Annotated in this window: 49 protein-coding genes (1 of these 49 cut by a window edge); 27 read left to right on the top strand and 22 right to left on the bottom strand. The window is 72.7% G+C overall.

From position 1 onward, the window contains the following. Window positions 1-861, top strand: partial view of a succinic semialdehyde dehydrogenase gene (locus ABT154_RS23030; RefSeq protein ID WP_351858714.1) — the 3' portion only. It extends 801 nt beyond the left edge of the window; the window shows 861 of its 1,662 coding nt (coding positions 802-1,662); its start codon lies off the left edge, out of view; it ends in the stop codon at window positions 859-861. A 50-nt stretch (window positions 862-911) separates the two neighbouring features. Next, on the top strand, window positions 912-2,753 hold the full coding sequence (locus tag ABT154_RS23025) for a GMC family oxidoreductase N-terminal domain-containing protein (RefSeq protein ID WP_351858713.1): 1,842 nt from the start codon (window positions 912-914) through the stop codon (window positions 2,751-2,753). A gap of 769 nt (window positions 2,754-3,522) precedes the next feature. On the opposite strand, the gene ABT154_RS23020 is transcribed toward ABT154_RS23025, so the two are convergent. Then, on the bottom strand, window positions 3,523-3,816 hold the full coding sequence (locus ABT154_RS23020) for a chorismate mutase (protein ID WP_351858712.1): 294 nt from the start codon (window positions 3,814-3,816) through the stop codon (window positions 3,523-3,525). Window positions 3,817-4,166: 350 nt separating this feature from the next. On the opposite strand from ABT154_RS23020, the gene guaA reads away from it, so the two are divergent. The 4 genes from guaA to ABT154_RS23000 all read left to right on the top strand — a co-directional run bounded on the left by guaA (window position 4,167) and on the right by ABT154_RS23000 (window position 8,858). Then, window positions 4,167-5,759 (top strand): glutamine-hydrolyzing GMP synthase, encoded by a 1,593-nt coding sequence (gene guaA, locus ABT154_RS23015; RefSeq protein ID WP_351858711.1) that lies wholly within the window; start codon window positions 4,167-4,169, stop codon window positions 5,757-5,759. A gap of 120 nt (window positions 5,760-5,879) precedes the next feature. Continuing rightward, the gene (locus tag ABT154_RS23010) at window positions 5,880-6,668 is read left to right on the top strand and encodes a class II aldolase/adducin family protein (protein ID WP_351858710.1); all 789 of its coding nucleotides are present in this window, start codon (window positions 5,880-5,882) and stop codon (window positions 6,666-6,668) included. A 178-nt stretch (window positions 6,669-6,846) separates the two neighbouring features. Beyond that, on the top strand, window positions 6,847-8,079 hold the full coding sequence (locus ABT154_RS23005) for a hypothetical protein (protein WP_351858709.1): 1,233 nt from the start codon (window positions 6,847-6,849) through the stop codon (window positions 8,077-8,079). Window positions 8,080-8,237: 158 nt separating this feature from the next. Beyond that, window positions 8,238-8,858, top strand: coding sequence for a DoxX family protein (locus ABT154_RS23000; protein ID WP_351858708.1), 621 nt, complete (start codon window positions 8,238-8,240; stop codon window positions 8,856-8,858). A gap of 156 nt (window positions 8,859-9,014) precedes the next feature. On the opposite strand, the gene ABT154_RS22995 is transcribed toward ABT154_RS23000, so the two are convergent. After that, window positions 9,015-10,361 (bottom strand): PspC domain-containing protein, encoded by a 1,347-nt coding sequence (locus ABT154_RS22995; RefSeq protein WP_351858707.1) that lies wholly within the window; start codon window positions 10,359-10,361, stop codon window positions 9,015-9,017. A 156-nt stretch (window positions 10,362-10,517) separates the two neighbouring features. On the opposite strand from ABT154_RS22995, the gene ABT154_RS22990 reads away from it, so the two are divergent. Both ABT154_RS22990 and ABT154_RS22985 read left to right on the top strand, forming a co-directional pair. Further along, complete coding sequence (locus tag ABT154_RS22990) at window positions 10,518-11,786, top strand: PspC domain-containing protein (protein ID WP_351858706.1); 1,269 nt, start codon at window positions 10,518-10,520, stop codon at window positions 11,784-11,786. Then, on the top strand, window positions 11,783-12,496 hold the full coding sequence (locus tag ABT154_RS22985) for a LuxR C-terminal-related transcriptional regulator (RefSeq protein ID WP_351858705.1): 714 nt from the start codon (window positions 11,783-11,785) through the stop codon (window positions 12,494-12,496). The genes ABT154_RS22990 and ABT154_RS22985 overlap by 4 nt, the downstream gene beginning before the upstream one ends. A 102-nt stretch (window positions 12,497-12,598) precedes the next feature. Here ABT154_RS22985 and ABT154_RS22980 read toward each other — a convergent pair whose 3' ends face one another. After that, on the bottom strand, window positions 12,599-13,714 hold the full coding sequence (locus ABT154_RS22980) for a C40 family peptidase (protein ID WP_351858704.1): 1,116 nt from the start codon (window positions 13,712-13,714) through the stop codon (window positions 12,599-12,601). 342 nt (window positions 13,715-14,056) lie between these two features. Between ABT154_RS22980 and ABT154_RS22975 the strand changes: the two genes are divergently transcribed. Further along, window positions 14,057-14,410: a hypothetical protein gene (locus tag ABT154_RS22975; protein WP_351858703.1), complete on the top strand. Its 354-nt coding sequence runs from the start codon at window positions 14,057-14,059 to the stop codon at window positions 14,408-14,410. A gap of 68 nt (window positions 14,411-14,478) precedes the next feature. Further along, entirely contained in the window at window positions 14,479-16,929 is a 2,451-nt protein-coding gene (gene pcrA / locus ABT154_RS22970; RefSeq protein ID WP_351858702.1) for a DNA helicase PcrA, read from the top strand. Between the two features lie 172 nt (window positions 16,930-17,101). Here the strand turns inward: pcrA and ABT154_RS22965 are convergent, their stop codons facing one another. Both ABT154_RS22965 and ABT154_RS22960 read right to left on the bottom strand, forming a co-directional pair. Next, window positions 17,102-18,766, bottom strand: coding sequence for a M23 family metallopeptidase (locus ABT154_RS22965; protein ID WP_351858701.1), 1,665 nt, complete (start codon window positions 18,764-18,766; stop codon window positions 17,102-17,104). A 223-nt stretch (window positions 18,767-18,989) separates the two neighbouring features. Then, window positions 18,990-19,784 carry an esterase/lipase family protein gene (locus ABT154_RS22960; protein WP_351858700.1) on the bottom strand — a complete coding sequence of 265 codons (795 nt, stop codon included), beginning with the start codon at window positions 19,782-19,784 and terminating at the stop codon, window positions 18,990-18,992. Window positions 19,785-20,087: 303 nt separating this feature from the next. Here ABT154_RS22960 and icmB point away from each other — a divergent pair, with 303 nt between their 5' ends. Beyond that, the gene (gene icmB / locus ABT154_RS22955; RefSeq protein ID WP_056552186.1) at window positions 20,088-20,495 is read left to right on the top strand and encodes a coenzyme B12-dependent isobutyryl CoA mutase small subunit; all 408 of its coding nucleotides are present in this window, start codon (window positions 20,088-20,090) and stop codon (window positions 20,493-20,495) included. Window positions 20,496-20,581: 86 nt separating this feature from the next. Here icmB and ABT154_RS22950 read toward each other — a convergent pair whose 3' ends face one another. Both ABT154_RS22950 and ABT154_RS22945 read right to left on the bottom strand, forming a co-directional pair. Beyond that, entirely contained in the window at window positions 20,582-22,531 is a 1,950-nt protein-coding gene (locus tag ABT154_RS22950; RefSeq protein WP_351858699.1) for a DUF5691 domain-containing protein, read from the bottom strand. Between the two features lie 161 nt (window positions 22,532-22,692). Next, window positions 22,693-24,039, bottom strand: a complete 1,347-nt coding sequence (locus ABT154_RS22945; protein WP_351858698.1) for an SWIM zinc finger family protein — start codon at window positions 24,037-24,039, stop codon at window positions 22,693-22,695. A gap of 148 nt (window positions 24,040-24,187) precedes the next feature. Here ABT154_RS22945 and ABT154_RS22940 point away from each other — a divergent pair, with 148 nt between their 5' ends. The 6 genes from ABT154_RS22940 to sucD all read left to right on the top strand — a co-directional run bounded on the left by ABT154_RS22940 (window position 24,188) and on the right by sucD (window position 32,074). After that, window positions 24,188-24,601, top strand: coding sequence for an MmpS family transport accessory protein (locus ABT154_RS22940; RefSeq protein WP_351858697.1), 414 nt, complete (start codon window positions 24,188-24,190; stop codon window positions 24,599-24,601). 107 nt (window positions 24,602-24,708) lie between these two features. Beyond that, on the top strand, window positions 24,709-25,866 hold the full coding sequence (locus tag ABT154_RS22935; RefSeq protein WP_351858696.1) for an ATP-binding protein: 1,158 nt from the start codon (window positions 24,709-24,711) through the stop codon (window positions 25,864-25,866). Between the two features lie 233 nt (window positions 25,867-26,099). Then, on the top strand, window positions 26,100-28,349 hold the full coding sequence (locus ABT154_RS22930; protein ID WP_502969567.1) for a DUF5682 family protein: 2,250 nt from the start codon (window positions 26,100-26,102) through the stop codon (window positions 28,347-28,349). After that, window positions 28,346-29,569 (top strand): VWA domain-containing protein, encoded by a 1,224-nt coding sequence (locus ABT154_RS22925; protein ID WP_351858695.1) that lies wholly within the window; start codon window positions 28,346-28,348, stop codon window positions 29,567-29,569. Before ABT154_RS22930 ends, ABT154_RS22925 begins: the two co-directional genes overlap by 4 nt. 422 nt (window positions 29,570-29,991) lie before the next feature. Then, window positions 29,992-31,170, top strand: coding sequence for an ADP-forming succinate--CoA ligase subunit beta (sucC, locus tag ABT154_RS22920; protein ID WP_317878360.1), 1,179 nt, complete (start codon window positions 29,992-29,994; stop codon window positions 31,168-31,170). Window positions 31,171-31,189: 19 nt separating this feature from the next. Continuing rightward, entirely contained in the window at window positions 31,190-32,074 is an 885-nt protein-coding gene (gene sucD / locus ABT154_RS22915) for a succinate--CoA ligase subunit alpha (RefSeq protein ID WP_317878361.1), read from the top strand. 120 nt (window positions 32,075-32,194) lie between these two features. Here sucD and ABT154_RS22910 read toward each other — a convergent pair whose 3' ends face one another. After that, window positions 32,195-33,646 (bottom strand): sigma factor-like helix-turn-helix DNA-binding protein, encoded by a 1,452-nt coding sequence (locus ABT154_RS22910; protein WP_351858694.1) that lies wholly within the window; start codon window positions 33,644-33,646, stop codon window positions 32,195-32,197. Between the two features lie 128 nt (window positions 33,647-33,774). Between ABT154_RS22910 and ABT154_RS22905 the strand changes: the two genes are divergently transcribed. Then, window positions 33,775-35,415 carry a cell division protein PerM gene (locus ABT154_RS22905; RefSeq protein ID WP_351858784.1) on the top strand — a complete coding sequence of 547 codons (1,641 nt, stop codon included), beginning with the start codon at window positions 33,775-33,777 and terminating at the stop codon, window positions 35,413-35,415. On the opposite strand, the gene ABT154_RS22900 is transcribed toward ABT154_RS22905, so the two are convergent. Next, entirely contained in the window at window positions 35,405-36,139 is a 735-nt protein-coding gene (locus ABT154_RS22900) for a hypothetical protein (RefSeq protein ID WP_351858693.1), read from the bottom strand. The two genes, ABT154_RS22905 and ABT154_RS22900, sit on opposite strands and share 11 nt — an antisense overlap. A 262-nt stretch (window positions 36,140-36,401) precedes the next feature. Here ABT154_RS22900 and purN point away from each other — a divergent pair, with 262 nt between their 5' ends. Both purN and purH read left to right on the top strand, forming a co-directional pair. Next, window positions 36,402-37,031 carry a phosphoribosylglycinamide formyltransferase gene (gene purN / locus ABT154_RS22895; RefSeq protein WP_250770376.1) on the top strand — a complete coding sequence of 210 codons (630 nt, stop codon included), beginning with the start codon at window positions 36,402-36,404 and terminating at the stop codon, window positions 37,029-37,031. Then, window positions 37,006-38,571: a bifunctional phosphoribosylaminoimidazolecarboxamide formyltransferase/IMP cyclohydrolase gene (purH, locus tag ABT154_RS22890; protein ID WP_351858692.1), complete on the top strand. Its 1,566-nt coding sequence runs from the start codon at window positions 37,006-37,008 to the stop codon at window positions 38,569-38,571. The genes purN and purH overlap by 26 nt, the downstream gene beginning before the upstream one ends. 73 nt (window positions 38,572-38,644) lie before the next feature. Here purH and ABT154_RS22885 read toward each other — a convergent pair whose 3' ends face one another. From ABT154_RS22885 to ABT154_RS22865, 5 genes are all read right to left on the bottom strand, one after another. After that, window positions 38,645-39,508: a peptidoglycan DD-metalloendopeptidase family protein gene (locus tag ABT154_RS22885; protein WP_351858691.1), complete on the bottom strand. Its 864-nt coding sequence runs from the start codon at window positions 39,506-39,508 to the stop codon at window positions 38,645-38,647. Next, a complete protein-coding gene (locus ABT154_RS22880; RefSeq protein WP_351858690.1) occupies window positions 39,508-40,002 on the bottom strand; it encodes a peptidase inhibitor family I36 protein in 495 nt (164 codons plus the stop codon). Before ABT154_RS22880 ends, ABT154_RS22885 begins: the two co-directional genes overlap by 1 nt. 66 nt (window positions 40,003-40,068) lie before the next feature. Further along, window positions 40,069-40,884, bottom strand: coding sequence for a hypothetical protein (locus tag ABT154_RS22875; RefSeq protein WP_351858689.1), 816 nt, complete (start codon window positions 40,882-40,884; stop codon window positions 40,069-40,071). Between the two features lie 282 nt (window positions 40,885-41,166). After that, the gene (locus ABT154_RS22870; protein WP_351858688.1) at window positions 41,167-42,555 is read right to left on the bottom strand and encodes a protein kinase domain-containing protein; all 1,389 of its coding nucleotides are present in this window, start codon (window positions 42,553-42,555) and stop codon (window positions 41,167-41,169) included. Continuing rightward, complete coding sequence (locus ABT154_RS22865; RefSeq protein WP_351858687.1) at window positions 42,552-43,346, bottom strand: FHA domain-containing protein; 795 nt, start codon at window positions 43,344-43,346, stop codon at window positions 42,552-42,554. The genes ABT154_RS22870 and ABT154_RS22865 overlap by 4 nt, the downstream gene beginning before the upstream one ends. A gap of 178 nt (window positions 43,347-43,524) precedes the next feature. Between ABT154_RS22865 and ABT154_RS22860 the strand changes: the two genes are divergently transcribed. Continuing rightward, window positions 43,525-44,979 (top strand): DUF2079 domain-containing protein, encoded by a 1,455-nt coding sequence (locus ABT154_RS22860; RefSeq protein ID WP_351858686.1) that lies wholly within the window; start codon window positions 43,525-43,527, stop codon window positions 44,977-44,979. A gap of 59 nt (window positions 44,980-45,038) precedes the next feature. On the opposite strand, the gene ABT154_RS22855 is transcribed toward ABT154_RS22860, so the two are convergent. Beyond that, complete coding sequence (locus ABT154_RS22855) at window positions 45,039-45,647, bottom strand: hypothetical protein (RefSeq protein WP_351858685.1); 609 nt, start codon at window positions 45,645-45,647, stop codon at window positions 45,039-45,041. A 250-nt stretch (window positions 45,648-45,897) separates the two neighbouring features. On the opposite strand from ABT154_RS22855, the gene ABT154_RS22850 reads away from it, so the two are divergent. From ABT154_RS22850 to ABT154_RS22835, 4 genes are all read left to right on the top strand, one after another. Further along, the gene (locus ABT154_RS22850; protein WP_351858684.1) at window positions 45,898-46,758 is read left to right on the top strand and encodes a bifunctional methylenetetrahydrofolate dehydrogenase/methenyltetrahydrofolate cyclohydrolase; all 861 of its coding nucleotides are present in this window, start codon (window positions 45,898-45,900) and stop codon (window positions 46,756-46,758) included. Between the two features lies 1 nt (window position 46,759). Then, window positions 46,760-47,245, top strand: a complete 486-nt coding sequence (locus tag ABT154_RS22845) for a DUF3017 domain-containing protein (protein WP_502969566.1) — start codon at window positions 46,760-46,762, stop codon at window positions 47,243-47,245. A 252-nt stretch (window positions 47,246-47,497) separates the two neighbouring features. Beyond that, entirely contained in the window at window positions 47,498-48,601 is a 1,104-nt protein-coding gene (locus tag ABT154_RS22840) for a DUF2690 domain-containing protein (protein WP_351858683.1), read from the top strand. 246 nt (window positions 48,602-48,847) lie between these two features. Then, the gene (locus ABT154_RS22835) at window positions 48,848-49,837 is read left to right on the top strand and encodes a malate dehydrogenase (RefSeq protein ID WP_351858682.1); all 990 of its coding nucleotides are present in this window, start codon (window positions 48,848-48,850) and stop codon (window positions 49,835-49,837) included. A gap of 264 nt (window positions 49,838-50,101) precedes the next feature. Here the strand turns inward: ABT154_RS22835 and ABT154_RS22830 are convergent, their stop codons facing one another. Both ABT154_RS22830 and ABT154_RS22825 read right to left on the bottom strand, forming a co-directional pair. Continuing rightward, on the bottom strand, window positions 50,102-50,872 hold the full coding sequence (locus ABT154_RS22830; RefSeq protein WP_351858681.1) for an isocitrate lyase/PEP mutase family protein: 771 nt from the start codon (window positions 50,870-50,872) through the stop codon (window positions 50,102-50,104). A gap of 8 nt (window positions 50,873-50,880) precedes the next feature. Next, on the bottom strand, window positions 50,881-51,399 hold the full coding sequence (locus ABT154_RS22825) for a carboxymuconolactone decarboxylase family protein (RefSeq protein ID WP_317879090.1): 519 nt from the start codon (window positions 51,397-51,399) through the stop codon (window positions 50,881-50,883). A gap of 46 nt (window positions 51,400-51,445) precedes the next feature. On the opposite strand from ABT154_RS22825, the gene ABT154_RS22820 reads away from it, so the two are divergent. Then, window positions 51,446-52,981, top strand: a complete 1,536-nt coding sequence (locus tag ABT154_RS22820; RefSeq protein ID WP_351858680.1) for an aminotransferase-like domain-containing protein — start codon at window positions 51,446-51,448, stop codon at window positions 52,979-52,981. A gap of 3 nt (window positions 52,982-52,984) precedes the next feature. Continuing rightward, on the top strand, window positions 52,985-53,236 hold the full coding sequence (locus ABT154_RS22815) for a GntR family transcriptional regulator (RefSeq protein WP_351858679.1): 252 nt from the start codon (window positions 52,985-52,987) through the stop codon (window positions 53,234-53,236). Window positions 53,237-53,382: 146 nt separating this feature from the next. Here the strand turns inward: ABT154_RS22815 and ABT154_RS22810 are convergent, their stop codons facing one another. The 5 genes from ABT154_RS22810 to ABT154_RS22790 form a co-directional block, all read right to left on the bottom strand. Next, the gene (locus ABT154_RS22810; protein ID WP_351858678.1) at window positions 53,383-53,598 is read right to left on the bottom strand and encodes a hypothetical protein; all 216 of its coding nucleotides are present in this window, start codon (window positions 53,596-53,598) and stop codon (window positions 53,383-53,385) included. Window positions 53,599-53,695: 97 nt separating this feature from the next. Next, window positions 53,696-54,130: a hypothetical protein gene (locus ABT154_RS22805; protein ID WP_351858677.1), complete on the bottom strand. Its 435-nt coding sequence runs from the start codon at window positions 54,128-54,130 to the stop codon at window positions 53,696-53,698. A gap of 31 nt (window positions 54,131-54,161) precedes the next feature. Further along, entirely contained in the window at window positions 54,162-55,052 is an 891-nt protein-coding gene (locus ABT154_RS22800; RefSeq protein WP_351858676.1) for a JmjC domain-containing protein, read from the bottom strand. 72 nt (window positions 55,053-55,124) lie between these two features. Continuing rightward, window positions 55,125-55,358, bottom strand: coding sequence for a DUF397 domain-containing protein (locus ABT154_RS22795; RefSeq protein ID WP_351858675.1), 234 nt, complete (start codon window positions 55,356-55,358; stop codon window positions 55,125-55,127). Window positions 55,359-56,164: 806 nt separating this feature from the next. Next, the gene (locus ABT154_RS22790; RefSeq protein WP_351858674.1) at window positions 56,165-56,428 is read right to left on the bottom strand and encodes a DUF7848 domain-containing protein; all 264 of its coding nucleotides are present in this window, start codon (window positions 56,426-56,428) and stop codon (window positions 56,165-56,167) included. Between the last annotated feature and the right edge of the window lie 483 nt (window positions 56,429-56,911).

Raw genomic sequence — 56,911 nt, 5'->3', positions numbered from 1 at the left:
GGCTCCACCCGCACCGGCCGCGAGGTCGCCCAGGGCGCCGCCGCCCGGCTCGTCGGCGTGACCCTGGAGCTCGGCGGCAAGAACGCGATGCTCGTCCTTCAGGACGCCGACATCGAGAAGGCCGCCGCCGGAGCCGTCCGCGCCTGCTTCTCCTCCGCCGGCCAGCTCTGCATCTCCATCGAGCGCCTGTACGTGCACGAGTCGATCGCCGACGCCTTCCTCGACCGCTTCGCCGCCCGCACCAAGGCCATGCGCCTCGGCCACTCCCTCGCGTACGGCGCGGACATGGGCTCCCTGGTCGGCGAGCGGCAGCTGGAGACGGTCACGAAGCACGTCGAGGAGGCCGTCGCCAAGGGCGCCACGCTCGTCGCGGGCGGCGTCGCCCGCCCCGACATCGGCCCGCTCTTCTTCGAGCCGACCATCCTCGACGGCGTCGAGGCCCCGATGGCCGTCTGCAACGAGGAGACCTTCGGCCCGGTCGTCTCGATCTACCGCTTCCGCGACGAGGACGAGGTCGTCGCCCTCGCCAACGGCACCCCGTACGGCCTGAACTCCTCCGTCTGGACGAAGGACTCGCGCCGGGGCCACTCCGTCGCGGCCCGGCTGCGCACCGGCACCGTCAACATCAACGAGGGATACGCCCCCGCCTACGGCAGCGTGCAGTCCCCGATGGGCGGCATGAAGGACTCCGGGCTCGGCCGCCGCCACGGCTCCGAGGGCATCCTCAAGTACACCGAGGCCCAGACCGTCGCCCAGCAGCGGCTGATCCCGCTGGCGCCCTCCTTCGGGATGGACGACGAGAAGTACGCCGCGTTCATGAGCGCGTCCCTGAAGGCGATGAAGGCCCTGCGCCTGCGCTGACCCGGGCTCCGCCCCCGCCCCCTTTCGCCCTTTTCCGTACGAGGAGAGCCATGACCGCGCTACCCCCTACCCGAAATCAGGAGCCGGCCGAGGACGGCTCGTACGACGACGGCAAGGGCTCCGGGGACGGCTACGACTACGACGTCCTCGTCGTCGGCTCCGGCTTCGGCGGTTCGGTCACCGCCCTCCGCCTCACCGAGAAGGGCTACCGGGTCGGCGTCCTGGAGGCCGGTCGCCGCTTCACCCGCGCGACCCTGCCGAAGAACTCCTGGGACGTGAAGAACTTCCTGTGGGCCCCCGCCCTCGGTCTCTACGGCATCCAGCGCATCCACCTGCTGGGCAACGTCATGGTGCTCGCGGGGGCCGGCGTCGGCGGCGGCTCCCTCAACTACGCCAACACCCTCTACGTACCGCCGAAGCCGTTCTTCGACGACCCGCAGTGGAAGGACATCACGGACTGGCAGGAGGAGCTGCGGCCGTACTACGACCAGGCCCAGCGGATGCTCGGCGTCCGGATCAACCCGACGACCACCCCCTCCGACGTCCACCTCAAGGCCGCCGCCCAGGCGATGGGCATCGGCGACACCTTCCACATGGCCCCGGTCGGCGTCTTCTTCGGGGACGGCGCGGATGCCGACGGCAAGGCGAAGGCGAAGCCCGGCGGCGAGGTCGCCGACCCCTACTTCGGCGGCGCGGGCCCCTCCCGGCGCGCCTGCACCGAGTGCGGCGAGTGCATGACCGGCTGCCGCCACGGCGCCAAGAACACCCTCAACGAGAACTACCTCCACCTCGCCGAGAAGGCGGGCGCCACCGTCCACCCCATGACCACGGTCGTCACCGTCACCGAGGACTCACGCGGCGGCTTCGCCGTGAAGACCCTCCCCACCGACCAGCGGCGGAAGGGGAAGGGGCGCACCTTCACCGCCCGCCGGGTGGTCGTCGCGGCCGGTACGTACGGCACCCAGACCCTGCTGCACCGGATGAAGGACAGCGGGCTGCTGCCCCGGATCTCGCAGCGTCTCGGCGAACTCACCCGCACCAACTCCGAGGGCCTGGTCGGCGCCCAGACCACCGACCGGCGCTACCGGAAGAAGCACGGCAAGGACAGGGCCGACTTCACCAAGGGCGTCGCCATCACCTCCTCGGTCCACCCCGACGCCAACACCCACATCGAGCCGGTGCGGTACGGCAAGGGCTCCAACTCGATGGGCGGCCTGACCGTCCTCCAGGTGCCCTACGGGGCCCACCGGGTGCGCAGCTGGTTCCTCAACCTGCTCAGGCACCCCACGCTCGCCGCCCGTTCGCTCTCCAACCGGCGCTGGTCGGAGCGGACGATCATCGGCCTGGTCATGCAGTCCCTCGACAACTCCCTGACGACCTACCGCAAGCCCGGCGGCCTCGGAAAGGGCCTGCTCACGGCCCGCCAGGGACACGGCGCGCCCAACCCGGTGCAGATCCCGGAGGCCACCCGGGCCGCGACCCTCCTCGCCGAGGAGATCAACGGCTTCCCCGGCTCCAACGTCGGCGAACTGATGGGAACCCCGCTCACCGCCCACTTCCTCGGCGGCTGCCCCATCGGCGCCGACGCCGCGTCCGGCGTCATCGACCCGTACCACCGGCTCTTCGGGCACCCCGGGATCTCCGTCGTCGACGGCGCGGCCGTCTCCGCCAACCTCGGCGTCAACCCCTCGCTGACGATCACGGCGCAGGCGGAGCGGGCGATGTCCTTCTGGCCGAACAAGGGCGACGAGGACACCCGTCCACGCCAGGGCGAGGCATACGTACGGCTCTCGGCGGTCGAACCGAAGTCCCCCGTGGTCCCGGCCGAGGCCTTCGGCGCCCTGCGGCTGCCTTTCCTCGGCATCCCGACGGTCCCGCCGAAGGCGGAGTGACCCGGCTCGCGGGACGGACGAAAAAGGTAAAGGGCGCTGCACCCCCCTCCGAGTGCAGCGCCCTTACCAGCTTTGGTGGTGCTGTATGGATGACCCGCGACCCACGGGGATGGTTGTAGCGGTTGCACAGGATCTTCGTGTGACGCGCGTCACGTACGGGGCGGGGTGTGCGGGGGCGGTCCCGAGGGACGGCCGCGGGGCGGCGGCCCTGCGGAGGCGGCGGCGTGCGGGGGCGCGGGCAAGGGCCCCGTGGCGCGATTTCGGTCGCGGCACGGGGCCCTTGGGGGTCGGCACCGGTGTCAGGGCAGCGGCGGTGCCGAGCGGGGCGGCGCCGGGGGGTTGCGCCGCGTGGGGAGGGAGACAGACGGGGGACGACTCGGTACGGGTTGGGGGGGTCGTGCGCTGCTGGCGGTCGCGGGGGCGCCGCGACCGGATGAGCCGGTTGCGGTCGACCCCGAGCGTCCCCGGGATCGACCGCTCCTTCTGGGCGACCGGACTGCTGTCCCCTGCTGTCCGGTCACAAGCGCTGGTGCGAGGTCCCACGACGTACCAGAGGTACGCCACACGCCCCAGCGAAGCCACGCGTGGTTTCTTACTGGCCCGCCCCTGGCTGGCACGGACACCCGGACCAACGAAGCCGCCTCGGAGCCGGTCACGCGCCGTACGGGTGAGAGCGGGCCCGAACTCAGATCCGGGCAGCCACCCAGGCGCGTTCGCGGTGCGTCCCCGGGGCGACTCGCGTCGCGGCGCGTCCCCGGCGGGACTCCCGTCAGATCTGCCCCCGGCACAGCTCCAGCATCGTCATCGCCAGCGCCGTGCCCGGCTTGCCCAGCGCGTCCCGGTAGTGGCCGAGGACCTCCATCTCGCGCGCCAGGTTCACCCGGCGGCCGCCGGAGGTGATCCGGGCCTCCTGGATGACGGCCGAGACGGCCATCCGCTCCTGGATCAGCCCGATGATCCGGTCGTCCAGCGCGTCGATCCGCTCACGGGCGCCCCCGATCAGCGTCGCCGCCTCCTCGGTGCGGGCGCCGGTCTTCTCGGGGGTGGCGGTGTTCGTCGTCATGGTCGTGCTCCTGGGGTGTCGGTCGGTTCCGGCGGTGCCGGACCGTGTCGGATGCCCCGGGGCGACGTGGCCCGGAACGACAGAACGCCCCGGGCTGTCAGCCCGGGGCGCCTGGGAAGTCGCTTGTCAGATGCTCAAGCAGCACGACCATGGCAGCCGGTGGGCCGGTTGCCATAGGTAAAGACGTAGGTCGTGAGCGTGCGCATGCCGACAGTATGGATCCCGCGCGGGAGCGGGACCGAACCGGGTTCGGATGGTGAGACGAAAAGCGCCACCGGCGCGCCGGTAGAATCGACAAATAGCACCCCCCTTCGGGGGACCCACCCTCCTACCGCCGGAAGGCCGCCGAAGTGTCATCAGCGACCCCCGCTGCCGCGCCCGACGTCACCAACCCGGACGTAGTCCTCGTTGTCGACTTCGGCGCCCAGTACGCCCAGCTCATCGCCCGCCGCGTCCGTGAGGCCCGGGTCTACAGCGAGATCGTCCCGTCCACCATGCCGGTGGCCGAGATGCTGGCCAAGAACCCGAAGGCGATCATCCTCTCCGGCGGCCCGTCCTCCGTGTACGCGGAGGGCGCCCCGCGCCTCGATCGCGCCCTGTTCGAGGCGGGCGTCCCCGTCTTCGGCATGTGCTACGGCTTCCAGCTGATGGCGACGACCCTCGGTGGCACCGTCGACAACACCGGCGCCCGCGAGTACGGCCGCACCCAGCTCCACGTCTCCAAGTCCGGCTCCACCCTCTTCGAGGGCACCCCGATCGAGCAGTCCGTGTGGATGTCGCACGGTGACGCCTGCTCCGCCGCCCCCGAGGGCTTCTCCGTCACCGCGTCCACGGACGTCGTGCCGGTCGCCGCCTTCGAGAACGACGAGAAGAAGCTGTACGGCGTCCAGTACCACCCCGAGGTGCTGCACTCCACGCACGGCCAGCAGATCCTGGAGCACTTCCTCTACCGCGGCGCCGGCATCGAGCCCAGCTGGACCACGGGCAACGTGATCGAGGAGCAGGTCGCGGCCATCCGCGCCCAGGTCGGCGACAAGCGCGCGGTCTGCGGCCTCTCCGGCGGCGTCGACTCCGCCGTGGCCGCCGCGCTCGTCCAGAAGGCCATCGGCTCGCAGCTCACCTGTGTCTACGTCGACCACGGCCTGATGCGCAAGGGCGAGACCGAGCAGGTCGAGAAGGACTTCGTCGCCTCGACCGGCGTCAACCTGAAGGTCGTCGACGCCCAGGAGCGCTTCCTCACCGCCCTCGCCGGTGTCTCCGACCCGGAGACCAAGCGCAAGATCATCGGCCGTGAGTTCATCCGCGTCTTCGAGCAGGCGCAGCTGGAGATCCTCCAGGAGGACGGCCCCGAGGTCGCGTTCCTCGTGCAGGGCACCCTCTACCCGGACATCGTCGAGTCCGGCGGCGGCACCGGCACGGCCAACATCAAGTCCCACCACAACGTGGGCGGCCTCCCCGACGACATCGAGTTCGAGCTCGTCGAGCCGCTGCGGCAGCTCTTCAAGGACGAGGTCCGCATGGTCGGCCAGGAGCTCGGCCTGCCCGACGAGATCGTCCAGCGCCAGCCCTTCCCCGGCCCCGGCCTCGGCATCCGCATCGTCGGCGAGGTCACCAAGGAGCGCCTGGACCTGCTGCGCGAGGCCGACGCCATCGCCCGCGAGGAGCTCACCGCGGCCGGCCTCGACCGCGAGATCTGGCAGTGTCCGGTCGTTCTGCTCGCCGACGTCCGCTCCGTGGGCGTCCAGGGCGACGGCCGCACCTACGGCCACCCGATCGTCCTGCGTCCGGTCTCCTCCGAGGACGCCATGACGGCCGACTGGTCGCGCCTGCCGTACGACGTGCTGGCCAAGATCTCGACCCGCATCACCAACGAGGTCGCCGACGTCAACCGCGTCGTCCTCGACATCACCAGCAAGCCGCCGGGCACCATCGAGTGGGAGTAGTCGCTCCCGCTCCCTGAGCCGGCCGAAGCCGTCGCCCCGCACCGCCGGGGGCGGCGGCTTCGTCGTTCGGTCCCGTCCGGGCTCTGGTGAGTTGACCGGCCGGGCGTTACCTTCCGGCGCATGAGCGTGATACCCGACCCCGTCCCCCTCGAACGGCTCCACTTCGCCATGCCGCCCGTCCACGCGACGGCCGAGGAGGAACGCACCCACCGCAAACAGCGGATCGCGGGCGCACTCCGGCTCTTCGGCCGCTTCGGGTACGAGGAGGGCGTCTCGGGCCACATCAGCGCCCGCGACCCCGAGTACCCCGACTGCTACTGGGTGAACCCCTTCGGGGCGCCGTTCGAAGAGGTGACGGCGAGCGAGCTCATCCTCGTCAACGGCGACGGCCAGGTCCTCCGGGGCGGCCGGCACGTCAACCAGGCCGCCTTCACCGTCCACGCCCAGGTCCACCGGGCCCGCCCCGACACCGTCGCCGTCGCCCACACCCACTCCCTCCACGGACGGGCCCTCGCCGCGCTCGGCGAACTCCTCGACCCGATCACCCAGGAGGCCTGCGCCTTCTACCAGGACCACGCCCTCTACGACGCCTACACCGGCGTCACCGTGGACGCCGAGGAAGGACGCCGCGTCGCCGTCGCCCTCGGCACGTTCAAGGCGATCGTCCTCCGCAACCACGGGCTCCTCACCGTCGGCACCTCCGTCGACGCGGCCGCCTGGTGGTTCATCGCCATGGAGCGCTGCGCCCAGGTCCAGCTGGCCGCCCGCGCGGCCGGCAAAGCCGTCCTGATCGACCACCGCGAGGCCGTCTCCACCCGCGAACAGCTCGGCAGCGACCTCGTCGCCTGGATCAACTACCAGCCGCTCTGGCGCAGGATCAGCCGAGCGGAGCCCGAACTCCTGTCGTAGCACCATCGCTTCACCCTTCTGTACGTCAATGAGATGACGCGTCAATCACTCTCCGGCGGGGCGCACGCGGCACGCGCGGGAGCCGCCGGTGCGACACAATTCCGAGGAATCAACGGCTGGTTGACCATTCGGGGCGCACCGGCACGTGTCGTGAAGTGAGCTCGGGAAGTGGGCAACCGTGGCGGTTCAAGAGGCGAGACAGTACGGCGAACACGCGACGGCCTGCGCCGGCTGCGCCCACTGCGGGCAGGCCGGCCACCGGCGCGCCGTCGCCGCCTTCCTCGCCCGGCGCGACGAACTCGCCGCCGGGCACGGCGTCCCAGCGGCCGTCGCCCACTCCCCGGTCGCCGCCCGCCAGTGGGTCTCCGACGAGCTCGCCCAGTCCGCCCGCGCGGTCGCCTTGCACGGCCGCGAGGCCGGAGGTGCCTGGCTCGACCGGGTCCGCCGCGGCGGCCTCGGCGCCGTCTGGGGTGCCGTCCTCGCCCTCCTCCTCGGTCAGGCCCTCACCGCGGTCCGGACCGGCTGGACCGGAGCCCGCACGGCCGGCCTCTGCACCGCCGTGGTCCTCGCCCTCCTCCTCAGCGCCGCCGCCCACGCCCATCGGGCCCGCGGCGGACTCATCGCCCCCCTGGTCGGTGAGGACAACCGGCTCTCCACCACCCGCGCCGTCGCCGCCGCCTGGCTCCTGTTCCTCGGCTTCACCCTCCTCCTCCTGGTCTTCCTGTCACCGGGCGCACCCGGCTTCGCCCTGGCCCGCGGCGCGGGCCTCCTCACCGCCCTCGCCCTGGTGTCGGCCGTCACGATGACCGCCCGTCTCGTCGTCTCCGCGGGGATCGTGGCCGGCCGCCTCCAGAAGGTGCGCGCCGACCGTCCCCGCGCCGCCGACCTGCTCTGCGACGACAGCGGCCGGGCCGCCCTCGCCGACGTCCAGTACCTCCTCGTCTCCGCCGCCGTCCTCGCCCTCACGGCCGTCGGCCTCGCCCAGGCTCCCGCCCGGCTCCCCGAGGTGCCCTGGTCCCTGGTCGTGCTCCTCGGGGTCTCGGCCGCCTGGCACCTCGCCGCCAAGCTCACCGAGGGCGTCCGTCCCACGATCCACTCCGTGGTCCGGTCCCGGGAGGCCGGCGACCTCGACGCCCCGATCCGCACGGGCGACGACATCGAGATCCGCGGCTGCGGCTTCGTCCCGCCCGGCGCCGGAGCCCCCGAACCGCTGACCCGCCTGGTCGTCCGCATCGGCCCCGTCCACGCCCATGTGCCGCTCGTCCCGGTCCCGGGCGGCTTCGCCAACCCCACCGACGCGTCCCTGACCGTCCCCCTCCCGGCGGACGTGGAGCCGGGCCGGGTGGAGGTGTCGGTCGTGACGGCGGCGGGCCTGGAGACCAACCGGGTCGTGATCGAGGTCATGGACTGAGGGTTGGGCCGAGGGGTGGGCTGACGTCGGCACCGAAGTGGGGCCGGTTCGAAGCGACGGCGAGGGGCGATCGTCCCGCCCCTCGATATCCCCTGAGCGGCTGTGCGAGGAGAATCGATCCGCGAACAGTCGTAGGGGGTGCGGAAAGGTGACCGACGATGACGGGACAGGCGGGCCGGGCGGGCCGGGAGTACGGCCCGGACGGGTTCGGCAGCGGCGGAGGCAGCGGAGCCGACGACTCCGTTGGCTCCGGTGACTCCGGTGGCGCGACCAGTGCCGGCGGGCTCGGCGGGCTCGGCGGGCTCGGCGGGGTCGATGGGTGGAAGGCGGTCGCCTCCCGGTACTCGCTCCTTCCTCTCCGGCTCTTCCTCGGGATCACCTTCATCTACGCCGGACTCGACAAGCTCACCGATCCCGCCTTCTTCGCGGACTCCGGCAGCGGCTCCATCGGCGAGATGACGCGGGGCGTCCGGGACTCCGCGGCCCTTCCCGCCCTCGTCGACCTCGCCCTCAAGAACCCCACCGGGTTCGGCTATGCCATCGCCTTCGGCGAGCTCGCCGTCGGGATCGGGACCCTGCTGGGTCTCTTCGCCCGCGTGGCGGCGCTCGGCGGCGTACTGATCTCGCTGAGCCTCTGGCTGACCGTGAGCTGGCAGGTGAGCCCGTACTACCTCGGCAACGACCTCGCCTATCTGATGTCCTGGCTCCCGCTGCTGCTCGCCGGGGCTTCGGTGCTGTCGCTGGACCGGCTCCTGGCCGTACGACGCCGTATTCGATAGGCCACCCAGGTCGCGAGGCCGGCCACTCCCAGGCCGCCGCCCAGCACGGGGAACACCGCGTACCACGGGGTCGTCCAGGCGCCGGCGGCGTCCCCGGCGTAGCCCGCGGCCAGCGCGAGGGCGGTGAGGCCGACGAGCAGCCGACCGGGGCGGAACTCATGAAGCAGCACGGGTGACCTCCACCTGTCCGATGCCGACCTCCAGCGAGAGGCCCAGGGTGCCCGCCGGAGTGGTCCCGGCAGGCGGTTGGATCGTGCGGGTCACATCGCGGCGGGGCGCGATGTCGATGTCGTTGGGGGGCTCGCCGGGGAGCTGCAGATCCCCGAGTCCCACCTGGGCATGCAGCTTCACCACCGCGTCCTTCGGGACGATCACCTTCAGCTGCCCCGCGCCCACCCCGGCCGAGGCCGAGACGGTCACTCCCGCCGGGAGCGGGAGCCCCGACAGATCGAGCGTGCCGACGCCGGTGCCGACCGCGTAGTGGGGCTGCACGGCGGTGACCGTCGTCGGGCTCCAGGTGTCACGCACCCAGTCCGTGCCGATCTCGGCCGGCAGCGCCGTGGCCAGGGCGAGCAGGCCCGCCGTGATCACGGTGTGGAAGATCGTGCCGAACCCTGTCCGGCCGAGGAAGCTGCTGACGACCAGGCCGAGGCCGAACACCGCGAGGGCGGCTGCCAGGCCGGTCTGCAGACTCGTGCCGAGCGGCTCGGTCTCCCAGGTCGTCGCGGTGCCGACGACCGCCGCGACCATGGCGAGCAGATAGACGAGACCACCGATGGACAGCGGACTCCGTCGCACCGAGGGCTCCGGACGCCCGGGAGGCGCGGGGGCGGTCCCCCACTGGCTGCCGGGCTTCGGCACCTCGCCGTTCACCCGGCCGTCCTCGTCCAGGACGCCGTGCGGCCCCCAGAGGTAGCCGATGGCCACCTTGCCCGTCGACCCGTCCTTGACTATCGGGTCCTTCCACCAGGAAGGGAACTCGACCAGCGGCGGGGCCTTCGTCTCGGGCGGCGCCTCGGAGACCGCGAGCGCGGCGGCAGCCGACTCCACCCGGCCTTCGGGCTCCACCGCCCCGGCCTGCCGGTGCCGGGACCACACCGCCGCCGCGCTCACCACGAACGACAAGAGGAGGGCGGAGCCCAGCATCGATCCGCTGTGCAGCATCGAGAGGAAGATCCCGCAGCCCACCAGCGCCATCAGCAGCGCGGCCAGCGAAGCCCCGGAGACCCGGCCGGTCAGCAGTCTGCGCCCTTCGTTCTCCTCCTCGCCCGCGAGCGGGATCAGGAGCCAGGCGAAGCCGTAGAAGATCAGTCCGAGCCCGCCCGGCACCGCCAGCACACCGAGCGCGACCCGGAAGATCACCGGGTCGAGGTCGAAGTACCGGCCGAGACCGCCGCAGACACCGCCCACGACCTTGCTGCCGCGCGAGCGCCGCAGGGGCGGGGCGGATTCGGCCTCCGCCGGCGGCGGGGCCTCGTGCTGCGAAGGCATCGAACTCGTCATGCCTCCATGGTGACCGCCCGTGACGTCCAGCGGCACCGGGGTCGACCCTGGCCCGACCCTGATATTCGGAGGGCCGTTCTCCCCGAGGCGGTACCAGGGACGATCTCAGGGCCGACCCTGATGTCCCGGGCGGGCCGAACGTGTGACGATCGGTGCATGTCCGCAGCCGCTCGTGTCACCGACACCGACGAACCGCCCGTGCGCAAGCTCTACCGGAGCGCCGACGGGCGGTGGCTCGGCGGTGTCGCACGCGGCCTCGCCGGGCACCTGGGTCTGCCGGTCGTCTGGGTACGGGTGGCGTTCCTGGTCCTCTCCTTCATGGACGGCCTCGGTGTCCTGGTCTACGCGGCCTTCTGGATCGTCGTCCCGCTCGGCGTGGGCGGCCGGGCCGCTCCGCGACCCGTCTTCGAGGTCACTCCGGACGGCCGGCGCAGACTGCGCAAGCCCGACCGGGGGCAGGTCTTCGCCCTCATAGCGCTCGCGATAGGCGGCGCGGTCCTCATCGGGAACATCAACGTCGACAACGAGTCCGGGCGGTACGTCTGGCCCGTCATCCTCATCGGCGCCGGTCTCGCCGTGGTCTGGCGCCAGTCGGACAACGCCCGGCGGGCCAGCTGGTCCGAGGGCGGGCGCCACAGCCGGGCCTTCCATCTCGCGCGGGGGCTCGTCGGTGTCGCCCTGGTCGGCACGGGCCTCGCCGTCTTCGTGGTGGTCCGGGGGTCGGTCGCCCAGCTCGGCACGGCCCTCACCGCCGGCGTCGCGGTCCTCACGGGCATAGCCCTCCTCGCCGGCCCCTGGCTGGTGCGGATGTCCCAGGACCTCACCGAGGAGCGGACCATGCGCATCCGCGCCCAGGAGCGTGCCGAGGTCGCGGCCCACGTCCACGACTCGGTGCTGCACACCCTCACCCTGATCCAGCGCAACGCCGAGGACGCGGCCGAGGTGCGCCGCCTCGCCCGCGCCCAGGAGCGGGAGCTGCGGAACTGGCTCTACAAGCCCGAGGGCACCGGCAAGGACAAGGACGAGGAACCCGAGACGGTCGCCGAGGCGGTGAAGAGAGCCGCCGCCGAGGTCGAGGACAAGCACGGAGTCCCGCTGGAGGTCGTCGTCGTGGGCGACTGCCCGCTCGACGACGGACTGGTCGCGCAGATGCAGGCCGCGCGCGAGGCGATGGTCAACGCCGCCAAGTACGGTGGCGAGGGCGGGGCCGTTCAGGTGTTCGCCGAGGTGGAGGGCCGCACGGTCTTCGTCTCGGTGCGGGACCGGGGGCCGGGTTTCGACCTGGACGCGGTGCCCGAGGACAGGATGGGCGTACGAGAATCGATCATCGGCCGGATGCAGCGCAACGGCGGCTCGGCCCGGCTGCGGTCCGTGCCGGGCGGGGGCACCGAAGTGGAGCTTGAGATGGAGAGGGCGGACGGATGAGCGACGAGACCGGGGCAGTGACCGGAGCTGCGGGGGCGGCGGGCACGGGCCGCCGGGTGCGGGTGGTGCTCGTCGACGACCACCGGATGTTCCGCACCGGCGTGCAGGCGGAGATCGGCCGGACCGAGGTGACCGGCGTCGAGGTGGTCGGTGAGGCCGCCGACGTCGACCAGGCGGTCACCGTCATCACGGCGACCCGCCCCGAGGTCGTGCTGCTCGACGTTCACCTGCCCGGCGGTGGCGGGGTCGAGGTGCTGCGCCGCTGCGCGAGCCTGATGGGCGCGGCGGAGGACCCGGTCCGCTTCCTGGCGCTTTCGGTGTCGGACGCGGCGGAGGACGTGATCGGGGTGATCCGGGGCGGTGCCCGTGGCTATGTCACGAAGACCATCACCGGCACCGACCTGGTCGACTCGATCTTCCGGGTCCAGGAGGGCGACGCCGTGTTCTCGCCCCGGCTCGCCGGCTTCGTCCTGGACGCCTTCGCTTCGACGGACGCGCCGCCGGTGGACGAGGACATGGACCGGCTCACCCAGCGGGAGCGGGAGGTGCTGCGGCTGATCGCCCGGGGGTACGCGTACAAGGAGATCGCCAAGCAGCTCTACATCTCGGTGAAGACGGTCGAGTCGCACGTCTCGGCGGTACTGCGGAAGCTCCAGCTCTCCAACCGCCACGAACTGACCCGCTGGGCCACCGCCCGCCGCCTGGTCTGAGCCCCGCCACCCGGCCTCGACCCCGACCGGCCGTCGACCGGGGTCAGACGTCGACCGTGACCGACGTCGACCGGCGCCCGGTCCGGGACCGGGACGGGCGCGTCACGCGACCCGGGTCGCTCCGGCGAAGGGCATCTCGTCGATGGGCGCGATGCGGACCGGCGCGCCCGGGCGGGGGGCATGGATCATCTGGCCGCCGCCGATGTAGAGGCCGACGTGGCTGATGCCGGAGTAGAAGAAGATCAGATCACCGGGGGCGAGCTGGGACCGGGAGACGCGTTGGCCGGCGTTGATCTGGGTGTACGTGGTACGCGGCAGGGAGACACCCGCGGCGTGCCAGGCCGCCTGGGTGAGGCCCGAGCAGTCGTAGGCCGAGGGGCCGGTCGCGCCCCAGACGTACGGCTTGCCGAGCTGGGCGCGGGCGAAGAAGACGGCCTGGGCGGCCCGGCCGTCGGGGGCGGTCACGGGGCCTCGGTCGCCGCCCGAGGAGCGGTCGGCCCGCATGAGGCCGGAGCCGGCGGTGGTGGCCGTACCGCCGGAGGTGCCGTTCCCCGCGGAGGTGGCGGTGCCGTCGCGGCCCGCGGTGGCGGCCTCGTAGCGGGCGCGTTCCTCCGCGGTCAGCCGGGCGAGCAGGGTGCGGGCCTCGGCCAGCTTGCCGAGGACGGCCGCCTTCTGGCGGCGGAGCTCCGCTTCGTTGCGGCGGAGTGAGGTGAGGTGCCCCGCGGACTCGCCGCGGAGCTGCCGGATCGCGCCGAGTTCGCGCCGTACGGCGGTGACGGCGGCGGCCTGCCGGGCACCGGCCTTCTCGGCGAGGGCGGCGCGCTCCAGGTACTCGTCGGGGTCCGAGGTGAGGGCCAGCTGCACGGCGGGGTCGAGGCCGCCGGTGCGGTACTGGGCGGCGGCCATGGCGCCGAGCCCGTCGCGTGCCGTGTTGAGGCGCTGGGTCCTGCGGGCGGCCTCGTCGCGCAGCCGATCGAAGGCGGCGCGCGCCTCGTCGGCCTTCTCCTTCGCACCGTTGTACCGCTCGGTGGCGGCCTCGGCCTCCTCGTAGAGCCGGTCGACCTTCGCCTTGACCTGGGCGGTGGTGGGCCGGGGGTCCGCGTGTCCGGAGCCCTCGAAGAGGGTCGTGGTCGCCGCGGAGGCGAGGGCGAGGGTGGCGGCGGTGCGGACGGCCTGGCGGCCGAACGGGGACTGCCTGGGTTTTCGGTGCGCTGCCACGAGGGCGGTCACATCCTCGGGTCGAGGGGCAGGGTCCGCCGGGTCCGGCGGCGGGCCGTCACAGGGGAGACGGCCCGCCGCCGGGTCTTTCGGCGGGGGTGACCGACAACCGCCGGATCGTCGGCGGTGGTGGGGAGCCGGCCACCTGGTGCAGGACGCTAAACCTGGGGTCACGTCGGGACGGTGGGTTGATCGCTATTGGCGCCAGTTGATGTGCCGAGGACCGAACTCTTTCGCCCGGAGTGAGGGTCCGGGGACATTTCGTAGGGCCGCACGACCGAGAAGCGGGAGTGGGTGGACCCGGCCGGAGGGTGGTGATAGGGCCCCGTTAGGCTCCGACCCATGGACGTACTCATCAATGTCTTCGTCGCCCTGCACATCATCGGAATCGCCTCCCTCCTCGGCGGCTTCCTCACCCAGATGAAGGCGATGGGCGCCGGTACGGCCCGCTTCAGCCCCTCGATGCTGCACGGCGCGCTGACCATGCTGGTCACGGGCGTCGCCCTCGTCGGCCTCAACCAGGCGGACGACCAGACCGTGAACAACCTCAAGGTCGGGATCAAGCTGCTGATCCTCGTGGTCGTCCTCGGCCTCGTCTACGTCAAGCGGGACGAGGAGAAGGTCGACAAGGGCCTCTTCGCCGCCGTCGGCGGTCTGACCATGGCGAACATCTTCATCGCGACCCTCTGGGTGTGAGCGCTTCCACAGCGCGGGTCCCGAAGGCGGGCCCGGATGTCGGTGGGGCGTCCTAGACTCGTGAGGCGATGAGCAGCCTCTTTGACGACAGCTTCCTGGCCGGCCTCCAGAACCACTCCTCGGAGGAGCCCCCGCCCCAGTCCGAGGACGACGAGCACGGCTCCCCGGCCGTGGAGGACGTCCCGCACGACCTCTTCGGGGAGCACTTCGACGTGCCCCCGCCCGCCCGGGACGCGTACTACCGCGACGGTGCCCACCGGCCCGTCGTGGACCCCGCCGCGCTCCTGGACGGGCTGAACGAACAGCAGCGCGCCGCCGTCGTCCACACCGACACCCCGCTGCTCATCGTGGCCGGCGCCGGCTCCGGGAAGACCCGGGTGCTCACCCACCGCATCGCCCACCTCCTGGGCACGCGCCATGTGCACCCCGGCCAGATACTCGCGATCACCTTCACCAACAAGGCCGCCGGCGAGATGAAGGAACGCGTCGAGCAGCTCGTCGGGCCGCGGGCCAACGCGATGTGGGTGATGACCTTCCACAGCGCGTGCGTCCGCATCCTGCGCCGCGAGTCGAAGAGGCTCGGCTTCACCTCCTCCTTCTCGATCTACGACGCCGCCGACTCCAAGCGGCTGATGTCCCTGGTCTGCCGTGACCTGGACCTCGACCCGAAGAAGTTCCCGCCGAAGTCGTTCAGCGCCAAGATCTCGAACCTCAAGAACGAGCTGATCGACGAGGAGACCTTCGCCGACCAGGCCGTCGACGGTTTCGAGAAGACGCTCGCCGAGGCGTACCGGATGTACCAGGCGCGGCTGCGCGAGGCCAACGCCCTGGACTTCGACGACATCATCATGACGACGGTCCATCTGCTCCAGGCGTTCCCCGACGTGGCCGAGCACTACCGCCGGCGCTTCCGGCACGTGCTCGTCGACGAGTACCAGGACACCAACCACGCCCAGTACACCCTGGTGCGGGAGCTCGTCGGCACCGGTTACGAGGACCTCGGCCCGGCCGAGCTGTGCGTCGTCGGTGACGCCGACCAGTCGATCTACGCCTTCCGCGGCGCGACCATCCGCAACATCCTCCAGTTCGAGGAGGACTACCCGGACGCGACGACGATCCTCCTGGAGCAGAACTACCGCTCCACGCAGACGATCCTCTCCGCCGCCAACGCCGTCATCGAGCGCAACGAGTCCCGCCGCCCCAAGAACCTCTGGACCAACGCGGGCGCGGGCGCGCAGATCACGGGTTACGTCGCGGACACCGAGCACGACGAGGCGCAGTTCGTCGCCGACGAGATCGACCGGCTCACGGACGCGGGCGAGGCCAAGGCCGGGGACGTCGCCGTCTTCTACCGGACCAACGCCCAGTCGCGTGTCTTCGAGGAGATCTTCATCCGCGTCGGACTGCCGTACAAGGTCGTCGGCGGTGTGCGCTTCTACGAGCGCAAGGAGGTCAGGGACGTCCTCGCGTACCTGCGCGTCCTCGCCAACCCCGAGGACAACGTGCCGCTGCGCCGCATCCTCAATGTCCCCAAGCGGGGCATCGGCGAGCGCGCCGAGGCCATGATCGACGCCCTGTCGCTGCGCGAGAAGATCACCTTCCCGCAGGCCCTCAAGCGGGTCGACGAGGCGTACGGCATGGCCGCGCGCTCGGCGAACGCCGTGAAGCGGTTCAACGCGCTCATGGACGAGCTGCGCACCGTCGTCGAGTCCGGCGCCGGCCCCGCCGTCGTCCTGGAAGCCGTTCTGGAGCGGACGGGCTATCTGGCCGAGCTCCAGGCCTCGACGGACCCGCAGGACGAGACCCGGATCGAGAACCTCCAGGAACTCGCGGCCGTCGCGCTGGAGTTCGAGCAGGAGCGCGGCGAGGAGCCCGCGACGCTCGCCGAGTTCCTGGAGAAGGTCGCGCTCGTCGCGGACTCCGACCAGATCCCGGACGAGGACGAGGAGGGCCGGGGCGTCATCACGCTGATGACGCTGCACACCGCCAAGGGCCTCGAATTCCCGGTGGTGTTCCTGACGGGCATGGAGGACGGCGTGTTCCCGCACATGCGCGCCCTCGGCCAGGCGAAGGAGCTGGAGGAGGAGCGGCGCCTCGCGTACGTGGGCATCACGCGCGCGCGTGAGCGGCTCTACCTCACGCGCTCGTCGATGCGCAGCGCCTGGGGCCAGCCCTCGTACAACCCGGCCTCGCGGTTCCTGGAGGAGATCCCGCCCGCGTACCTGGAGTGGAAGCGGACCGGTTCGATGGCGAAGCCCGCCGGGCCGACCTCGGGGATCACCTCCTCGCTCTCCTCCGCGCGTTCGCGCTCCGGCCCCTCGGGGTTCGCCACCCGGCGCGCCGGGGAGAAGCCGGTGATCTCGCTCCAGGTCGGCGACCGGGTCACCCACGACCAGTTCGGCCTCGGCACGGTCATGGTGGTGACCGGCGTGGGCGCGGACGCCCAGGCGACGATCGACTTCGGCGACGAGAAGCCGAAGCGGCTGCTGCTGCGGTACGCGCCGGTCGAGAAGCTGTAGCGGCGGGGGAGGCCTCCTCGTCCGAGTGGCGGGTGAAGCCTCCCCGTCCGAGCGGCTGGGGAAGCCTCCCCCTCCTCGCGGGCGGGGAGGTCTCCCCGGACCGTGACGAACGACAGGAGCGGGCCCCGGCTTTCGGCCGGGGCCCGCTCCTGTGCGTACGGGCGAGGTGGGGTCAGCGGGTCGGGTCGAGGCCGTGGCTGCGCAGCCACGGCAGCGGGTCGATCGCGGAGCCGCCGCCCGGCCGGACCTCGAAGTGGAGGTGCGGGCCGGTGGAGTTGCCGGAGTCGCCGGAGTACGCGATGACGTCGCCGGCCTTCACATGACCGGAGCGGATCTTGGCGCTGCTGAGGTGGCAGTACCAGGTCTCGGTGCCGTCCGGGGCGGTCACGATCACCATGTTGCCGTAGGCGCCGTTCAGCTGGGTGCGGACGGTGCCGTCCGTCGCGGCCATCACGGGCGTGCCGGTGAAGACGGGGAAGTCGATGCCGGTGTGCACGGACATCCAGTTGACGCCCGCCTGGCCGAAGCGCGCGCTGAGCCGGTGGAGCTGGACCGGCAGCACGTACTTGGGACGCAGCGCCTCCTTGCGGGCCGCCTCCTCCTCGCGCTTCTTCTTGTCGGCCGCCTGGCGCTGCCGGAGGTCGATGCGCTCCTGGGTGCGGCTGGCGCGGTCGCCGAAGTCGCGGGCGTCGGCGCTGAGGGCGGCGAGCTGGGTGTCGAGCGCGTTGTTGGCGGCGACCTGCTTGACCGAGGCCGGGTCGGCGGCGGCGAGCGCGGTGGTGTCCTTCTGGACGCCGTCGGTGCCGGGGCCGGTGATGCCGCCGACGGACGCGGCGGCGATGCCGGCGACGCCCATGACGCAGGCGGAGGGGACGGCGACGGTCAGCAGCGCGGAACGCTTGGCGGGGGTACGGCGACGGCCGCGGCTGCCGCCGGAGGGGCGGCGTACGGGGCGCCCGCCGAGGGGGGCGTCTGTGCGGACCTCGGCGGCGGGCCGGTCGTCCGGGTCCGCGGCGGCCTCGAAGTCGGTGTCGTCGGCGTCGGGCTCGAAGTCGGCTTCGGCGGTGGCGTGGTCGGCGTCGAAGCCGGACTCCTCGTCGAGGTCCGGGTGGTCCTCGGCCGCGGCCGTCTCCGCCTCGGGCTCGTACGCGAAGGCGAACTCCGCGGTGTGCTCGGGCCCCGGGTTGTACTGCTGCGGGACGACCGGCTCGGCCTCCGGGGCCGCCTGGTTCCACGCGGTCGCGTCGTAGGCGCCGGTGTCGGCGGCGAAGGCGGGGGCGGCCCACTGGCCGGTGGCGTCGTAGGCCTCGTAGCCGTATGTGCCCTGGGCGGCGTAGGCGCCGGAGTGGACGGTCTCGTACTGGCCGGTCTGCTGGGCCTCGGTCCAGGCGGACGCGTCCCACTGGCCGGTGGTGTCGTACGAGGCGGCGGAGTCGTACTGCGGGGCGGCGGCGTACTGGCCGGTCATCGTCCCGTAGGTGCCCGTGGTGGCGTACGAGCCGGTCGTGTCGTACGAGCCCGTGGTGTCGTAGGCGCCGGTGGTGTTCCACTGACCCGTGGTGTCCCACTGGCCGGTCGTGTCGTGCTGCTGCTGCCCGTACTGCGCGGTGGCGTACTGGGCGGGGTCGTACTGCGTGGTGTCGTACTGACCTGTGGTGGTGTCGTACTGCCCTGCCGTGCCGTACGTGCCGGTGGCGTCGTACGGGCCGAGGTCCCATTGGCCGCTGTGGTCGGCGGTGCCGTCGGGATAGGAGCCGTGGAACGGGTCGGCTCCGTAGCCGCCGGTGGTGTGGGCGCCGTCTCCGGCGTACCCGGCGTGGGGGTGCTGGTCGTTCACCAACGTCTCTCTCGCCTCGGCAGCAGGACCAGTCCGGGGCGGGCCCGACGAGGGGTGTCCCGGGGGTAAGCAGTGGCGCGACTGTACCCGGCGGTATGCGCAGCCGACAATCTTCGGAAGGGTTCGCAGCCGCAGGAAACGGGCAATCGGCCGTGTTTCGCCAGCTCACGGAGCGAGCTTTGGCCTTGTGTTCGAGGAACGTTCGAAGAACGGTCTCCGCGTGTCAGGCGACGGCTCCGGCGCCCGGCTCCGCTTCCCGCGCCCCCACGGCCTCCGTCCCGCCGTCCGTGTCGAGGGCCTCCCGGATCCCGGCGGACACCGTCGGGTGCACGGGCAGCGCGAGATGGCCGATCCCGCTGACCCGGACGTTGTGCGCGAGCAGATCCGGATGGTCGAGACGGGCCGTCTCCACCGGCACCATCACCTGGTCGAGATCGCTCCAGAAACTCACGAAACGGGTCCGGCAGCCCGGCGCCGGACCCGCCAGCTCCCGCAGCACCTCGGAACCCGGCCGCATCTGCCGCACCAGCGGATGCGCGTCGGCGAGCCGGGCCACCGTGGTGCCGGAATGCGGGGTGCCCAGCATGACCAGGGTGCCCACCCGGGCGTCACCGCCCAGGCGCTGTACGTAATAGCGGGCGATGAGCCCGCCCAGGCTGTGCCCGACGATGTCGACCTCGGCGTGTCCCGTACGGGCGCGGATCTCCTCCACCCGGCGGCCGAGCAGCTCCGCGGCGGCCCGCAGGTCACAGGTGAGCGGTGAGTAGTTGAACGACTCGACGCGGTCACGGCCGTTACGGAGGAGGGAACGGCGCAGGAGAACGAAGACCGAACGGTTGTCCACGAAACCGTGCAGCAGGATCACCGGGCGCCGGCCCGGGGAGATCGAAGCCGGGGGAACGGTGGGGGAGAGGCGCTCGGCCACGATCCCGGAGGGGTAGAGGACGAGGTGTCCGGTGAGGATCGCGAGCTCAAGGGCGGTGGCCTTCATCAGGGCGGTGACCTGCGTGAACTCCATAGCCGGGCCTCCCGAACGGCAAGCGGGGCCGAACGGTACTCCGGTACGCCGCGCCCCCGTGCCGCACGGACGGCGGCACGGAGGCACGGCGACCACCTCTCGGCTCCCTTCGCGCCTCGCCCCGCTTGCGGCTGGTGGGCCCAGGAGGAGGGCCCGAAAGCGGGGTGATGCGCAGAGCGAACATGTCCCACGTGTGATTTCCCCCTCGGTCGCCACCGCGAAACGGCCGGTTGCGGGATGCTGGCGATAACGTTCGTTCACCTCCCCGGCAATCAGGCGCGGGGGTCGCATGTGGAGGCAGTGATGGGTGTGACCGGTCCGATCCGCGTGGTGGTGGCCAAGCCGGGTCTCGACGGCCACGATCGCGGGGCCAAGGTGATCGCGCGGGCACTCCGCGACGCCGGTATGGAGGTCATCTACACCGGCCTCCACCAGACGCCGGAGCAGATCGTCGACACCGCGATCCAGGAGGACGCCGACGCGATCGGCCTCTCGATCCTCTCGGGCGCGCACAACACGCTGTTCGCCAAGGTCCTGGAGCTCCTCAAGGACCGTGACGCGGAGGACATCAAGGTCTTCGGCGGCGGCATCATCCCGGAGGCGGACATCGCGCCGCTGAAGGAGAAGGGCGTGGCGGAGATCTTCACGCCCGGCGCCACGACCGCGTCCATCGTCGACTGGGTGAACGCGAACGTCCGCGTCGCCGCGTAACCCTTCGGGGAGCCGGCGCGCCGCTTCGGGAACCGCTTTCGGGGCCCTCCCCCTCGGGGAGGGCCTTCCGCGTGTCCGGTCCGGGTCTACGGGGTGCCCGGAGCGCCCGGGCCCGGTGCCGGTCCCGCGAGCTCGGCTCTCATCGCCGCGCGCAGCCGGAGCGTCGAGACCAGCCGCTGGAACGCCTCGGACCAGTAGCCGCCCGCGCCCGGAGAGGCGTCCCCCGCCTCGTCCGGCCGGGCCGTCAGGGACTCCAGGTGCCGAGCCGCCTCCGGGGCGAGGCAGCGCTCGGCGAGACCCATCACGCCGCTGAAGCTCCAGGGGTAGCTGCCCGCGTCCCGCGCGATGTCGAGCGCGTCGACCACCGCGCCGCCGAGCGGCTCCGCCCACGGCACCTCGCACACGCCGAGCAGCTGGAACGCCTCCGACAGACCGTGCGCGGCGACGAACGAGGCGACCCAGCACGCCCGTTCCTCCGGGGGCAGCGTCGACAGGAGCTGGGCCCGCTCCGCGAGCGACGACGTGCCGGGGCCCGTCGCGGGCGGGTCCGACGGCGCACCGAGCAGCGCGCGCGACCAGGCCGGGTCCCGCTGCCGTACGGCCGCCCGGCACCAGGCCGCGTGCAGCTCGGCCTGCCAGTCGTCACCCACCGGCAGCGCCACGATCTCCTCCGGGCCGCGCCCCCCGAACCGGGGCGGCCAGCAGGACAGCGGAGCCGCCTCGACGAGCTGGCCCAGCCACCAGGAGCGCTCGCCACGCCCCGCCGGGGGCGTCGCCACCAGACCGTCCCGCTCCATGGCCGTATCGCATTCGTGCGGGGCCTCGACCGTGACCGTCGGCGTCTCGGCGGTCCGGTCGAGACCGACGCACGTGACGGCACGGCCCGCCATCCGGCCGGCGAGGGCCGAGGCCGGCAGGGCGGACAGCAGCTCGGCCGCGGTGGCCCGGACGTTGCGGCTGCGGTCGCCCAGGGCTGCCTCAAGGAATTCCTCGTCCCCGTCGGAGAGTCCGCCCCGCAGCGAGTCCAGGAACATCAGCCGGTCCTCCGCCCGCTCGGCGGACCAGGTGGACGCGAGCAGGGCGAGCCCGGCGGCCGGGTCCTCGGTGCGTACGGCGCCGAGCAGGGCGACCCGCTCGGCGAACAGGCCCTCGTCCCACAGGGTGCGTACGCCCTCCGGGTCGCGGGGGTCCGGGAGCGCGCCGCCCGCCCCCGCGCCCCGCAGCGCGAACCGCCACTCGGGGTTGAGCCGGGCCAGCCACAGACCGCGCGGCCCGGCCAGCCGGAGGGCCTGAGGGCGCAGATCGGTGCGGGCGCGGGCCGCGTCGAGAAGGGCGGGCAGGGAGGCGGCCGGTGCCTTGTATCCGTGCCGGTTGGCGAGTACCAGCCACTGGGGGAGTAGTTCGGCGAGGTCGGGAGCGGCCCCGCGCCGTCCGGCCGGGGAGGGCGCGGCCCGGCCGGCGAGCAACTGGTCGAGCCGTCGCCTCGCCGCCTCGGGCAGCGTCCCGCGCGGGTCCTCGGGCGCCGGCTGCGGCGGCGGCGCGGCGGGCCCGGGGCGCAGGCCCGCCCTGCGCCGTACGGTGTGCAGCGCGGCGGCGTCGAGCAGGGCCCCCGGCAGCTCGCCGCCGGACAATCCGGCGAGCCCGGGCACTCCGGCGGGGGTACGCCGGTCCGTGCCGAGCAGCGCGGAGGTGACGAGCTCCTCCCAGAGGGCGTCCTCGGCTGGGGAGCCGACTTGGGTGGGGCGGTCGTCGTTCGAGCCATGGCTGCCGTTCGCTCCCTGGCCGCCGTCCGTGCCACGACTGGCGTTCGCTCCCTGGCCGCCGTCCGTGCCACGACTGGCGTTCTCTCTCTGGCCGTCGTCCGGCCCACGGCGGTCGTGCGCGTCACCGCTGCCGTCCGCGCCACGGCCGACGTCCTCGCTCGCCTCGGCGGCGGCGGTGAGAACAGTGCCGTCGGGGGTCGTCGTGTCCGTCTCCATCGCGGTCGTCTCCATCGAGGTCCTCCGGTCGGTCGGCGGGCGGTGGTCGTTGCTCATGGAGGTCGAGGGGGTCGATTGGGGCGCCCGAGGTGGACGGGTCGCCTGAGGTGAGTGGGTTGCCTGGGGCGAGTAGGTCGTCAGAGGCGGGTGGATTACCTGGGCCGAGTGGGTCGCCTGAGGCGAGCGGGTCGCGGGAGTCCCGGAGGTCGTACGAGGGGTCATACGAGAGGGACCGTCTCGTCCGGGGTCTCCGGGGCCCAGGCGGCCAGCGGTGTGAAGCCGCGGTGCCCGCACTCGCCGAAGACCGTCAGTGGCCCACCCCCCGACAGGGCGACGAGGCGCCAGAGGCCCGACCGCGACTGGGCGGCGGGCGTCAGGGGCAGGGCCTCCCGGCCGTCCGCGTCGGCGAGCTGCCAGCTGTACTCCGCGCGCGTGGGGACCACCCCGCTCAGCGTCACGGGCCATGAGTCCAGCCACGGGTCCTCCCGCAGAGCCCGGCCATACGCGTCGAGCGCCGCGCCCACGGGTCCGCCCGGGGGTGGCGCGGCGGACGAGGCGACCGGCACGAACTGCTCGCCCGGCTCGGCCCGCAGCTGGCCGGAGCCCGCGTACGGGGTCAGCTCGCCGTCGAGCACCGCGCCCACCGGGAGTGCGAGCCGGGGTGGGCGGCCGGCAGCCCCGTAGGACAGCAGGAGCGCGGTGCGCCCGCTCGTCGTGCCGTGCAGCCAGATGCGCCGGGTGGTCAGCCGGGCGTCGCCCGCGTCGTACTGCGCGAGGACGTGCCACCGGTCGCGCACCGCGGCGCCCTCGGCCGGGGCGGCCAGCCCGATCCGGGTCCGCACCGTCGTCGCGAACGGCGCGGGCAGCCGGTCGGCGCCCAGCCAGGCGCGGTCGAGGAGATGGGTCAGCGCGCACTCCTCCAGGAGCCGCACCGGCCAGCCCGGGCCCGAGCCCGGTATCGCCCCCAACTCCCGCACCCGGCCCGCGAGGCCCGGCGCCTGGGCGTCCACCATGCGGGCCGCCGTCTCGTCCCACTGTCCGTACCCCGAGCGTTCCGCCGCCGCCAGGCCTCCGCGCAGCAGATCGGCGAGCCGCCGCTCCAACTCCTGCGCTCCCGAGGTGATCCGGGCGGTCCTGCGCTCGGACCTGCGGCGGGCCGCCTCCGGGTCCGCGGGGGCTCCGGCATCGCCCTCGGCCCGGCGGGCCGCCGCGCTCGCGGCGCGCCCACGACGGCTTTCGAGCCATGTCGCGGCCCAGTCGGGAGCGGTGGCCTCCTCGGCAGCCGTCGCGTCCGAAGCCTGGAGCAGCAGTAGACCGAGCGCGTGCTTGCAGGGGAACTTCCGGCTCGGGCAACCGCAGTGGTACGCGGGCCCGGTGGTGTCGACGACCGTCCGGTACGGCGTGCGTCCGCTGCCCTTGCACAGGCCCCAGACGGCGCCGTCCGCGCGCCCCGTACCGGACCACGGTCCGGCCGTGCCCAGCTTGCTCCCCGCTCTGCGCGAGGCCTCGTCAGGAGCCAGTGCAAGCACCTGCTCGGCCGTCCAGCGCACCCCCATGGCATTCATGTCCCCGACGGTAGGGGGAGGCACTGACAACGCCCCTGGCCTGGGAGTTGACCTGCACGGGAGGGCTCGGGGAGGATTTGACTTTACCATCTCTTTAAGGTTGCCTGCGCGGACCGGCCATTCACACCACGCGTCCAGGGGGACCCCCATGAAGCGCACCGTCCGCACCGCCGTCTCGGCCCTCGCCGTCACCGGTCTCACCCTCGGCCTCGGCGCCTGCTCGGAGGCCGCGGAGAAGGCCGCCGACCAGGTCGACAAGTCCGTGACCGAGTCCTACGAGGTCACCTACGAGGTCACCGGCAAGGCCGTGGAGTCCATCGACTACCACGCCGGTGACGGCACCGCGATGGCGCCGAAGGTCGAGTCGGAGAAGAAGCCCGCGACGCCCTGGAAGAAGACGGTGAAGCTGAAGGGCATCATGCCGCCGGCCGTCATGCCGATCTCGCTCGACCCCGCCGACCTCACCTGCAAGATCGTCTACCAGGGCAAGGTCATCAAGGAGGCCAAGGCCGAGCAGGCGATGGCCGGCGGCTGCGTCGCCGTCTCCCCCGTCGTGGGCTGACGCCCCCTCACCCCTCCAACCCGCCCTGACCAGCGGTGACATCCGATTGTCAGTGGCATGGTGCACGGTGGATCACACAGCAGGTCGAACGATCTGGAGGGGGATCCATGCCCGTGCCCGAAACCATCGCGAAGCCCGGTTCCGGTGTCGAGACGGACACCGGAACGGGGCGGCGGCAGGCCGCCGCAGAGGCCCTGCGGCCGCACGCCGAGCACGCCTTCGCCGACGAACTCACCGCGCTCGCCGCGGCCGACGACCGGCCCCGCCCCGCCCGCTGGCGCCTCTCGCCGTGGGCCGTCGCCACCTATCTCCTCGGCGGCACCCTCCCCGACGGGACGGTGATCACGCCCAAGTACGTGGGACCGCGCCGCATCGTGGAAGTCGCCGTCACCACGCTCGCCACCGACCGGGCGCTGCTGCTGCTCGGTGTCCCCGGCACCGCCAAGACCTGGGTCTCCGAGCACCTCGCCGCCGCCGTCAGCGGCGACTCCACCCTCCTCGTCCAGGGCACCGCGGGCACCCCCGAGGAGGCCATCCGGTACGGCTGGAACTACGCCCGGCTCCTCGCCCACGGCCCCAGCCGCGACGCGCTCGTGCCCAGCCCCGTCATGCGCGCCATGTCCCAGGGCATGACGGCCCGGGTCGAGGAACTCACCCGGATCCCCGCCGACGTGCAGGACACGCTCATCACGATCCTGTCCGAGAAGACCCTGCCCATTCCCGAACTGGGACAGGAGGTCCAGGCCGTCCCGGGCTTCAACCTGATCGCCACGGCCAACGACCGCGACCGCGGCGTCAACGAACTCTCCAGCGCGCTGCGCCGCCGCTTCAACACGGTCGTCCTGCCGCTGCCCGCGACCCCCGAGGCCGAGGTCGACATCGTCGCCCGCCGCGTCGAGCAGCTCGGGCGCTCCCTAAAGCTGCCGGCCGTCCCCGAGGGGGTGGACGAGATCCGCCGGGTCGTCACCGTCTTCCGCGAGCTGCGGGACGGGGTCACCACGGACGGGCGGACCCGGGTCAAGTCCCCCTCGGGGACGCTGTCCACCGCCGAGGCGATCTCCGTCGTGACCGGCGGACTCGCCCTCGCCGCCCACTTCGGCGACGGGGTCCTGCGCCCCGCGGACATCGCGGCGGGCATCCTCGGCGCGGTCGTCCGCGACCCCGCGGCCGACCGGGTCGTCTGGCAGGAGTACCTGGAGACGGTGGTCAGGGAGAGAGACGGCTGGAAGGACTTCTACCGCGCCTGCCGCGAGGTGAGCGCATGACGGCCGCTGCAGCGGTCACCGGGTCGGACCGGGCGCGCGGGTCCGGGGGTGCCGAAGGCGGGCGGACGCCGGGGTCCTTCCCGGCCGCCGGGGGCGGGCGGGGTTCCGGCCCGGGTCAGGACGCCAGGACGTCCGTCCCGGCCGCCGGCGCCGGGCGGGCGCGCGGGTCCGGGGGTGCCGGTGGGCCGCTCGTGCTCGGGGTGCGGCATCACGGGCCCGGGTCGGCGCGTGGGGTGCGGGCCGCGCTGGACGCGGAGAAGCCCGCCGTGGTGCTCGTGGAGGGGCCCGCCGAGGCCGACGCCCTCGTGGCGCTCGCCGGGGACCCCGCCATGCGCCCGCCGGTCGCGCTGCTCGCCCACGCCGTGGACGACCCCGGCCGGGCCGCGTTCTGGCCGATGGCCGAGTTCTCGCCCGAGTGGGTCGCGATCCGCTGGGCCCTCGACCGGGGCGCAGCCGTCCGCTTCATCGACCTGCCCGCCGCCCACACCCTCGCCGCCGACCCCACCTGGGACGACGGGGAGGACGAGGTCTCCGGGAGCGGCCCGCGGATCGACCCGGTCGCCGAACTCGCCATGGCCGCCGGGTACGAGGACGCCGAGCGCTGGTGGGAGGACGTCGTCGAACTGCGCGGCGAGGCCGACCCCACCGCCCCGTTCGAGGCGCTCGCCGAGGCGATGGGCGCGCTGCGCGAGGCGTACGGGCACGGCGGCCACCCCCGCGACCTGGTCCGCGAGGCGTACATGCGGCTCCAGCTCCGTACCGTCCGCAAGGAGTTCGGCGAGGCCGTCGCCGTCGTCTGCGGCGCCTGGCACGTCCCCGCCCTCACCCGGCGGACCACCGTCGCCGCCGACCGGGCCCTCCTCAAGGGCCTGCCCAAGGTGAAGACCGAGATGACCTGGGTCCCCTGGACCCACCGCAGGCTCGCCCGCCGCTCGGGGTACGGCGCGGGCATCGAAGCGCCCGGCTGGTACGCCCACCTCTTCGCCGCCCCCGACCGGCCCGTCGAGCGCTGGATGACCAAGGTCGCCGGACTCCTCAGGGCCGAGGACCGCCTGGTCTCCTCCGCCCATGTCATCGAGGCCGTCCGGCTCGCCGGCACCCTGGCCGCGCTGCGCGGCCGGCCGCTGCCCGGACTCGACGAGACCACCGACGCCGTCCGCGCGGTCCTCTGCGAGGGCTCCGACGTCCCACTCGACCTCGTCCGGGACCGGCTCGTCGTCGGCGACGTCCTCGGCGAGGTCCCGGACGGCGCCCCCGCCGTCCCCCTCCAGCGCGACCTGGCCCGCCGTCAGCGCACCCTGCGCCTCAAGCCCGAGGCGCACGAGCGCGAGCTCGACCTCGACCTCCGCAAGGAGACGGACGGCGAGCGCAGCCGTCTGCTGCACCGGCTGCGGCTCCTCGGCGTCGACTGGGGCACACCGGCCGCCGGCCGCTCCGGGACCGGCACGTTCCGGGAGGGCTGGCGGCTGCGGTGGGAGCCCGAGCTGCACGTCCAGGTCGCCGAGGCCGGTGTCTGGGGCACCACCGTCGAGGCGGCGGCCACCGCCAGGGCCCGCTCCCGGGCCCTGGCGGCGACCGGCCTCGCCGACATCACCGCCCTCGCCGAGCAGTGCCTGCTCGCCGGGCTCGCCGACGCGCTGCCCGTCGTAATGCGGGCGCTCGCCGACCGGGCCGCGCTCGACACCGATGTCGCCCACCTCGCCCAGGCCCTCCCGGCCCTCGCCCGCTCCCTGCGCTACGGCGACGTGCGGGGCACCGACACGGCGGCCCTGGCCGAGGTCGCCGCCGGACTCGCCGAGCGGATCTGCGTCGGCCTGCCGCCCGCCTGCGCGGGACTCGACGCCGACGCGGCCGGCGCCATGCGCGAGCGGATCGACGAGGTGCACCGCTCCCTCGGCCTGCTGCCCGGCGCGGACCGGCTGACCGAGCGCTGGGCGGGCGTCCTGCGGCGCCTCGCGGACCGCGACCGGATACCGGGCGTCCTGCGGGGGCGGGCCGCCCGGCTCCTCCTGGACGAGGGGCGGCTCGCCGAGGACGAGGCGGCCCTGCTCATGAGCCGGGCCCTGTCGCCCGGCACCCCGCCGTCCGACGCCGCCGCCTGGATCGACGGCTTCGTGGGCGGCGCGTCCGGCGGGGGACTGCTCCTCGTCCACGACGAGCGGCTCCTCGGGCTGGTCGACGGCTGGCTCACGGGCGTTCCCGCCGAGGCGTTCACCGATGTCCTGCCGCTGCTCCGCCGGACCTTCTCCGGGTACGAGCCGGGGGTGCGCCGCACCCTCGGCGAGCTGGTCGCCCGCGGGCCGGGCACCGGCGGCGCCGGGGACGCCACGAAGGGCACACCGGGCTTCGCCCCGACGCTCGACCGGGAGCGGGCGGACGCCGTCCTGCCGCTCCTCCACCTCGTCCTCGGCTCGGACCTCGTCCTCGGCTCGGACCTCGTCCTCGGCCCGGACCCCGTCCTCGGCAAGGAGGCCCCCGTATGACCACGGACCCGACCGTCACCATCGCCACCGGCCCCACCACCGGCACGGCCACCCCCGCCGCCACCCCTCCGGTGGTCGGTGACGAGCGGCTGCGGCGCTGGCGGCTCGTCCTCGGCGGCGGGGAGGCCGACGGCACCGGCCGCGCCCTCGCCGGTACCGACGCCGCCATGGACGGGGCCCTCACCGCGCTCTACGGCCGCCAGGGTCAGGGCGGGGACCGCGCCGGGCGGGACCGCTCGGCGGGGCTCGGCGCCTCGGCGCCCTCCGTCGCCCGCTGGCTCGGCGACATCCGCACGTACTTCCCCAGCTCCGTCGTCCAGGTCATGCAGCGCGACGCGATCGACCGCCTCGGCCTCGCCACGCTCCTCCTGGAGCCGGAGATGCTGGAGGCCGTGGAGGCGGACGTGCACCTCGTCGGCACCCTGCTCTCCCTCCACAAGGCCATGCCCGAGACGACCAGGGAGACCGCGCGGACGGTCGTGCGCAAGGTCGTCGACGAGCTGGAGAAGCGCCTCGCCACCCGCACCCGCGCGACCCTGACCGGCGCCCTCGACCGTTCCACCCGGATCAGCAGGCCCCGCCACCGGGACATCGACTGGGACCGTACGATCCGCGCCAACCTCAAGAACTACCTGCCCGAGCACCGCACGATCGTCCCCGAGCGGCTGATCGGCCACGGGCGCGCCTCCCAGGCGGTTCGCAAGGAGGTCGTGCTCTGCGTCGACCAGTCGGGCTCGATGGCCGCCTCCGTCGTGTACGCCTCCGTCTTCGGCGCGGTGCTCGCGTCGATGCGGTCCATCGCCACCCGGCTGGTCGTCTTCGACACGGCCGTCGTCGATCTGACCGACCGGCTCGACGACCCGGTCGACGTCCTCTTCGGCACCCAGCTGGGCGGCGGTACGGACATCAACCGGGCGCTCGCCCACTGCCAGTCGAGGATCACCCGGCCCGCCGACACGGTCGTCGTCCTCATCAGCGACCTGTACGAGGGGGGCATCCGCGACGAGATGCTGAAGCGGGTCGCGGCGATGAAGGCGTCCGGGGTCCAGTTCGTGGCGCTGCTCGCGCTCTCCGACGAGGGCGCCCCGGCCTACGACCGCGACCACGCGGCGGCGCTGGCCGCGCTCGGGGTGCCGGCCTTCGCCTGCACCCCCGACCTGTTCCCGGAGGTGATGGCGGCGGCACTGGAGAAGCGCCCGCTGCCGATACCCGAGGCCTGACGGCCCCGCCGCTCCCGGCCGGCGCCCGCAGGTGCGGAATCCGTAGCCCAGGACCACCCGCACGGGTGCGCGCAGGGTGACTGAGTCTCATATCACACACGTTTCGGAACGGCCCTCACCTTCCGTTCCGGCGCGTCGTGAGGGGGCGGGAGCCCAAGCCCCACCTGCCGTCCACGGCACCCGCCCCCACGCGCCGCCCCCTACGGACGGCCCCCTCGCCCCTACGATCTGTGACCCGTATCACCGCTCCGTTGTGACCTGCGATTTAGGGACCTACGTCCCACGGCGATAACCTGCGAGACGGACATGCCGCGTCCACGGACACCGTGTACGCCTCCCTTGTGACAGTGCAGTCACGTTGCCCTTCGCGGCACGCCCACGCAGACAACGAACCGCGATCATCAGAAAAGGGACGGACGCGCGTGGACCTGTTCGAGTACCAGGCGAGGGACCTCTTCGCCAAGCACGGTGTACCGGTGCTGGCCGGTGAAGTCATCGACACGCCTGAGGCGGCGCGCGAGGCCACCGAGCGTCTTGGCGGCAAGTCGGTCGTCAAGGCGCAGGTGAAGGTCGGCGGCCGCGGCAAGGCCGGCGGCGTGAAGCTGGCCGCCACCCCGGACGAGGCCGTCGCCCGTGCGACGGACATCCTCGGGATGGACATCAAGGGCCACACGGTCCACAAGGTGATGATCGCCGAGCTGTCCCCGGAGATCGAGGCGGAGTACTACGTCTCGTACCTCCTCGACCGCACCAACCGCACCTTCCTCGCCATGGCGTCGGTGCAGGGCGGCATGGACATCGAGGAGGTCGCGGAGAAGACCCCCGAGGCCCTCGCGAAGGTCCCGGTCAACGCCGTCGACGGCGTGAGCATCGAGAAGGCCCGCGAGATCGTGGCCCTGGCGAAGTTCCCGGCCGAGGTGGCCGAGGGCGTCGCCGAGGCGATGGTGACCCTGTGGGACACCTTCGTCGCCGAGGACGCGCTCCTCGTCGAGGTCAACCCGCTGGTGAAGACCAAGGACGGTCGCATCCTGGCGCTGGACGGCAAGGTCTCGCTCGACGAGAACGCCGACTTCCGCCAGCCCGGGCACGAGGCGCTCGAGGACAAGGCCGCAGCCAACCCGCTCGAGGCTGCCGCCAAGGCCAAGAACCTCAACTACGTCAAGCTGGACGGCCAGGTCGGCATCATCGGCAACGGCGCCGGTCTGGTCATGTCGACCCTGGACGTCGTCGCGTACGCCGGTGAGAACCACGGCGGCGTGAAGCCGGCCAACTTCCTCGACATCGGTGGCGGCGCCTCCGCCGAGGTCATGGCGAACGGCCTGGAGATCATCCTGGGCGACCCGGACGTCAAGTCCGTGTTCGTCAACGTCTTCGGTGGCATCACCGCCTGTGACGAGGTCGCCAACGGCATCGTCCAGGCCCTGGAGCTCCTCGCCTCCAAGGGCGAAGAGGTCACCAAGCCGCTGGTCGTGCGCCTCGACGGCAACAACGCGGAGCTGGGTCGCAAGATCCTGTCGGACGCGAACCACCCGCTCGTGCAGCGCGTGGACACCATGGACGGCGCGGCCGACAAGGCCGCCGAGCTCGCGGCTGCGAAGTAAGGGACGAGGTCAGAACACCATGGCTATCTTCCTGACCAAGGACAGCAAGGTCATCGTCCAGGGCATGACCGGTGCCACGGGCATGAAGCACACCAAGCTCATGCTGGGTGACGGCACCAACATCGTCGGCGGCGTGAACCCGCGCAAGGCCGGCACGTCCGTCGACTTCGACGGCACCGAGGTCCCGGTCTTCGGCTCCGTCGCCGAGGCGATGGAGAAGACGGGCGCCGACGTGTCGGTCCTCTTCGTCCCGCCGGCCTTCGCCAAGGCCGCCGTGGTCGAGGCGATCGACGCCGAGATCCCCCTCGCGGTCGTCATCACCGAGGGCATCGCCGTCCACGACTCCGCCGCCTTCTGGGCGTACGCGCAGTCGAAGGGCAACAAGACCCGCATCATCGGCCCGAACTGCCCCGGTCTCATCACCCCGGGCCAGTCCAACGCCGGCATCATCCCGGGCGACATCACGAAGCCGGGCCGCATCGGCCTGGTCTCGAAGTCCGGCACGCTGACGTACCAGATGATGTACGAGCTCCGTGACCTCGGCTTCTCGTCCGCCGTCGGCATCGGTGGCGACCCGGTCATCGGCACCACGCACATCGACGCCCTCGCGGCGTTCGAGGCGGACCCCGACACCGACCTGATCGTCATGATCGGTGAGATCGGCGGCGACGCCGAGGAGCGTGCGGCCGACTTCATCAAGGCCAACGTCACCAAGCCGGTCGTCGGCTACGTCGCGGGCTTCACCGCGCCCGAGGGCAAGACCATGGGCCACGCCGGCGCCATCGTCTCCGGCTCCTCCGGCACCGCCCAGGCGAAGAAGGAGGCCCTTGAGGCCGCCGGCGTCAAGGTCGGCAAGACGCCGACCGAGACGGCCAAGCTGGCGCGCGCCATCCTCGCGGGCTGAACGGGCTGATTCGCACAGCGGCCTGACAGGCAGTACACGAGCGGGCCCCGCCCCTCCCGGAAGACCGGGTGGGGCGGGGCCCGCTCGTACGCGCGCCCGCTTCTCGGCGGGGCCCGCCCGCTACTCGGCGGACGGCAGCAGCCGCTCCGGGCCCGGGTTCGGCCCGGTGCGCAGCTTCTCGCGGAGCTCCACGTCCTCCGGGCGGAGCTTCTGCGGGCCGCCGCGCACGGGCACGCCGTTGACGGTCTCGCCGGGGGCGTTGACGGGGATGTACCGGGTCGGCGCGGTCGCCGCCGTGAAGCCGGTGACCCCGATGAGGACCGCCGTCACCCCCAGCACCGCCCGCGTCCACGCCCGGGCCCGCCGGTCGCTGCCCGTCCTGACCGTGCGGGCGGCCGGGAGGGTCGCCGTCGGCGCCTCCGCGACCAGCGCGCCGAGCCGCCGGTGCAGCACCTCCGGCTCGGCCAGCTCGGGGACCCGCTCCCCGAGGACGGTACGGGCGTGCAGCAGCCGGTTGGCGGCGGCGGGGGTGCTGGCCTCGGTCTCGGCCGCCGTCTCCGGCAGGTCGAGGCCCAGCCCGTCGTACAGCAGGACGGTACGGCGGTACGGCGGCGGCAGTTCGAGCAGTGCCGTGAGCAGGGACCGCCGGTTCGCCTCCGTCGGCGGGGCGTCGGGGTGCTTGTGGGTGCGGCGCAGCCGGTGCCAGGGGGAGAGGGCGTACTCGTACGCCGTCGCCCTCACCCAGCCCACCGGATCCGGGTCGACGGCGACCTCGGGCCAGTGGTGCCAGGCGTGGTGGAAGGCGTACTCGACGGCCTCGCGGGAGAGCCGTCGACGCCCGGTCAGCAGATAGGTCTGGTGGACGAGGCCGGAAGCCGCGTGCGCGTAGAGCGCGTCGAAGGCCTGTTCGGGTGTGAGCGAGGGCGGTTCGGGCGGGAGCGGGGGTAGCGGCTCGGCGGGCACCGGTGCCGCCGCGTCCACGGGTGCCTGTTTCAGCCGCTCCTGCGGCTTCGGGGTGCCCTTGCGGGCGGGGCCGGAGGCGATGGCGGGCGAGGGCGAGGGGGCCTTCGGCGGCCGTCCGGCCCGCTTGGCGGCGTCCTTGGGCCGCACACCGGCGGACTCGGCGGCCTGAACCCGCGCGGGAGGCTTCAGGGGGGACTGGGCCTGTGCGTGGGACGGCGCCTGTGGCCGTGCCTGGGCCTGGGCCTGGGCATCGGCCCTCGACCGGTCCTCGGCCTGCGGCCGTCCGGGGGTCTGCGCCGGTGTCTCCGGCTGCGGTCTCGACGGTGAGTCGGCCGGGGGCCGTGTGCGGGCGGCTGCGGGCGGCGGCGCGGGGCGGCGGTCGTCCGACCCGCCGGGCCCGGACGAGCCGAGCAGCCTCGCGTACGCCTCGCGCTTACGGCCCCGGGGCGTCGAGCGCCCCGTCTCCCACGCCCTGACCGTGGCCTTCGTGACGCCCATGGCCTCGGCGACCTGCTCCTCGCTCAGGGCGAGGACCTCACGCAACCTGCGCCGCTCCTTCGGGGTCGGCAGGGTGACGGCGGATGCGGAATCCGCGGTGCTCCGGCTCATCGGCGTCGACCTCCCGCAGAGCTGCTCTGGGCGGAAAAGTACATAAACGTATCTTGAGCGACACAACGGAGGTTTGCCTGTTACGCGGTAAAAGCGCGTGTCGTTGGCAGCATGACCCCGTGACCCATATGACCGAACACCCCCTGGTCCGGGGCGGTCGTTCCACCGCCCTCGCCACCGCCTGTGTCCGGGGCGGGGTCGCCGCCGGGCTCGGTCTCGGTGCTCTCGCCGTGCTCGTGATCGCGGCCTGGATCAGCTCCCCGTACCCCGACGGCGGCGCCGGCGGCACCCTGCACCTGGCCGCCGGGCTCTGGCTGCTCGCCCACGGCGTCGACCTCGTCCGTACGGACACCCTGAGCGGCCTGCCCGCGCCCCTCGGCATCGTGCCGCTGGTCCTGGTCGTCCTGCCCGTCTGGCTCGTCCACCGGGCCGCCCGCGACACCCTCGACGGCGGCGGCGACGACCGGCCGCGCCCCTCCGCCGGGGGTGCCGTCGCCTCGGTCGCCGGGGGATATCTCCTGGTCGCGGCCGGGGTCGTGGTCTACAGCGAGAGCGGCCCCCTGCCCGCCGACCTCGTCAGCGCCGGGCTCTGGCTGCCCGCCGTCGTCACGGCCGCGGCGGGCGCCGGGGTCTGGACCGCGCACGGCCGCCCACTGCCCGGACAGCGCCAGGCCGCCGTCGCCCTGCGCGCGACGGGACTCGGCCTGGTGACCCTGCTGGCGGGCGGCGCGGTCGCCGCGGCGGTCTCGCTCGCCTGGCACGCGAGCGAGGCGCAGGCGGCGTACGCGGGTCTCACGGGGGAGTGGTCGGGGCGGGTGGCGGTGCTGCTGCTCGTCCTGGCGCTGCTCCCGAACATGGCCGTCTGGGGTGCCTCGTACGGGCTCGGGCCGGGTTTCGCCCTCGGCACCGGCGCGTTCGCCACCCCGCTGGGTCTCGTCGGGGACCCGGCCGTACCGCCGTTCCCGCTGCTCGCCGCGCTGCCCGCCGAGGGGCGCGGGGAGTGGCCGCACTGGACGGCCGCGGCCGTTCCGCTGGCCGCCGCCGTGCTCCAGGGCCGGTGTGTGGGCCGCGCGGCGCGCACCTGGGCGGCCCGTGACACCGCCCTCACGGCGCTGGGCGCGGCCTGGGGCTGCGGGGCGGCCGTCGCCGTCCTCGCGGGCGCGGCGGGCGGTCCGCTGGGCGGCGGTCGCCTCGCGGCGTTCGGGCCGGTGTGGTGGCAGACGGGGGCGGCGGCCGTGCTGTGGGGTGCGTGCGTGGGGGTCCCGGTGGCCCTGGGCGTACGGGCCTGGGCCCGCCGCGTGCCCCGCTCGTTGCGCCGACCTGTTCCGGCACCGGCACCGGCACCGGAACAGGTACGGGTACGGGTGCCGGTGACGGGCGCCCAGCCGGTGGGGGCGTCGGTGGGGGCTGCGGCCGAGGTATCGGCGACAGCGGGGGCTGCGGCAGACACCGGTTCAGGGCCGGGGTCAGGTGCCGGCGACACCCCAGAAGCACCAGCCGGCACCGCACCCGGTGCCGATGGCGCCGCCGGGGCCGTATCCGAGCCCGGCCTCGTACACCCGTCCGTGAGTCCGTCCCCGTCCCCGGCAGCGCAGTCGGCGCAGGTCGCGCCGCCGGGCGAGACCTCCGGTGCCGATCTCGGGCTCGGCGACGATCCGTACGGTGACTCCGCCTTCGAGCCGTACGACTACCTCCCGGCGGCCTGGGAGCCCGCGCCGCCGCCCCCGGACCGGCCCGGCGGCGGCGGATCCGCCGCTTCTACTCCCTGACGCCGAAGCCCGCGCGCAGCGGCTTCGGCAGGAGGTCGTTGCAGGCCAGCTGGCCCGCATGGGTGAGGGCGTCGGCGCGGCACTCGTAGAAGTCGCTGTAGACGAGCTTCATCGTGAAGCCGACCGCGACGATCATCAGGGCCACGCTCGCCGCGACCAGGCCGCTGATCGCGGCGGTCCGCATCGCGCGGATCGGAGTCGCCCCCGTGGGGCCCTGCGGCGCCGCTCCCGCCGCCGTCTCCGCCCCGGGGGAGGCCGGTGTCGGCTCCGCCGGCGGCTTCGGTTTGGTGCGCAGCGAGCTGATCGCCCAGTAGAGGCCGAGCGCGCCGAGCAGCAGCGCCAGCTCCGGGATCTCGAAGATCGCGAAGAAGAAGGCCCACATGCCCGCGAGGATCGCGTACCGCGCCCGCCGCTGCGCCGGGTCCGTGGGGTCCCAGCGGAGCCCCTGGCGGCCGGGGCCGCCCTGGCCGGGCCCGCCGTCGGGGCCGCCCTGACCGCCTCCCTGTCCACCGCCCTGGCGCTCGGGTCCGCGGCCGAAGCCGTCGTCCGAGGGTCCCGGCTGGCGGGGGCTCCATCGGCCGTCGGCCGGCCCCGACGAGCCGGAGTTCCCGGACGTCTCGTCGTCCGAGCCCTCCGGTCGCCGCGGCTGCCACGGCTGATCCGGCCTGCCCTCGGGCGGCGGCGCGAACGGGTTGTTGTCGTCCGTGGACTGGCGTTCCGGCATCTGCTGAACGTCTTCCCTCTGTCGTCGTGACCACGTCCGCACCCGTGGTCTGCGCTGTTGTCTCGTCTGCTGCTGTCTGCCGCAGCCCGCTGTTCGTCGGGGGTCGGACCCTGACGCTACCGCCCTGCTCCGCCCCCGTCCCGTGGGGGCCGTCCGGTGTGCCGGTATCGTTGCTGACGGTCGAGCCATTCGTAGGGTTCCCCGTATCGAGCGGCACGATTCGTTCGTACGACCGTACAAACACCACGGAAAGAGTGACCCAGTGGCTGCCGCCCGCCTCGTCGTCCTGGTCTCCGGTTCCGGTACCAATCTGCAGGCCCTCCTCGACGGCATCGCCGCGGACCCCGAGGGGTACGGCGCCGAGATCGTCGCCGTGGGCGCCGACCGCGACGGCATCGCCGGTCTGGAGCGCGCCGAGCGCGCCGGGCTGCCGACCTTCGTCTGCCGGGTCAAGGACCACGCCACCCGCGAGGAGTGGGACCGCGCGCTGGCCGAGGCCACCGCCGCGTACGAACCGGACCTCGTCGTCTCGGCCGGTTTCATGAAGATCGTCGGCAAGGAGTTCCTCGCCCGCTTCGGCGGCCGGGTCGTCAACACCCACCCGGCTCTGCTCCCCAGTTTTCCCGGTGCCCACGGGGTGCGTGACGCCCTCGCCTACGGCGCGAAGGTCACCGGGTGCACCGTCCACTTCGTCGACGACGGTGTCGACACCGGCCCGATCATCGCCCAGGGCGTGGTCGAGGTGCGGGAGACGGACGATGAAGCCGCTCTGCACGAGCGCATCAAGGAAGTCGAGCGCTCGCTGCTCGTCGACGTCGTGGGGCGCCTCGCCCGGCACGGCTATCGCATTGAGGGACGAAAGGTTCATGTCGGTGAACACGGACACCGTTAAGCCCATCCGCCGCGCGCTGGTCAGCGTCTACGACAAGACGGGGCTCGAAGAGCTGGCCCGCGGTCTGCACGAGGCCGGTGTCGAGCTCGTCTCCACCGGCTCCACGGCCGGGAAGATCGCCGCCGCCGGGGTGCCGGTCACCAAGGTCGAGGAGCTGACCGGCTTCCCCGAGTGCCTGGACGGCCGCGTCAAGACCCTCCACCCGCGCGTGCACGCCGGCATCCTCGCCGACCTGCGCCTGGAGTCGCACCGCGCGCAGCTCGCCGAGCTGGGCGTGGAGCCCTTCGACCTGGTCGTCGTGAACCTCTACCCGTTCCGCGAGACCGTCGCCTCCGGCGCCACCCCGGACGAGTGCGTCGAGCAGATCGACATCGGCGGCCCGTCCATGGTCCGCGCCGCCGCGAAGAACCACCCGTCCGTGGCGATCGTGACCAGCCCCGAGCGGTACGACGACGTGCTCGCGGCCGTCAAGGCCGGCGGTTTCGACCTGACCGCGCGCAAGCGCCTCGCCGGTGAGGCCTTCCAGCACACCGCCGCGTACGACGTGGCCGTGGCCTCCTGGTTCGCCGACGACTACGCCGCCGCCGACGACAGCGGCTTCCCGGACTTCCTGGGCGCCACCTACGCGCGGAACAACGTCCTGCGCTACGGCGAGAACCCGCACCAGGGCGCCGCGCTCTACGTCGACGGCACGGGCGGCCTCGCCGAGGCCGAGCAGCTGCACGGCAAGGAGATGTCGTACAACAACTACACGGACACCGACGCCGCGCGCCGGGCCGCGTACGACCACACCGAGCCCTGCGTCGCGATCATCAAGCACGCCAACCCGTGCGGCATCGCGGTCGGCGCGGACGTCGCCGAGGCCCACCGCAAGGCCCACGCCTGCGACCCGCTGTCCGCGTTCGGCGGCGTCATCGCCGTCAACCGCCCGGTCTCGGTCGCGATGGCCGAGCAGGTCGCGGAGATCTTCACCGAGGTCATCGTCGCCCCGGCGTACGAGGACGGCGCCGTCGAGATCCTCGCCAGGAAGAAGAACATCCGCGTGCTGCGCGCCGAGGGCGGCCCGGCCAACCCGGTCGAGGTCAAGCCGATCGACGGCGGCGCGCTGCTCCAGGTCACCGACCGCCTCCAGGCCGAGGGCGACGACCCGGCGCACTGGACCCTGGCGACCGGCGAGGCCCTGTCCGCCGAGGAGCTGGCGGAGCTGGCGTTCGCCTGGAAGGCCTGCCGCGCGGTCAAGTCCAACGCGATCCTGCTCTCCAAGGACGGCGCCTCGGTCGGCGTCGGCATGGGCCAGGTCAACCGCGTCGACTCCGCGAAGCTGGCCGTCGAGCGGGCGGGCGAGGAGCGGGCGCGCGGCTCGTACGCCGCCTCCGACGCGTTCTTCCCCTTCCCCGACGGCCTGGAGATCCTCACCGCGGCCGGCGTGAAGGCGGTCGTGCAGCCGGGCGGCTCGATGCGTGACGAGCTGGTCGTCGAGGCGGCGAAGAAGGCGGGCGTGACGATGTACTTCACGGGGACGCGCCACTTCTTCCACTGATCCTCCGGCTCGGACGGACAGCGGACGGCCCGCCGGTACCTGGGAGGTACCGGCGGGCCGTTCCGTGTCCGGATCAGCAGCTCCCGACCCATCTGACCGATGTCACGGTCAGGCCGCTGCCGGGCAACGCCCCCCGTGCGGTGCGCTCCAGGCACGGTCCGGTGCCGTTCACCCGGACCCGGTCGTACCCGGGCTCGACCATTCCGTTGTTGAAGTACGACCTCCGCAGGCCGCAGTCGAGCGCGGTGGCGTCCCCGTCGGTCCTGCACACGCTGCCGGTCCCGTCGGCGTTCTGGTAGAAGCAGACGTACCCGGACGGGCAGTTCTGCCACGGTGCGGCGGGCGAGCAGTTGGCGCTGGTGACGCTCGCCCACTCGTTGCCCGCGCCGGTGTAGAGCGTCCCGTCGAAGGTCACCGGCCGGCGGTGGCTCTCGTCGGTGTAGTCACCGGACGCCAGGTACCGCTGCTCGTAGTGCAGGTGGGCCCAGCCGCCCGAGTTGGCGCCCGTCTTGCCGATCGACCCGATGCGGGTCGCCGCCGCGACCTGCTGTCCGACCGTCGCCACCACCGGGCTTTCGAGGTGGTAGTAGACGGAGAACCAGCCGCCGCTGTGCTTGATCTGGACCACGTTGCCCGCGCCCGAGTCCCAGTACACGGCCGTGACCGTGCCGGGAGCGGACGCGAGCACGGGCTTGCCGTCGGATCCCGGGTTGCCCTTGGCGACGATGTCGAGTGCCGGATCGTGCCCCGAGCCGTAGCTGTTCAGCTGCCACTGGGTGCCGCACGGGAAGGGCATCTGGAAGGCGGGCTTCGCGGCCGTGGCCGCAGCGTCGGCGGAGGCGGAGGCGGAAGCGGAGGCGGAAGCGGTGGCCGCGGCCGCACCCGGACCGAGGGCGACCAGCGCCAGGCCGAGGACCGCCAGCATCAGTCGGCGCATCAGTGGAAGAACTTGCTGCAGGCCGACTCGGGCACCCACTGGTGGGAGCTGATCTCGTTGTTGGCCGGGGCACCGGTGGTGAAGGTGTCGTCGTTCAGGTTGTCGACGTACTTCTCCCCCCAGGTGACACAGCCGTGCCCGCCCCCGTACCTGGCGTCCCGGTAGAACGCGACCGTGTCGTAGCCGCCCTTGGTGCCGGTGTTCACCAGGGAGGTGGCCCGGTCGTTGTCGCCGCCCGTGAACTGACCCGAGGAGTTGCTCCAGTCGGCGTCCTCCGTGGGCGTGTGACCGAGCTCGTCACCGGAGCAGTCGCTGCCGCTGAAGGCCCACATGTTGCCGTCGCCCTGATGGGACCTCCAGACGCTGTCGCATCCCGTCCCCAGGACGCCCGTCGAACCCTCGGACGCCGCCTGGGCCGCGGTCCCGGGCAGGGTGAGGCCGAGCGCGGCCAGTCCGAGGGTGGCCGCGGCGACGCCGATCCTGCGCTTGATCATGGTGTTCCTCCTTGTTGGGGCCTCCGTGACGGAGGTGTGCTCGTCCCCAGCGGTGTGCTGCGGAAGTCAGGGGCGCGCACCGGTGATGTCCCGGGCGCGGGCGAGCGCCCGGCGCTCGATGCGGTCGTGCTCGGCGAGTGCGTCGAGGTACACGCCGTCGAGCTCGTTGCGGTACTCGGTCTCCAGTGCCCGGCCGGTCTTCCCCAGGCCGCTCTTCACGGCGCAGGTGGCCTCGGCCACCGCCAGCCTCACTTCGGCGGCGAACGCCCGCTGTTCGTCGGCGGCCCCGGGAGCCGTTCCGGTGTCCCGGGCGGTGGCCCGCACGGCGGCGCCGTGGGCGGCGTCGGGGTCCGGGTACGGGTGCCCCCCGCTCCTCATGCAGCGGGACCACGCGGTGACGGCACTGGTGAAGCGGGGGTCGTTCCGCAGTTCGGCGCCGTACAGCGGGGTCAGGTTCGCGGCGATCTTGTCGACGCGGAACCAGGTGGCCCGGTCCCCGTACAGCCCTTCGAGTGCCGTTCCGTGGCACCCGCCCAACTGGCTGCTGATCGTCCCGCCGCCGGGGACGCGTACCGAAAGGGTGGGTGTGCCCGGCCCGCCGTACAGCGCTTCGGTGTAGGCGATGAGCCGCTGTCCGGTCAGCCCGTTGCGGTGGATCAGATTGGGGTCGGAGCGCTTGGCGGCGAGCTCCTTGTACCTGAGCCGACTGCCGTAGCCGTGCTCGCGCGCCCATGCCACGTCATCCAGGACGTAGCCGACGCCCCGGCTCTCCTCCTCGGAGAGCCGGGGCACGGTCCAGTACGGGATTCCCCGGCCGCGCATGCATCGCTTGACGAGCAGTTGATCGGCGCGGTCGAGCAGAGCCCGTTCGGATGCGCTCAACTCGGCGGATTCCGAAACCTTCCCGTTCGGCGCCGCCGCCTCCGCACCCGCCGTGCCTCCGGCACCTGGGCCGGGCGACGGCGCGCACGAGAGAAGCACACTTCCAGCGAGAGCCGTGGCCGTTCCCAGTGCCAGTGCCGCGAGTGTGTGTCGCACGGTGTCCCCCTCCGGTCCGTGACACCACCTTCGCGGGACGGGGCGCCGCGGGGTACCTCGGAGGTCCGAGGGCGGGGGCGACGGACCGGGGGAGCCAGGGGGACTGCCGGTGCCCGGAGCTGCGGATCAGCAGCTCGGCAGCCACTTCAGGGAGCGTACGGTGACGGCACCTTCCAGATTCCGTGTCTCGGCGGTCCGCAGGCAACCCAGCGGGTGGTGGTAGCCGGCGTCCCGGTAGAACCGGAGGTCGTCCAGCGGATCGCCCGGGTAGCCGTTGTTGAAGGCGGACCGGGGGGCGGAATCGCGGCCCCAGTCACAGATGATGATCCCGGCCTGCCAGTCCACCTCGTTGTCGAACCAGGCGCACATCTCTCCTTGGCCGTCCCGCTCGGTGAAGAAGCAGGCGTGGCCGATCGGACAGCGGGCGTATCCCTGCGCCGCCTCTGCCGACGGTGCGTCCCGCAGCGTGACAAAGCCGAGGGCGACGGCTACCGCTGTCGTCCCGGCGGCCATGGCCAGGCGCCGGGCCCTGCCGGGTCCGGACAGGCCGCGCGAGCGGTGCGCACGGGCCATGCGGCGAAGCCGGGGGAACCGTAGTGTCCGCCCCGCAGACGCCTCCCTGACCCGGCGCACCAGGGACGTCGCGTCGTGCGTCGCGCGCTCCTCGTGCGTGCGGCTCAGGCAGTCCGTGACGACCTCGCGCCAGGAGGGCGGGAGGTCGGGGGAGAGGCGTAGTTCCTCCTCACCGCGCGCATACCGCACGGCCGCGTCCCGCCGGGCCGCCGATGTGCCGCCGGGGAGGGGGAAGGAGCCGGTGAGGACCAGGTGGGCCAGGACGCCGAAGGCCCAGACGTCCGAGGTGGGCCGCACCCGCATGCCCCGCTCGCCGATCTCCGTCCACAGCAGCTCCGGCGGCGTGTAGTCGGGGGTGCAGAGACCCGGGCCGTACGCGTGCGTGCCGTCCAGTTCCCCAGCGGTGCTGAAGTCGCCGAGCCGGACACCGCCGTCCTTCATCAGCAGGACGTTGCCGGGTTTGAGGTCGCCGTGCACCCAGCCCGCCGTGTGCAACTGCTCCAGGCCCTCGCAGACCTGGAGGAGCAGCGCGGGGCCGGTGGGCGGTGGGTTCCCCGAGAGCAGCGACCCGAGGGAGCGCTCCGCCTCCTCCAGTACGAGCACGGTGGCGCCGTCGAGTTCCGGGTGTTCCGGGTCGTCGACGGTCAGCGTCTCGTGCAGCCGGATCAGGCGCGGCGACCGCAGCCGTCTCAGTAATCGCACCTCCCGCTCGGCCAGTTCGCGCAGATGCCGCAGCTGACGGGGGGTGTGGGTGCCGGTGGGGAGGAACTTGAGCGCGGCCCGGGGCGGGAGGACGGCGTCGGGGCCGGCGGGGGGAGCGGCGCTCGGAGCCGTCCGGCGGGCCGCGTACACGCTGGCGAACGCCCCCGCCCCCAGTGGTCGTTCGACCGTCCAGGCGCCGACCCGGTATCCGGCCGGCACGGTCAGCGGGAAGCCGCTCACCGGGTCCGCACCAGGGCCGCCGCCGTCACGTCCGCAGCTTCCGGCAGGGGCTCCGCGGGTGCCGTGAGCGCGCCCAGGTGTTCTTCGTGTACGAGGTCGAAGCGGAGGGCGAGCGAGACCAGGGACTCCTTCTTGCCGTTCAGGCGCGGGCCCCTGTCGGCCGTCTCCGGGCCCGGTTTGAGCCGGAGCTTCACGGCCAGGTAGTCGATGTTCCACTGGACGGCGGCGCGGTTCGCCGTCGGCCACACCGGCCGGAGCCGCTCCACGATCGCGTCGGCCGTCGGCGGGGGCGCGTGCGGCGCGCCGCGGAGCCGGGGCTCGCACAGGGCGGCGAGCACGAGGAAGTACCGCTTGGAACGGTCGAGGGGGAACGGCAGCGCCGTCGGCTCGCCGTCCTCGGCCGTGCCCGCGCGGTCCGCGTAGTCGTGGCGGGGTGCCCAGACGCCGAAGTCCACGAGTTCGCTCCCCGCGGGCAGCACGACCCGGGAGAACTCGAACGGCACCGGGGCGTCGACCCGGCCCGGCGCGATCTTGATGTGTTCCCCCGCGCCCTCCGGGTTCTCGACGACATAGGTGGAGGAGGCACTTGAATTGCTGAGCGTCCAGTAGGTCCCGGTGGCCCCGATCTCTCCGGCCGTACGGGACACCCCCGGGTGCGGGATGTCCAGATGGGGCGGCCCACCGGCGGCGGGAGGGACGGCACGGCCGAAGCGGAGCCTCTCGCCGGGCGCCAGTCTGAACTGGTCCGCTGAGGCCGCGGCGGGTGCGGGCACCACGATGATGGTGTACATGACGCTTCCTTTCCCCGGGGGCTGCGCCGTCAGGCTAGGAAGCGGCGATAAACGAACGCAGAACGTCACCGCGGGTGTCCGAGGGGTCACGCGGGCCCCGGCGGCGACGGATCCGCCGATCGGGTGGACTCTGGTCTAATGGGTTGCTCTTTTGTCGACCACCGGTAGTGGGGGCGTGGTGTTGGACGTACAGAACAGGTCCGCCGAGGAGGCCGTCACCGGCGTTACCGGCCCCGCCGGCACCAAACCGCCGGACGGCCCCCCGCCCGCCCCGCTCCGCCCGTACCTGATCCTCGCGGGCGTCCTGTGCGGCCTGTACTTCCTGTACTCGTGGGTGCAGTACGCGCATTTCCGCACCCCGTCCTGGGACCTCGGGATCTTCGGGCAGTCGGTCAGGGCGTACGCGGAGTTCCGGGCCCCCGTCGTCGACATCAAGGGCCCCGGATTCCAGATACTCGGCGACCACTTCAGCCCCGTCACCGCGCTCCTCGCGCCGCTGTACTGGATCTGGCCGTCACCGGTCGCGCTGCTCTTCGCGCAGGCCGCGCTGTTCGCCGCCGGAGCCGTCGTCGTCGGCCGCACCACCCAGCAGCTCCTGGGCAGCCGGGCCGCGGGCATCGGGCTCACCGTCGCGTACGGGCTGTCCTGGGGGCTCCAGGAAGCGGTGAAGTCAGACTTCCACGAGATAGCCTTCGCCGTCCCGCTGCTCGCCCTGACCTGCCGTGCGCTGCTCCTCGGGCGCTGGACCGCCGCCGTCGCCTGGGCCGCCCCGCTGGTCCTGGTCAAGGAGGACATGGGGCTGACCGTCGCCATGGTCGGCGCGGTGCTGTTCCTGAAGGGGCAGAAGCGGCTCGGCGCGGCCGTGGCCGGTTTCGGCGTGGCCGCCTTCGCCCTGACCGTCCTCGTCCTGATCCCGGCGGCGAGCCGGGTCGGCGAGTACGACTACTGGTCCAAGATCGAGAAGACCGGGCAGGGCGCCGAGACCTCCTTCGGGCAGGTCATCGGTGACGCGCTCGCCTCGGGCGAGCGCTGGGAGATGGTGTTCTACCTGCTCGCCATCACCGGCTTCCTGGCCCTGCGGTCGCCGCTGATCCTGCTCGTCCTGCCCACGCTCGGCTGGCGCTTCCTCTCCCAGGACCCGAACCACTGGGGCATGCACTGGCACTACAGCGCGATCCTGATGCCGGTCGTGTTCCTGGCCCTGGTGGACGGCGTCCGCTCGGTACGCACCTCACCGCGCGCGTGGCTCGTCTCGTACGGGAAGGTCGTCGTCCCGGTCGCGACGGCGGTCGCGCTCGTCCTCGCCGCGAACCTGCCGCTGCGCGAGCTGATGAAATCGGAGACGTACCGGACGGACACCCGCACCGTGCAGGCGCGGGCCGCCGTCGACGCGGTGCCGGACGGGGTGAGCGTGGAGGCGGACGTCTCGCTCCTCGCGCACCTCACGGCGGACCACCGGGTCTACTGGGTGGGCACCTCGGGGGACGTCGATCCGGACTATCTCGCCTTCGATCTGCGCGGCTGGTCGCAGCAGGTCTCCGACCCGGTGCAGCTGGCCTCGCAACTGCATCCGGAGGCGCGGTACGAGATCGTCCACCGCTCGGACGGCTTCGCGGTGCTCAAGAAGGTGTGAGACGCGGAAACGACCGGGGGCCCGGTTCCATCGGAACCAGGCCCCCGGTCGTGCGGTGCTCAGTACTGCTGCTGGTTCCGCTTGAACCAGGCGGCGGCGTCGGCCTTCGCGAAGAAGACGATGAGCAGGATGCCGAGAACGAGGCTGAGCAGGGCGAAGACGTTCGCGCCGAGCAGGTTCACGAGGCTTCCGACGGTCACCAGCGAGCCGTAGACGATGCCCGAGATGCGGATGCCGTTGCCGCCGGAGCGAATCTTGATCGCCGTGACGATGGCCCAGACGCCGAACGCGATGCCGATGACACCGACGACGATCATGGTGCCGGTCAGGATCGACGAGACGTCCTGGCCCTGGCTGTCGAGCTCGGGGGAGCTGGCGATCTGGTCGGCGAGCCAGCCGCTGGCCACAACGGCGATCAGGCCGAACAGCGCCTGGAAGACGCCGAGGATCCACAGGATCACGCGGTTCGCCTTCACGCCGCCCGGCATGACCATGGCCGCCCCCGGGTAGCCGCCGCCGTACGGCGAGACCGGCGGAGCCGCTGGGTAGCCGTAGCCCTGCTGCGGCGGCACGCCCTGCGGGGCCTGCTGCGGGTAGCCGTAACCGGGCTGCTGCTGGCCCTGGCCCTGCGGCTGGCCGTAAGGGTTGTTCGGGTCGCCGAAGCTCATTCCGGGATTCCTCCGTGAATTCTCTGTGCGGGGGACGACGCGGCCCGCGCGGAGGACTTTTCACGGCATGTGAGCGGAATCCCCCCGGCACTTTCCGCGGTACTACGCGGATCATCGTCGTCGCAACGTCGACTTTTTGTCCAGTCGTTACCCGGAGTGGTTGCGCGGGGGCGAGTTCCCGGGCCGTACGGCCGGGTGCCCGGAGCGAGCGAATTGGAACAAGGCGGGGGTCATCCGGGAGGATGTCTCCATGAGCGCCCAGATTCTCGATGGCAAGGCCACCGCAGCCGCGATCAAGTCCGATCTGACCGTCCGTGTGGCGGCCCTCAAGGAGCAGGGCATCACACCCGGACTCGGCACCGTCCTCGTCGGCGACGACGCGGCCAGCCAGAAGTACGTGGCCGGCAAGCACCGGGACTGCGCGGAGGTCGGCCTCGCCTCGATCCAGCGCACCCTGCCCGCCGACGCCACGCAGGAGGAGATCGAGGCGGTCGTCCGGGAGCTCAACCAGGACCCGGCCTGCACCGGGTACATCGTCCAGCTCCCGCTGCCCAAGGGCATCGACGAGAACCGCATCCTGGAGCTGATGGACCCCGCCAAGGATGCGGACGGTCTGCACCCGACCAACCTCGGCCGGCTCGTCCTCAACGAGCCCGCCCCGCTGCCCTGCACGCCGAACGGCGTCATCACGCTGCTCCGCCGCCACGGCGTCGAGATCAACGGCGCCGAGGTCGTGGTCGTCGGACGCGGTGTCACCATCGGCCGCCCGATGCCGCTGCTGCTCACCCGCCGCTCGGAGAACGCGACCGTGACCCAGTGCCACACCGGCACCCGGGACCTCGCCGCCCACCTGCGCAACGCCGACATCATCGTCGCGGCGGCCGGTGTGCCGCACCTGATCAGGCCGGAGGACGTGAAGCCGGGCGCCGCCGTCCTCGACGTCGGCGTCTCGCGCAACGGCGAGGGCAAGATCGTCGGCGATGTGCACCCGGGCGTCGCCGAGGTGGCCGGCTGGATCTCCCCGAACCCCGGCGGTGTCGGCCCGATGACCCGCGCCCAGCTCCTCGTCAACGTCGTCGAGGCCGCGGAGCGCGCGGCCGCGGCGCTCTGACGTGACCTCGGGGAACCCCGGGATCCCGGGAAGCCCGGGAACGCCGGGATTCGAGGACGGAGCGGATGCCGCCGAGGCCTCGGCGGAGGCCGGGCGGAAGCGGCCGGCGGCCGTCACCACCGACACCGCGCGGCCCGAGGGCGGCGGTCGTGCCGCCCCCGGGGACGCCTCCGCGCCCGCCCGCCAGTGGCCGCTGCTCACCGTGCTCACGCTGGCCGGGATCGGGCTGCTCGTGGTGGGGACGGATCCGTTCCCGCAGGCCTTCCGGGTCGGGGCGATGCTGATCGGGGCCGCACTCCTGGTGGGCGCCGTGATGCGCCGGGTGCTGCCCTCCGTGGGCATGCTGGCCGTCCGGTCCCGCTTCACGGACATGATCACCTACGGGGTGATGGGCGGCCTGATCGTGCTGCTCGCGCTCATGGTGCAGCCCGAGCCCTGGCTGAAGATCCCGTTCCTGGAGGAAGTCCTCCACCTCACGGTGACCTAGGGCCTGGACCCGGACCCGGTCCGCAGCATTTGAGACACGGCGCCCGCCCTCTCCCCCGTGGGAGGGCGGGCGCCGCTGTGATCAAGGGTCATGTACGCGCCAATGTGGCGGCAAGTCCCGTCGGGTCGCTGTGGCACGGAAGTGACCATTCCGCTACCTCGGATCCGCATCGGGGGCGCGCGCCGCCTCCGGACCTGCCATTCTTCGGGAAAGCAGGGAGTCGCGAGGGGTACGGGACAAGGGGGACCGCACATGCCTGGCTGGAAGGCGCTGCCCGACGAACTCGACCCGGACGTGCGCGCGTTCACCGAGCTGCTCCGCCGCCTCGTCGACCGCAGCGGCCTCGCCGTCACGGCCGTCGCCGAACGTACCGGGCATGAACGAGCTTTGTGGGACGCGTTCCTGAATGCCCGGCAACCCGTGCCTCGTGGCGCTGTCGTGGCGCTCGCCGACGTGACCGGAAGCGACGCGGGCGGCCTCGCGGCCCACTGGGAGCGGGCGGAGCGGGCGTGGTCCGGCCGGGTCGGGGGTGACCGTGACGACGGTGACGGCAGGGTCGACTCTGGCCGTCGGGTCGGCGGTGATCGCAGGGTCGACTCTGGCCGTCGGGTCGACGCTGATCGCAGGGTCGACTCTGGCCGTCGGGTCGACGCTGATCGTCGGGACGAGGACGACCGCACCCTGCAGATCCGGCGCATCGACCTGCCGGACCAGGCGCCCGGTCCCTCGCCACGCCCGGCGACGCCCGTACCGACGCCCTCACCCTCGCCCCGGATCCCCACTCCCACTCCCGCTCCCGCCGTCGCCCCCGTTCCCCCCGCTCCCGCATCCCGTCCCCGGCGCGTCCTGCTCTACACCGTCGGCACGCTCGGCGCCCTGCTCGTCGTCGCCGCCGCCCTGCTCCTCGTCGACCTGGGCGGTTCCGGCGGCCCGGACGACCGCGCGACCGCCCCGCCGCCCACGACCGTCCCGCCCACCACCGTGCGCCCCAGCCTCCCCCCGGGCGTGAAGTGCGGGGGCGCCGACTGCGCGGGGCGGGATCCGGAGGTCATGGGCTGTGGTGGCGAGCTCGCCACGACCGTCGCACGCGCGCGCGTGGGCGCCGCCCTGATCGAGGTCCGCTACAGCGGCACCTGCGGGGCCGCGTGGGCCCGGATCACCGGGGCCGCCCCCGGTGACACGGTGAGCGTCGAGGCCGCGGGCGCCGTCCGGAACGCCACCGTCGCCCCCGACGCCGACACGACCGCGGCGGAAACCGACGCGTACACCCCGATGGTCGCCGTCGGATCCGGCCAGGCGGCACGGGCCTGCGGCGCCCTCGCGAACGGCCGCGAGGGCTGCACCACGGACGACTGAAGGGCGGTTGACGTGCGGCCGGGGAGCCGGCGGACGGCGGACGGACACCCGCCCGGCCACGCGGACGGACGCGCGCGCGGACGGGCGGCAGTGAGCCGGACCACAAGGGGGTGGGGATTCACGGGGGCCCGGGTCGGATAGCCTGACCGCTGGATATCTCTTCATGTCGAGACACCGATCGATCAAGAGAGCTATCCCGCACCAGGGGCAGGGACCCCCACCGCCAGCTGTCTTACGGAGATCGCCATGACCCGCACTCCCGTGAATGTCACCGTGACCGGCGCGGCCGGCCAGATCGGCTACGCGCTGCTCTTCCGCATCGCCTCCGGCCACCTGCTCGGCGCGGACGTGCCGGTCAAGCTGCGCCTCCTCGAGATCCCGCAGGGCGTGAAGGCCGCCGAGGGCACCGCCATGGAGCTCGACGACTGCGCCTTCCCGCTGCTCAAGGGCATCGACATCTTCGACGACCCGAACCAGGGCTTCGAGGGCGCCAACGTCGCGCTGCTGGTCGGCGCCCGCCCGCGTACCAAGGGCATGGAGCGCGGCGACCTGCTCGCCGCCAACGGCGGCATCTTCAAGCCGCAGGGCAAGGCCATCAACGACCATGCCGCGGACGACATCAAGGTCCTGGTCGTGGGCAACCCGGCCAACACCAACGCCCTGATCGCCCAGGCCGCCGCCCCGGACGTGCCGGCCGAGCGCTTCACCGCGATGACCCGTCTGGACCACAACCGCGCGCTGACGCAGCTGGCCCAGAAGACCGGCTCCTCGGTCGAGGACATCAAGCGCCTCACCATCTGGGGCAACCACTCGGCGACCCAGTACCCGGACATCTTCCACGCGGAGATCGCCGGCAAGAACGCCGCCGAGGTCGTGGGCGACGAGGCGTGGCTGGCCGACACCTTCATCCCGACCGTCGCCAAGCGCGGCGCCGCGATCATCGAGGCCCGTGGCGCGTCCTCCGCCGCCTCCGCGGCGAACGCCGCCATCGACCACGTCCACACCTGGGTCAACGGCACCGCCGCGGGCGACTGGGCCTCCATGGGCATCCCGTCGGACGGCTCGTACGGCGTGCCGGAGGGTCTCATCTCCTCCTTCCCCGTCACCTGCGTCGACGGCACGTACGAGATCGTCCAGGGCCTGGAGATCAACGACTTCTCCCGCACCCGCATCGACGCCTCCGTGGCGGAGCTCGCCGAGGAGCGCGAAGCGGTCCGCGAGCTCGGCCTCATCTGAGCCCAGCCCTGATCCGGGCCTGGCCTCAGAGAGGTCAGGCCTGATCCGAGCCCCGCTCCACCAGGGCTCCATCTGCCCGGCGCCCCCGGACCGTACGACCGACCGTACGGCCCGGGGGCGCCGTCACGTCTGCCGACAGGGGCACCCCGGCTCCCCTGTGCTGCGGCACGCCCCCGGCCGCGTACCGCCGTCGTCGTGGGTGCGGCGGCGGCCGGAGCGGGAACAGCGCACCCCCGAAGCCCGCTGTTCCCGTTCCGGCCGTGCTCAGGGCGTCCCGCCGCCCCTGAGCCCCGTCGCGAGGGCCGACAGGTCCCGTGCCGCGCGCAGCAGCAGTCCGTCGCCGAAGGTGACGCGGGTCGCCCCGAGCCGACCGAGTTCGGCGAAGGACGGGCCGCCCGGGAGGGCGAGGGCGTTGAGCGGCAGGTCGCCGAGGGCGGCGCGCAGCGCCGGGAGGTCGGCCGGCGGGGCGGCGATCGGGTAGACGCAGTCCGCGCCCGCCTCGGCGTAGAGCCGGGCGCGGACGAGCGCGTCGGCCGCGGGCTCGGCCACCCCCCGGATGTACGTGTCCACGCGCGCGTTGAGGAAGAGTCCGGGTCCCGCCGCCGCCCGTACCTCCGCCAGCCGGTCGGCGTGCGCCCGCGGGTCCTGGAGACGGCCGTCCGGTCCGGTGTCCTCCAGGTTCACGCCGACGGCCCCCGACTCCCGTACGCGCTCGACGAGTTCGGCCGGAGCGAGCCCGTACCCGCCCTCCAGGTCCGCCGTGACGGGTACGGAGACGGCGCGGACGATCCGAGCCACGGCGGCGAACATCTCCGCCGCCGGGGTCGCCCCGTCCTCGTGGCCGAGGGAGGCGGCGATCCCGGCGCTCGGCGTCGCGAGCGCCGGGAATCCGGCGGCTTCGAAGACGCGGGCGCTGACCGCGTCCCAGGGGCCTGGCAGGACGAGCGGATCGTCCGCCGGCCGGTCCCGGTGCAGGGCGCGCAGGGTGGCCGTACGCCCCTCTCCGCTCCCGCTCCCGCTCGCGTTTCCGCTCACTTTCACGTTCACGCCGAGCGCGGGGTGTAGTGGCCGGGCGTCATCCGGGTGGTGACGGCGATCCGGTTCCAGGCGTTGATGACGACGATCGCGCCGATGACCCGGGCGAGTTCGGTCTCGTCGAACTGCGCGGCGGCGACGGCGTACACCCCGTCGGGGACGGAGCCGTCGGTGAGGACGGTGACGGACTCGGTGAGCGCGAGGGCGGCCAGTTCGCGTTCGGTGTAGAAGTGCCGGGACTCCTCCCAGGCGTTGAGCTGCACGATCCGCTCGACGGTCTCGCCCTCCGCGAGCGCGTCCTTGGTGTGCATGTCGATGCAGAACGCGCAGCGGTTGATCTGCGAGGCCCGGATCTTGATCAGGTGGTACAGGGTCGGGTCGATGTCCTTCGCGGCGGCCTTCTCCAGGTGGAGCATGGCCCGGTAGAACTCGGGGACGCGCTCGGCGAGGGGGAGCCGGGGGGCGTGCTCGTGGGCGTACTCGGCCGGAGCGGCGACGGTGGCGGTGAGGTCCGTGTGCGTGGTCATGGCTTCACCGTACGAGTCGGGTGGCACAGGGGTATGGTCCATTTCCATGGCAAACGAGTGGGCCGCTTTCGGGGCGGATCTCCATCTGGAACTGCGCGGACCGCGTCTGCGGGCCGGCCTCATGGACGCCCTGCGGGAGGCGGTGCGCAGCGGGCGGCTGGAGGCCGGCACCCGGCTGCCGTCCTCCCGTTCTCTCGCCGCCGACCTCGGCATGGCCCGCAACACCGTCGCCGACGCCTACGCCGAACTGGTCGCCGAGGGCTGGCTGACGGCCCGCCAGGGCTCCGGCACCCGAGTCGCCCGCCGCGCGGAACCGCGCAGGGCGGGACCGGCCAGGGCGGAACCGCGCCGGGCGGGACCGGTCGGTGCGGGCCCGGGCAGCGCGCACTCCCGGACGACGTCCGCGCCGCCCGCCCTCTCCCTCCCGCGCACCTCCGCGCCCGCGCACAACCTCAAGGCCGGCACCCCCGACCTCGCGTCCTTCCCGCGCGCCGAATGGCTCAAGGCCTATCGGCGGGCCCTCACCGCCGCCCCCAACGAGGCCTTCGGATACGGCGATCCGCGCGGCCGGATCGAACTCCGCACGGTCCTCGCCGAGTACCTGGCCCGCGCCCGGGGCGTGTACGCACGGCCCGAACGGATCGTGATCTGCGCGGGGTTCGTGCACGGACTGACGCTGATGGGCCAGGTGCTGCGCGCGAGGGGCGTACGGGACGTGGCGGTCGAGTCGTACGGCCTCGGGCTGCACGCCGGACTCCTCACCGGGGCGGGCCTCGGGACCCCGGCGCTTCCCTTCGACGGACGCGGCACCCGGGTCGAGGAGCTGGCGGACGGGGACGCCGGAGCCGTGCTCATGACCGCCGCCCATCAGTTCCCGCTCGGCGGCGCGCTGCCGCCGGACCGGCGGGCGGCGGTCGTCGACTGGGCGCGGAGCTCGGGCGGATACGTCCTGGAGGACGACTACGACGGCGAGTTCCGCTACGACCGGCAGCCGATAGACCCTACGCCCTGGGAACTCGGGGAACGTCGCAGTTCACGCCAGAGGTTGCCTGTTGGGGCGCTACAGGCACTGGACGCGGAACGCGTCGTCTACATGGGCACCGCTAGCAAGTCTCTGGCCCCGGGCCTCAGGTTGGGGTGGATGGTTGTTCCCGACGCCTTGGCGGGGGAAGTCGTCGCGACCATGGAGCCGGCGATGATGCCTGGTGTTCCGGATCAACTCGCCCTCGCCGAGTTCATCCGGTCCGGCTCCTATGACCGCCACGTTCGGAGGATGCGGCTGCACTACCGGCGACGGCGCAACGAGCTGATCGGCAGGCTTGCGGCGGAAGCGCCACACCTTCGGGTGTCCGGGGTTGCTGCGGGACTGCACATCGTCCTGGAGCTTCCCCCCGGTACCGAACAGGACGTGATCCGCTCGGGGGCATGGCAGGGGCTCGCGCTACAGGGGCTTGGCCACTTCCGTCGCCCTGATGCCGTCGGTTCACGTCCGGACGGTCTCGTGCTCGGCTACGGCACTCCGTCAGACAGTCAGTGGGCGGGGGCGCTCGATGCGCTGATGCGTGCACTACCGGAGCCCTGACATATGGCGAAGCCCCGCCCGACACGTGGCCAGACGGGGCGTTCTGTTGTCTCCGGGGCCTACCGGGCAGCGTCGATGTCTGCCCCGAGCGACCGTGAGCTAGCCGAACGGTTCGGTGTGGCCCGGATGACCGCGCGCCGAGCAGTCGGGGAACTTCGGGAACGTGAACTCGTCCGGACCGAATGGGGGCGCGGGACGTTTGTGGTCGGCCCCGTCGGCTCGGGCAGCGAGGACGACGACCAGGCCGACGCGTAGACCGCTTGGGGTTCAGCGGTGCGGAAGGTCCACCGCTTCCCACGAGTGGCCGCACCCGTGACCCGTCGGCAGGGTGCAGGCGGTCCGCTCCAGTCGGGGAAGCGTCTCGCCTTCCGCTACGCAGATCGTGAGGCGGACGTAGCTGACTAGTCGGTCTCGTCGTCCCACTTCACCCACAGTTCCGGGTCCGCGCCGGGGGCGAACCTGGATTCGGCGTGCTGGTCGCCGTGGTTCTTGCCGAGTTCGCAGCAGCCGACCGAGTCATGGAGCCGGGGGTAGTCCTCCTCTTTGGCCCCGGCGTCCCGCATGGCGGTCAGCAGCTCCCCGTGGGGGAGCCGGCGAGTCGTGTCGCAGAGGTACATGGCTGTTCCTTGGCTCTGGATTCAGGAGCCCCGTCCGTGCACCACGGGGGCAGCGCGCGGACGGGGCGGTATGCGGGTGCGGTCTGTACGGGCCGAGCTACGTCGTGCCGTACGGGCACGCGTCGCCCGCTTCGCGCGGGCAGGCGATCACCGACCGGGACACGTACTGACCCGCTTTCGACCAGTAGCCGTAAACGGCGTCCCCTGCCCGTTGCACGGCGGGCGTGTTCCCGGTGGCAAGGGTGGTGGCCGTGTCCATGAGGCTTCGGCGGGAACCCTCCAGCCGCTCGAAAACGGCGTAGTGCTCCTCGTCCATGGGCGGATTCTGCGTCAGCTCCCCTTCGAGCCATGCCACCGCTCGGGCCAGCCCGTCAGGGCCGTACGGGAACGTGTCGGCCACGTGGCTGTCCGGGCGCCGCAGCCAATGCGAAATCTCGATGGGCGGGTAGTTGGCGGGGGCCGTAGCTCGGCGGGTATCCGCGTCCGAATACTTCCGTCCCGTGTACGCGTACGCGTGCCAGTGCGCTGTCACGCTCGGAGCGTACGAGTCAGGGGGCCTCTCCTCACGCGACACCCTTTGCCATCCTTCGAACGGGTTCGGTCAGGTCGTCGGGCGTCATCGTGAGCAGTGCGCCGAGCAGGTACTTGCGTGCTCGCTCAATGGCGGGGCCTGGGGTGTCGAGCAGTTCAGCGGGAGGGATCTCGGACCGAAGCGCGGGGTCCGCGAGCGCTTGTGCCAGGACCTCGGCCGCTAGACGCTCGGCGAGCCAATGCCGCGTCCGTTCCTTGAGCGCAACAGTCAGGTGAAGCGAGGTTTGCTCGCCCACCGTGTAGGGCGCGTGGATGTAGCCGCGAGGGAGCCAAAAGACGGTTCCGGGCTCAAGGGTGACCGTCTGCGCCGGCGGAGTCGTGGCGAGCCACTGTCGTTCCTCGCGCGTGAACCCCCGTCCCTCAAACGCCCCGTATTCGCCCATGGGGTTCCGCACGATCGGCGGGTGCAGCGGCCACGCTTTCTTGCCCGCTACCTGAATGATGAGCGTCACGTACGGGTCATAGTGGTACGTGAGCCCGTGGCTGCCGGGCGGGGTCATGTACGCGTTGATGTGGACGTGGTACCCGGTTTCCTGCCGGATCTCGTCGCACAGTCGGCTGACCGCCGGTTTGAGCGCCTGGAGATCTCGGAGGGTGATCGTGCCGCCCTGATCAAGGTGGGTGCGGACGGCTCCGGATCGGGGCATGCCGCCCGAGACGTACGTGTCCCGGTCGGTGATCTCGCCGTCTTTCAGCAGCACAACGTTTCGCGCGGCGAGGCAGTGCGCGTCTACGAGCGCGTTGACCTCGGCGAGGGTCAGCAGGTGCGCGAGCGAGTTCGGGTCCCGCTCGAACAGAAGGGGTTCGCTCGGCCACCGAGTCAAGATCTCGGGTACGCCGTCGACCAGGTCAGACAAGGGCATTGAGGCTCCCTGGTAACTGCGAGGGGGAGCGGGGGCCCGCACCCGACCGGTACGGACCCCCGCGTTGCGGCATCAGGCGGACGCGGGGCGCTCGCCGGAGAGCCACGCCTCGGCGAAGGCCGTGAGTTCGGCCTCGCTCATTCGGAGCTGCCGCCCCGTCCCCTCGGGCTTGCTGTCGCCGAGGGCGAAGCCACCGCCGGCCAGGGGGGCCAGAGTGACGCAGCTCTCGGCGTTGGAGGTTCCGCCGTTGCCGCCGCAGAGCGCCGCGAACGGGCCCGTGACCTCGCTGGTGTACAGGTCGCTCATCTAGGGTTCCTCTCGTCTCTGTCACTGATAGGGACTCCGCCCCGCCCTCTGTGATGTCTGGCGAGACCGTCAGAGGGCGGGGCTTCCGTGCTCTCGGCTCGGGACCTTCCCGCAGATGGGGCCGGACCGAGACCACGGAGTCTGTCCGCGGGCCCTGTCCCCGCCCGGGGAGGGACGTGGACGGGACCCGTGGTGCAGCGCCTCCGCCGGTCCGAATCGGTCGGTTCGTAGGGCCGCACGACCCCGCCCGTGTGGACGGGGAAACCTGTAGGACGGCGCGCTACTGCTATACCGGCGGCCCCGGGATGTTCCCCCGGGTGCGGGAGTGATGCCCGCCCGCCATCACGGTTCACGTCGCGTGACAGGGGCGGGAGTTCAGATGCGAGCCAAGGTCGAAGTTCAGGCGGGCCAGGGGTCGGGCGAGACAACTCGGCGGAGTGTCACAGTGGCCAGATGGAGAGCCCGTACCGGGTGCCAAGGTCGGGGAAGACGGTCGACCACGCCTAGCCGGGCCCGTATGTGCTCCCGTGCCGCTTCCTGCTCCTCGGGGTCCGTTGCCCACATGCGCAGCTCGCCGGGGCAGTCGGGGACGCTCACAGAGACGGCGCGCATCGTCGGCTGTACCCACACCGAGTGTTCGGGGTCGGGGTCGAGCCGGTCCGCGATTCGCAGCGCTTCATCACGCAGCCATCGGAGCGCCCATCTCGGTGAGAGCGTCTGGTAACGCCCGAGCAGCCACGGTGCTTCCTGCCCGGTTCCGTACACCAGCCCTTCTGCCCGGTAGGCGAGGGGGCGTGCTTCCCCGGTCATGCGCGACCCCCACGTCGCATCACGTAAGGCCGCTCGATGACCTCGACGTAGCTCGTGTGCTCGGGGTTCTCGCGCAGGTGGGCGAATGTCCAGTCCTGCGCCGTTCTCAGGTCCGTGATCGGGTCGCCCTCGGCGCCGCAAGGAATCGTTCCGTCGTCATCCGTGAACGCCAGACACCGGAAGTGGTGAGTCATTGCCGGGGCGTCGTCGTCCTGGTCGGGCCGTAAGGTCCAGTTGATCAACTCCAGGACTCGGCTCACGACTCCACCGCCGGTACGGGGGTGGTGAGCACGCGGATACGCGCACGCTCTTCCTCGTTCGGGCGACGCAGCTCGGCGGGGGTTGCCGTCCACTTCGTACCCCCGCCCGGGGGCGACAGGTGGACCACGTCACCGTCCCACGCCGTCACCCTTCCGAGTCGGGACGCTCTCTCGGCGGTGTCTGCCGCCATGAACGTTCCGAGGTCGGGAACCGTAGGCGCCGTCTCCGGGCTCGGGCTCGGGCTCGGGCGAGCGTTGTGTTCGGGCACGACCACTCCTCTCCGTAGCGCTTCCACTGCCAGGGGCCGCTAGCGTGGCCCACAGCCGAGTTCCCTTCAACTAGTCAGCATCGAAGGAAGAGTTGTGGCCAACATTCGAGTGCTAGACCCAACGCCGTTCAGTTAGGCGTAGAGGCTGTTCGTCAAGGCCGGTGAACGAGGCAGCGGAGCTGCTGTAGAAGAGGTTTGTCCTCCAAGACATCCT

It is taken from the genome of Streptomyces sp. NPDC001728 (genome assembly GCF_040297565.1).
Classification (GTDB): Bacteria; Actinomycetota; Actinomycetes; order Streptomycetales; family Streptomycetaceae; genus Streptomyces.
This window is presented reverse-complemented; position numbering and strand designations above follow the sequence as displayed.

Excerpts from the sequence above, each read along its gene's own strand:
- ABT154_RS23025 (WP_351858713.1), top strand. The coding sequence starts at position 912 with ATGACCGCGCTACCCCCTACCCGAAATCAGGAGCCGGCCGAGGACGGC.
- ABT154_RS23020 (WP_351858712.1), bottom strand. The coding sequence starts at position 3,816 with ATGACGACGAACACCGCCACCCCCGAGAAGACCGGCGCCCGCACCGAG.
- ABT154_RS23010 (WP_351858710.1), top strand. The coding sequence starts at position 5,880 with ATGAGCGTGATACCCGACCCCGTCCCCCTCGAACGGCTCCACTTCGCC.
- ABT154_RS23000 (WP_351858708.1), top strand. The coding sequence starts at position 8,238 with ATGACGGGACAGGCGGGCCGGGCGGGCCGGGAGTACGGCCCGGACGGG.
- ABT154_RS22995 (WP_351858707.1), bottom strand. The coding sequence starts at position 10,361 with ATGACGAGTTCGATGCCTTCGCAGCACGAGGCCCCGCCGCCGGCGGAG.
- ABT154_RS22990 (WP_351858706.1), top strand. The coding sequence starts at position 10,518 with ATGTCCGCAGCCGCTCGTGTCACCGACACCGACGAACCGCCCGTGCGC.
- ABT154_RS22985 (WP_351858705.1), top strand. The coding sequence starts at position 11,783 with ATGAGCGACGAGACCGGGGCAGTGACCGGAGCTGCGGGGGCGGCGGGC.
- ABT154_RS22975 (WP_351858703.1), top strand. The coding sequence starts at position 14,057 with ATGGACGTACTCATCAATGTCTTCGTCGCCCTGCACATCATCGGAATC.
- pcrA (WP_351858702.1), top strand. The coding sequence starts at position 14,479 with ATGAGCAGCCTCTTTGACGACAGCTTCCTGGCCGGCCTCCAGAACCAC.
- ABT154_RS22960 (WP_351858700.1), bottom strand. The coding sequence starts at position 19,784 with ATGGAGTTCACGCAGGTCACCGCCCTGATGAAGGCCACCGCCCTTGAG.
- icmB (WP_056552186.1), top strand. The coding sequence starts at position 20,088 with ATGGGTGTGACCGGTCCGATCCGCGTGGTGGTGGCCAAGCCGGGTCTC.
- ABT154_RS22950 (WP_351858699.1), bottom strand. The coding sequence starts at position 22,531 with ATGAGCAACGACCACCGCCCGCCGACCGACCGGAGGACCTCGATGGAG.
- ABT154_RS22945 (WP_351858698.1), bottom strand. The coding sequence starts at position 24,039 with ATGAATGCCATGGGGGTGCGCTGGACGGCCGAGCAGGTGCTTGCACTG.
- ABT154_RS22940 (WP_351858697.1), top strand. The coding sequence starts at position 24,188 with ATGAAGCGCACCGTCCGCACCGCCGTCTCGGCCCTCGCCGTCACCGGT.
- ABT154_RS22935 (WP_351858696.1), top strand. The coding sequence starts at position 24,709 with ATGCCCGTGCCCGAAACCATCGCGAAGCCCGGTTCCGGTGTCGAGACG.
- ABT154_RS22925 (WP_351858695.1), top strand. The coding sequence starts at position 28,346 with ATGACCACGGACCCGACCGTCACCATCGCCACCGGCCCCACCACCGGC.
- sucD (WP_317878361.1), top strand. The coding sequence starts at position 31,190 with ATGGCTATCTTCCTGACCAAGGACAGCAAGGTCATCGTCCAGGGCATG.
- ABT154_RS22910 (WP_351858694.1), bottom strand. The coding sequence starts at position 33,646 with ATGAGCCGGAGCACCGCGGATTCCGCATCCGCCGTCACCCTGCCGACC.
- ABT154_RS22905 (WP_351858784.1), top strand. The coding sequence starts at position 33,775 with ATGACCGAACACCCCCTGGTCCGGGGCGGTCGTTCCACCGCCCTCGCC.
- ABT154_RS22900 (WP_351858693.1), bottom strand. The coding sequence starts at position 36,139 with ATGCCGGAACGCCAGTCCACGGACGACAACAACCCGTTCGCGCCGCCG.
- purH (WP_351858692.1), top strand. The coding sequence starts at position 37,006 with ATGTCGGTGAACACGGACACCGTTAAGCCCATCCGCCGCGCGCTGGTC.
- ABT154_RS22885 (WP_351858691.1), bottom strand. The coding sequence starts at position 39,508 with ATGCGCCGACTGATGCTGGCGGTCCTCGGCCTGGCGCTGGTCGCCCTC.
- ABT154_RS22880 (WP_351858690.1), bottom strand. The coding sequence starts at position 40,002 with ATGATCAAGCGCAGGATCGGCGTCGCCGCGGCCACCCTCGGACTGGCC.
- ABT154_RS22865 (WP_351858687.1), bottom strand. The coding sequence starts at position 43,346 with ATGTACACCATCATCGTGGTGCCCGCACCCGCCGCGGCCTCAGCGGAC.
- ABT154_RS22855 (WP_351858685.1), bottom strand. The coding sequence starts at position 45,647 with ATGAGCTTCGGCGACCCGAACAACCCTTACGGCCAGCCGCAGGGCCAG.
- ABT154_RS22850 (WP_351858684.1), top strand. The coding sequence starts at position 45,898 with ATGAGCGCCCAGATTCTCGATGGCAAGGCCACCGCAGCCGCGATCAAG.
- ABT154_RS22840 (WP_351858683.1), top strand. The coding sequence starts at position 47,498 with ATGCCTGGCTGGAAGGCGCTGCCCGACGAACTCGACCCGGACGTGCGC.
- ABT154_RS22835 (WP_351858682.1), top strand. The coding sequence starts at position 48,848 with ATGACCCGCACTCCCGTGAATGTCACCGTGACCGGCGCGGCCGGCCAG.
- ABT154_RS22825 (WP_317879090.1), bottom strand. The coding sequence starts at position 51,399 with ATGACCACGCACACGGACCTCACCGCCACCGTCGCCGCTCCGGCCGAG.
- ABT154_RS22820 (WP_351858680.1), top strand. The coding sequence starts at position 51,446 with ATGGCAAACGAGTGGGCCGCTTTCGGGGCGGATCTCCATCTGGAACTG.
- ABT154_RS22815 (WP_351858679.1), top strand. The coding sequence starts at position 52,985 with ATGGCGAAGCCCCGCCCGACACGTGGCCAGACGGGGCGTTCTGTTGTC.
- ABT154_RS22810 (WP_351858678.1), bottom strand. The coding sequence starts at position 53,598 with ATGTACCTCTGCGACACGACTCGCCGGCTCCCCCACGGGGAGCTGCTG.
- ABT154_RS22800 (WP_351858676.1), bottom strand. The coding sequence starts at position 55,052 with ATGCCCTTGTCTGACCTGGTCGACGGCGTACCCGAGATCTTGACTCGG.
- ABT154_RS22795 (WP_351858675.1), bottom strand. The coding sequence starts at position 55,358 with ATGAGCGACCTGTACACCAGCGAGGTCACGGGCCCGTTCGCGGCGCTC.